We start from the raw sequence: 55,510 nt of genomic DNA, 5'->3' as shown, positions 1-55,510 counted from the left end.
CAATCGGCCAGAAAACTGACCAGCGTGGTCAGGTGCGACTCTGCTTCGTTACGAAATATCTCCAGCAGCTGCGGGTCCAGCGCATCTTCGTGCTGCGTCAGGGCAGCCTGCTGTGGCACCTCATCAGTCGAAGCCGCCTGCTCGTTCGACGGAAGCGACAGCGCGACGGGTTGGCCTTTGGCCAGCGCGTGCGCGGCGGCAGCCAGGCGGTCGACATCATCCCGCTGGCGCTGATTCTTGGCTGCGAACTCCTCAACCAGAGCCGGCATCAGGGCGACGACCTCGTTCACCACATGGCCAACCGAGTCGGAGACTTCGATGCTGCGATCCAGGACCCGATTGAGCAGGTTTTCCACGGACCAGGCGAGCTCCCCGATAACCAGCGCCCGGACCATCCGACCACTGCCTTTCAGGGTATGGAATGCACGGCGAACTTCGGTCAGCGCATCCTTGTCCTGATTATCACCGAGCCAGCGTGGCAGGTACTCGCCGATGGTCTCCAGGACTTCGGCGGCTTCCTCGATGAAGACCTCGAGCAGGTCTTCATCGACCGGCTCCTCATCGGCCGGCGGCGGTAGCAAGGTCGGGGGAACATCCTGCGCAGGTGGATTGATCGCCGCGACAGGCGCCGCCATGACCTGTTCGATGCTCAGCGGCGGCTCAGCTTGGGCGCTCTCGACAGGCTCGGGCTCGGCATAATCGGGGAGCGCAACCTCGGGCAGATCGAGGTCGGCCATCTGCGCCTCGCTCCACTGCTGCAAAGCGGTTTCGTCGTCGACGGCGTCAGGTACATCGTCGGAGATTGCCTCGCCGGCGTCTTCGGGCAGGCTGAAAACGATCTGCTCGTCGGCAGGCGTGTCGCCGCCGAGCAAGTCGAAGTCTTCTGACAGGACCGAATCCTGGCCGGATGACATCGACCGATCAGCCTGCGACTCGTGCCCAACGCCGCCGTCGTCCAACATCGGCTCAAAGGCCTCGTCGAGCGACTCAGGCTCCTCCAACAGTACCTCGATCTCGTCGAGGGTCTCGTCAGGCGTGGCTTCGACCTGCGACAGAGCGGCCATCGGCTGCTGTGTGCGGCCCAGTGAATAACCGAGGTTCTGCAGGCTTTCCTCAGCGACGTCAAGGATCAGGTCTCCCTGAGTACCGCAATCCTCGGTCAGACGCTCCAGGTAGTATTCGACGCTGGTGATCGCATCGGCCAAGGTGTCCAGACTCTGCCAATCAGGCACGGCCTGGCGCGCCAGCAGCTGATCCTGGATATAGCTGTTACAGGCCTGCAACAGTGCCGCGGCACGCTCGAGCGGAATCATTGCCAGGCCGCCGCGGACCTGGGTCAGCAGCTCTGGCACCCGCGCCAGATGCTCATGATTCCACTGCGAAGCAATGAATTCGATGATCGCGTCCTTCGCCTGCTCCAGGCCGTTGCGCGCTTCACGAATGACCAACTGATGAATCTGTGCCACATCGGTCGTGGGCAAGTGGCTTTCTTCGCCACGCTCTTCGGCCGGCCCCCCGACCATGCCAGCCAGCGTCGCCTCGACGTACAACAGCGCGCCGGCAATATCCATCAGCACAGCGTCATCCGGCGCACGCAGCCCCTGGCCGATGGATTGGACCAAGGCGATCTGATCGAGAACGATCTTGCGCGGCTGTGCGAAACCGAGAACGGCCAGGGTATCGGCGATCTGCTTGAGCGGCACCTCGAGGCTGGCGAGATCGGCGATGACCTTGCGATCGCTGCGCACGAACAGGTCGAGGCTGTCCTTGACCCTTACCAACTCTTCGCAGAGGGCCGCGACCACCGAGCGCATTGCACCGCGGTCGGGACCGGCAAGCTGGGCCCGCTCCTGATCGACGACAGCGCTGTCAGGCAGCGCTTCATCCAGACGGTAATGCTGCTTGAGTGCCTGAATGCGAGGCGTCTGCCCCGGCGCCTTGGCAACGTAGAAAAGCAGGTTCTTGATCAGCTCGTCCGGAGCAGCCTGATTTAAACCATCGGCACCCTCCTCAACCAACCGCTTTAGCTGCTTGTCCACCTGGCGCAGCAAGGTGCGGACCGAGGTACCGTTGGTCACGCCGCCGCTGGCCAGCCCCTCGACCATCCCCGAAGCAATCTGCCACAGGGCAGCCAGCGGTGCGTTCTGGCACAAGGTTTCCAGACGGGCAAACACCCGAGCCATGTAACCGAGGTTGGTCGGCAGGTCCTGATTACGAATGACGCCGACCAGAGCGACCTGCAGCATCTGCCGCAGTTTGCGTAGCAACGCTGGCAGCTCCTGGGTGCGCAAACGCTCCACCGACTCCTGCGAAAGCGCGGGCGTCCGCCCCGACAGATCTGGAGAAAACAGGCTGGTCTCCGACAGCAGTTTCTCGCCACGCGCGGCGCGAAGGTCGTTGAGCAGCGGCAGGACCACCATCGGCAGATCACGGCGCGCGCTCTGGATACGGTCCAGATAGGCCGGCAGCTGCAGGATGGCCTGCATCATGACCTCGAGCGCTTCACCCTGGTTGGCCACACGCTCTTCCAGCAGGGCCCTTGCCAGCTGCTCCATTTCTTCTGCAAGCAGCGCCGCGCCGAAGAACTCGACCATCTGCAGAGTGCCATGGACCTGGTGTACGTAGGTCAGGCAGAAGCGCATCCGAGTCGAGTCCTGCGGATTCTCGACGAACGCCTCCAGCGCCTGACGCGCCTGCTTAAGCGTTTCGGCAATCTCGCCTTTCACCCACTCCAGGGCGACATAATCGTGCCGATCACCCATAGCGACTCCGCTCATAAACTTTTCCGGGTAAAGGCCAGGACCTGACCGTTGGCAACCGGAACCAGATCCGGATGCTGCCAACCGACTATTTCCCCGACCCCAATCACCAGCAATCCCCCCGGCGCCAGGCACTCGGCCAAGCGATTGAGGATCTCTCTGCGGCGCCAGCGGCGGAAATAGATCAACAGGTTCTGACAGAAAATGACGTCCATGCCGGAAAGCGGCGAATTCGCCAGTTCCAGCACATTGAGCCGCGCAAAGCACACTCGCGCGGCCAGGGCGGGGATGACTTGAAAGCGATCGTCGACCGAAGGCTGGAAGTAGCGCTCGCGCAACGCTGGCGTCACCTGTTCCAGTCTGCGGGCGCCGTAGACTGCGGCACGGCACTTGGCTAGCGCATTCAGGCTGATATCGGTTCCCGTTACACCGAAGCCATGTTCGGAGTCGCTGTCAGCCAGCAACTGATCAGCGATCATCGCCAGTGAATAGGTTTCCTCTCCACTTGCACAGCCGACGCTCCAAAGCGCCAGGGGGCGAGCGAGCGAGCCTTCATCCAGCCGGTGTCGCAGGTGACTCTCAAGCAGCGCGAACGAAGCCGGATGGCGGAAGAAGCGCGTCTCCTGCACTGTCAGGCGATCCATGAGGGTCGACCACTCGACTGCACCGCGAGGGCCGGAAGTGACCTGCCGGTAATAGCTGGCATAGTCGGCCGCCCCGACTTCACGCATACGTGCGCTCAGATTGGTCTGCAGGAAGCTGCGTCTGTGCTCGCTGACGACCATTCCGGAACGCTCCTCGAGGAGCGTCTGCCAGTCATGGAACTCCGCCGGCGACATATCGGCCAAGGGCTCCAGTGCCCAGTCAAACCTTGGCTGCATGCCCTGCCCCTCGCTCGTGATCCTCGGCGGCAGCCATCACTTGACTGCCGCACTCGTCAAGTCAGGCCTGATCCGGCGTATCCGGCAGGGTGAAGCCCGAAACGGAATGGCGCATTTCGTTGGCCATCTTGGCCAGATTACCAATGCTCTTGGCCGTAGCGGTGGTACCCGACGAGGTCTGCGAGGTGATCTCCTGGATCACGTTCATGGTGTTGGAAATGTGACCGGCAGACGAAGCCTGCTGACGAGCTGCGTTGGAGATGTTCTGGATAAGCGCCGCGAGGGTCTTGGATACCTTTTCGATCTCCTCCAGTGCCACCCCGGCGTCCTGTGCCAGGCGCGCACCTCGGACCACCTCGGAAGTGGTCTGCTCCATCGAGATGACCGCTTCGTTGGTGTCGGTCTGAATGGTCTTGACCAGCGCTTCGATCTGCTTGGTTGCCGCGGAGGAACGTTCCGCCAGACGTTGTACTTCGTCCGCAACCACCGCGAAGCCACGTCCCGCGTCGCCCGCCATGGAGGCCTGGATCGCCGCGTTGAGTGCAAGGATGTTGGTCTGGTCGGCAATGTCGTTGATCAGGCTTACGATGTCGCCGATCTCTTGGGAAGACTCACCGAGACGTTTGATCCGCTTGGACGTGTCCTGAATCTGCTCACGGATGTTGTCCATGCCGGTAATGGTGTTGTGTACGACCTCGTTGCCCTTGTTGGCGATGGCTACCGAGCGTTCTGCTACCGCGGAAGATTCCGCAGCGTTTGCCGATACCTGGTCAATGGAAACGGCCATCTCGTTGATTGCCGCCGACGCACCGGCAATCTCCTGTGCCTGGTGTTCGGACGCTTCGGCAAGATGCATTGCCGTCGCCTGGGTCTCCTGGGCTGCGCCCGATACCTGTACCGCCGTCTGGTTGATGGTTGCTACCAGATCGCGCAGCTGGTCGATGGAGTAGTTGATCGAGTCCGCGATCGCACCAGTGAAGTCTTCGGTTACGGTTGCGGCTACCGTCAAGTCACCGTCAGCAAGGTCACCGATCTCATCGAGCAGTCGCAGAATCGCCGCCTGGTTGCGCTCGTTCTTCTCGGCGGTTTCGCTCAAGCGGCGACGCGTTTCCTGAACCATTACCAAGCCGATCAGGATGATCGATGCCAGTGCAAGCGCACCCAGTACGTAACCGATAATGGTGTTCAGATAACGTGCATCAGCACGGTTCTGCAAACCTTGGGAAAGGGCAGAGGTCTTGTCCAGCAGCGTCTGCGAAACCTCGAAGATGCTGTTTGCCGACTCGCGGACTTGGAACAGCTCTGGCGAGGTTTCCAGAATTTCGTCCACGGAACCCGATACGAACTGGAACAGCTCGGAGATCTCCGCAAGACGGTCCAGTGCCTCTTCGTCAGCCACCGCACTGATGCCCATGGCGACGTTGCCTTCGATCATCGCGTTCAGTACGCGACCGAACAGGCTGGCGTCCCGGCCGAACATATCAGCTGCCTGAACCGAGTCCTGATCACCGGAAAGTACCTTGTTCACCGAACCGAGAATACGTTCGGCCAGCAGCGATTGACGCTGGGCCACCGAGACCTGGGCAGCCGGCGCGCCGCTTTCAAGCAGAATATCGACGACCTCCTCGTACTCTACCTGCAGCTGCGGGATGGTTTCGGCGAGAGTGCTGGCCACCTGATGCAGAGACAGTACCGTCTGCTCGCTGGAAAGAATCGCGTCCGTGTCACGGCGCAGAGTGTTCCAGTCCTGCTCCACCGCATTGACCTCGGCGCGCAGCGATTCGGGCACCGCAGGCAGCCCGATGCTTTCGTTACCCTGGGCGAGATACCCCCAACGTCGCTCGAACTCGTTACGAGCCTGCTTCAGGGACGCGAACGCCTCCTGGGTACCCGTCGCCGCTTCCACGGCATCCTTGGCGATCTGCTGGGACAGTACGCGTAGCTCTCCCGCGTGAGCGATGTACTCGTTGTCATGATCAGCCTGCGTATTGACGTACGCGAAGTTCGCGAACAACAGCACGATCGATACGATCAATACGACAAACAGGCCGGTGATCAGCGTATTGCTGCGCACCCCGCTCAACAAAGCACTAGCATTCATCTTGTTCATTATCCGGCCCCCGCCTGGACCCCCGTGCGCTTCCATCCAAGAACCAAAAGGCCGACCTAGGTCGACCCACCTACAACTAATAAGCGACGTCTAGAAACGCCTGATGCGTAGCCAGTGCGTGCGGACTGAAGACCAGCCAGGGTTGCTCGCGCTGGAAGACACCGTGAATGAACGGTTGAATCGACGCCTCGATCGGTGGCAGCTCCTCCGAGAAGGCCTCTACCGGAAAATGCTGCATGCCGAACACTTCGTCGACGGTCAGTCCGGCGAATACTTCCTGATGGTCTACCACCAACACCCTGCGCTGCTTGCGCAAGGCCGATAGCTCCAGCCCGAAATAGCCACACAGGTCCATCACCGGCAGCAGCCTGCCGCGAACGTTTGCCACACCCTTCACCCAGCTCTTGACGCCTGGCAACAAGGTATATCGCGGCTCGTGCAGGATCTCGCTGACCTCGCCCATCGGCGCGACGAACAGGCGTCCACCCATGCGGAAGCCGATCCCTCCCCAGGTCTGTACGGCTTCCTGCTGTGAAGGCAGGCCTGCCGCATGAATGCGGCATTGTCTATCTAGCTCCAGCAGGTGCTGAAACGGCGTTGGCATGTCAGCCATGCTGGCCACGTCCCTTTGTCCGAGTGTTGGCTACCCCGGCGTCAGCCCGCCAGAACGGCATTCAGGGTTTTCAGCAATGTCGCCTCGTCCACTGGCTTGGTCAGGTAATCCTTGGCGCCCTGGCGCTTGCCCCAGACCTTATCGGTTTCCTGATCCTTGGTGGTAACGATGATCACCGGAATGTGACTGGTTTCAGAATCTTTGGTCAGCTGGCGCGTGGCCTGGAATCCGTTCAGCCCGGGCATGACGATATCCATCAGCACGGCATCCGGTTTTTCCTGGCGAGCCAGAGCAACACCATCAGCCCCGTTCTCGGCCTTGAGCACCACATGCCCGTGCTTCTCCAGCATGGCGGTGAGCTTGTACATTTCTGTCGGTGAATCATCAACAATCAGAACGCGAGCCATGATTTCTCCATAGGAAGGCTTCAGCGGCAAACAATGCCGAACTTCAGGATGCTTGTTCCACCGGCGCGAAATCAGGGACGTGCGCCTTGATTGCGCCTAGCAGCTCTTCTTTGCTGAACGGCTTGGTGAGGTATTGATCGGACCCGACGATACGCCCTTTCGCCTTGTCGAAGAGGCCATCTTTGGAAGACAGCATGATCACCGGCGTCGACTTGAAGGAACTGTTGTTCTTGATCAGTGCACAGGTCTGATAGCCGTCCAGCCTGGGCATCATAATATCGACGAAGATGATACGAGGATGAGTATCTGCAATCTTGGCGAGCGCATCGAAACCGTCAACAGCGGTGATGACATCGCAACCTACTTTCTTCAGCAGGGTTTCAGCGGTGCGACGAATCGTCTTCGAATCGTCGATCACCATGACCTTCAAGCCCTCGGAGTGCTGTTCCATTTCGCCCTACCATCGCCTCGGTGAGTCGTAGTTTATCGTTATGTCAGTGCGCTGGAGGCCCTGTCATCGATGGGCTGCACCCAATCGCCGGACCTTTTTAGCACACTCCTTCTGGCCATGCTATCAGCCGCAAAAGCATGCCAATTTTCCTTGACCGAGTGCACAACCACGGCCAATCTGCAGCGACCAATCGAGCCACCAGCAGCGCGATGCTGCCCCATGCCGGAGAAACCTCATGACCGTTCGCGTCGGGATCATCATGGACCCTATCGCGCAGATCGCCTTCAAAAAGGACAGCTCGCTCGCCATGCTGCTTGCTGCCCAGGCGCGAGGCTGGACGCTGTTCTACATGGAACAACGAGACCTTTACCAGCTCGGCGACCAGGCGCGCGCGCGCATGTGTCCGCTTCGAGTGTTCAACGACCCACAGAAATGGTTCGAAACAGGCGACGAGTTCGACTCGGCGCTAGGCGAGCTCGACGTCATCCTCATGCGCAAGGACCCGCCGTTCAATAGCGAGTACGTCTACGCCACCTACCTGCTGGAGCTGGCAGAGAAAGCCGGAACGCTGGTGGTCAACCGCCCGCAGAGCCTGCGCGACTGCAACGAGAAGTTCTTCGCCACGCAGTTTCCACAGTGCACGCCACCGACCCTGGTCAGCCGGCGCGCCGACATTCTCCGCGAGTTCGCTCGGGAGCACCGTGACATCATTCTCAAACCCCTTGACGAGATGGGCGGCGCCTCGATCTTCCGCCATCGTGAAGGCGATCCGAACCTGTCGGTGATCCTCGAAGTGCTGACCGAGCATGGCGGCCGGCAGATCATGGCTCAGCGCTATATCCCCGCGATCAAAGACGGCGACAAGCGCATCCTGATGATCGACGGCGAGCCGGTGCCGTACTGCCTCGCTCGGATCCCGGCCGCCGGCGAGACCCGCGGCAATCTGGCCGCCGGCGGACGCGGCGTGGCGCAGCCTCTGTCGGATCGCGATCGCGAAATCACAGCGATCGTCGGGCCACAGCTGCGCGCGCGCGGCCTGTTGTTTGTCGGCCTGGATGTCATCGGCGATTACCTCACCGAAATCAACATCACCAGCCCGACCTGTATCCGGGAAATCGACAACGCCTTCGACACCCGCATCGGCGAGCGCCTGATGGATGCCATCGCGAGCAAGCTGCAAGCTTGAACCAGCTAACAGCTTTGAGCTTGGCGCTTGCGACTCCAAGCTCAAAGCCGGCAGACTGCGCGGCACTTCGAGCCGACCTGACCTGCGATGAACGCTGCTATTCGCCAACCTGCGCCTGAAACCACCCGTGCCCGTCCGGCGGACAGGCTCGGCTTCACGCTGTTTCTCGCTGCAGCCTTGCACCTGGCATTGATCCTCGGCCTTGGATTCACGCTGTCGGAGCCGAAGCAGATCAGCAAGACGCTCGAGATCACGCTGTCGACATTCAAGAGCGAAGAGAAGCCGAAGGATGCCGACTTCCTCGCCCAGGATAATCAGCTGGGCAGCGGCACGCTGGAGCACAAGGCTTCGCCGAAGACCACCGAACAGGCCCCTTTCCAAGACACCGAAGTGCGCAAGGTAACGCCGCCAGCGGCGCCACCACAGAGCACTAGCCCGGCGCCGGCCAAGACCGTGGTAACCACTCGCAGTCGCCAGCCGGAAAAAGCCGAGGTCAAACAGCAAACCCAGCCACAACCCAAGGCCCAGCCGGCGCCGGCATTCGACAGCTCGCAACTGAGCGCCGAGATCGCCAGCCTCGAAGCAGAGCTGGCGCAGGATGTGGAGCGCTACGCCAAGCGACCCCGCGTCAGCCGGCAGAACAGTGCGGCCACCATGCGCGACATCAGCGCCTGGTACCGCGACGAATGGCGCAAGAAGGTCGAACGCATCGGCAATCTCAACTATCCGGACGAGGCGCGTCGCCAGCAGATATATGGCAGCCTGCGCATGCTGGTGACCATCAACCGGGACGGCACCGTTCAGGAATTGCGGGTAATCGAATCGTCCGGTCAACCGGTACTCGACGACGCAGCACTGCGCATTGTTCGCTTGGCGGCACCCTTTGCGCCGTTCACCGGCGAACTGGCGCAGAAATTCGACCAGGTCGAGATCATCCGCACCTGGCGCTTCGAACGGGGCGATAGGCTTTCTAGCCGCTGAGCCGCCCGTCCCGCCGGAGGCCTCGTCAAGCACTGATGCGTCCCGTTCGGAGCTTGCCGCAGCCCTGCAACAGGGGCGAATCGCCACGCTTGGTAACCCTCGAAGCTGTAGCCGGAATGCGGTGCAACGCTTAAGCTAACGCGCATGAAAAGCACCGCGCCCAGCTACCTCAAGCACCACTTCCTGATCGCCATGCCACAGATGGCCGATCCGAACTTCGCCCAGACGCTGATCTACCTGATCGAGCACGGCGCAGAAGGCGCCATGGGCCTGATCATCAACCGCCCAAGCGGACTGAGCCTGGCCGACATACTCGAACAGCTACGCCCCGACGAGCCGGTTCCCCCCCTGTGTGAAAACCTGCCGATCTTTTCTGGCGGCCCGGTACAGACCGATCGCGGCTTCGTCCTGCATTCGCCGGAGCAGCAATTCCAGGCCACCCTTTCGCTCGGCCCGCTTGGCATGTCGACATCACAGGACGTGCTCTTCGCGATCGCCGACGGCCAGGGACCTCAGCGCCACTTCGTCGCCCTGGGCTATGCAGGGTGGGAGGCCGGTCAGCTGGAAGCGGAGCTGGCAGACAATACCTGGCTGAGCTGTGCCGCCGATCCGGACATTCTGTTCGACCTGCCTTACGATCAGCGCCTGAACGCAGCCGCAGCGTCCCTCGGGGTCGATCTGCGCCTGCTCAGCACCCAGGTCGGCCACGCATGAGCGCCCCGCGACTGCTGCTCGGGTTCGATTACGGCACCAAGCAGATCGGCGTGGCTGTTGGCCAGGCCATCACCGGGCAGGCGCGCGAGCTCTGCGTACTCAAGGCTCAGAACGGTGTGCCGGACTGGCAGCAGATCGAAGCACTGCTACGCGAATGGCAGCCCGACGCACTGGTGGTCGGCTTGCCACTGAACATGGACGGCAGTCCCAGCGACATGAGTGCTCGGGCGGAGAAGTTCGCCCGACGCCTCAGCGGTCGCTTCAGCCTGCCGGTGCACACCCACGACGAACGCCTGACCACATTCGAAGCCAAGGGCGAGCGCCTGCGTCAGGGCCAGCACGGCGGCTATCGTGAGCGCCCGGTCGATGCCCTGGCCGCCGCACTACTGCTGGAAGGCTGGCTGAACGATCACGCCGCCGTCTGAGCCAGCCCTGAAGGAGACCCCATGATCCTGCCCAACCCCGAACAGCTTCTACCCGAGATGGCCGCCGCATTGGCGCAGCATCTGAGCGAACGCGATATCCAGCAGCCGCGCTTCATCGGCATTCGTACCGGCGGCGTCTGGGTCGCCCAGGCGCTGCTCGAAGCCCGCGGGCAGCACGAACCGCTCGGCATCCTCGACGTGTCCTTCTATCGCGACGACTTCATCCAGAAAGGCCTACACCCGCAGGTACAGCCCTCCGAGCTGCCGTTCGAGATCGAAGGCCAGCATCTGGTGGTGGTCGATGACGTACTGATGACCGGCCGCACCATCCGCGCCGCACTGAACGAGCTGTTCGACTACGGACGGCCGGCCAGCGTGACGCTCGTCTGCCTGCTCGACCTCAACGCCCGCGAACTGCCGATCCGCCCCGACGTGGTCGGTGCCACCCTGTCGCTGGCACCGGAACAGCGCATCAAGCTGCTCGGGCCAGCGCCGCTGGCACTGGAACCTCAGCTGCTGGAAGCCCACCCGTCCTGAGCGAGCCTGCCGAACCCCGAACCCATCGTCCATCACCCGCCGCCCACCGAGACCTGCGATGACGCCCACTGACGCCAAGCGCCCGCTACAGCTGAACGACCAAGGCCAGCTGCGCCACTTTCTCTCCCTCGACGGCCTGCCCCGCGAGCTGCTCACCGAGATCCTGGACACTGCCGACTCCTTCCTCGAGGTCGGCGCGCGGGCGGTGAAAAAGGTCCCGCTGCTGCGCGGCAAGACCGTCTGCAACGTGTTCTTCGAGAATTCCACGCGTACCCGCACCACGTTCGAACTGGCGGCACAGCGACTCTCGGCGGACGTCATTACGCTCAACGTCTCCACCTCCTCGACCAGCAAGGGCGAGACCCTGACCGATACCCTGCGCAATCTCGAGGCCATGGCCGCGGACATGTTCGTGGTGCGCCATGCCGATTCCGGGGCCGCGCATTTCATCGCCGAACATGTCTGCCCCGAGGTGGCGGTGATCAATGGCGGCGATGGGCGCCATGCCCACCCGACCCAGGGCATGCTCGACATGCTCACCATTCGCCGACACAAGGGCGGTTTCGAGAACCTCTCGGTGGCCATCGTCGGCGACATCCTGCATTCGCGGGTGGCCCGCTCGAACATGCTGGCCCTGCGCACCCTGGGCTGCCCCGATATCCGCGTGATCGCGCCGAAAACCCTGCTGCCCGAGGGCATCGAGCAATACGGCGTACGCGTATTCACCGATATGAACGAAGGGATGCGCGATGTCGACGTGGTGATCATGCTGCGCCTGCAGCGCGAGCGCATGCAGGGCGGCCTACTGCCCAGCGAAGGCGAGTTCTACAAACTCTACGGCCTGAACACTCAACGTCTTGAACTGGCCAAGCCGGATGCCATCGTCATGCACCCAGGGCCGATCAACCGCGGCGTGGAGATCGAGTCCGCGGTGGCCGACGGGGCGCAGTCGGTCATTCTCAATCAGGTTACCTACGGCATCGCCATCCGCATGGCCGTGCTGTCCATGGCGATGAGCGGCCAGACCGCGCAGCGTCAGATCGATTCCGAGTCCGTTTCCGAGGAGCAGCAGTGATGGTGGCAACAAGAATCCTCGGCGCGCGCGTTATCGACCCCAGCAGCGGGCGCGACGAAGTCGCCGATATCTTCCTGCAGGACGGCAGGATCACGGCCATCGGCCAGGCGCCAGCCGGCTTCGAGGCCCAGCGCAGCATCGATGCGCAGGGGCTGATTGCCGCCCCGGGACTGGTCGATCTGTCCGTGGCACTGCGCGAACCCGGCTACAGCCGCAAGGGCAGCATCGCCAGCGAGACCCTGGCCGCCGCAGCCGGCGGAATCACCAGCCTGTGTTGCCCGCCGCAGACACGGCCGATACTGGATACCGCGGCGGTGGCCGAACTGATCCTCGACCGCGCCCGCGAATCGGGGCACGCCAAAGTTTTTCCCATCGGCGCGCTGACCCGCGGCCTGGCCGGGGAACAGCTGTCCGAACTGGTCGCATTGCGTGAAGCCGGCTGCGTCGCCTTCGGCAACGGCCTCACCGAATTCGCCAGCAACCGCAACCTGCGCCGCGCCCTGGAGTACGCCGCCACCTTCGATCTGACGGTGATCCTCCATTCCCAGGACAGCGACCTCGCCGAAGGCGGCCTCGCTCATGAAGGCGCGGCCGCGAGTTTCCTCGGCCTCTCCGGCATTCCCGAGACCGCGGAAACCGTGGCGCTGGCGCGCAACCTGCTATTGGTGGAGCGTTCCGGTGTGCGCGCGCACTTCGCCCAGCTGACCAGCGCGCGTGGCGCGGAGATGATCGCCCAGGCCCAGGCCCGCGGGTTGCCGGTCACGGCCGACGTGGCAATGTATCAGCTGATACTCACCGACGAAGCGTTGCACGGCTTCTCCAGCCTGTACCACGTGCAGCCGCCGCTGCGCAGCGCGGCGGATCGCGATGGCCTGCGCGAGGCGGTCAGGGCGGGCGTGATCTCGGCGATTTCGAGCCACCATCAACCGCACGAAGCCGATGCCAAACTGGCACCGTTCGGCGAGACCGAAGCAGGCATCAGCAGCGCGGAGATACTCCTGCCGCTGGCGATGACGCTGGTGGACGATGGCCTGCTCGACCTGCCGACCCTGCTGGCGCGCCTCAGCAGCGGCCCCGCCGCCGCGCTGCAGCTGTCAACCGGCACGCTGCAGGCCGGTCAGGCCGCCGACCTGGTGTTGTTCGATCCGCACCGCTCGACCCTAGTCGGCGAAAGCTGGTACTCGAAAGGTCGCAACTGCCCATTCATGGGCCACTGCCTGCCGGGCTCGGTGCGCTACACGCTCGTCGACGGCCACATCAGCTACCAGGCCTGAACGCCGGTGGCCGGGGCGGCGGCTCGCTCGCCCCGGCCCGTAGCTTCTCGGCCGGCGTCAGACCCGCGCGCGATTACGCTCCGATATCTGTGTGTTCAGCGTCCAGAAGTCATAGAGCACGCCGATGAAGAACAGCCCGCCGGTGAACAGGTAGAGGATGCCGGTGATCCACTTGCCTTGGTACATGCGGTGCACGCCGAAGACGCCCAGGAAGGTCAGCAGGATCCAGCCCACCGTGTAATCGATAGGCCCCGGCTGAAAGCGCAGATCCGCTTCACGATCCATCGACGGGATCAGGAACAGGTCGATGATCCAGCCGATGAAGAACAGCCCAAGGGTGAAGAACCAGATGGTGCCGGTGATCGGCTTGCCATAGTAGAAGCGATGGGAGCCGAGAAAGCCGAAGATCCATAGGAGATAGCCGATCAGCGTGCTGTGAGTGTTCTGCTGCATCCGAACCTCGATGTGCGATTGATGAGTGGTCTCCAGCTTATCCGAAAGCCCATCGAAGAGCCCCGCCAGATGGCTCTTGCCGGTTCGATTCGTCGTGATACTGTATATGCAAACAGTATCACGAGCCGGATCATGCAGCTGATCGACAAACTCAGCGTACTCGCCGACGCCGCCAAGTACGACGTGTCGTGCGCCAGCAGCGGCACGCCGAAGCGCTCCTCCAAAGGTAAGCGCGGGCTTGGCGCCACCAACGGCATGGGCATCTGCCACAGCTTCACCCCGGACGGTCGGTGCGTGTCGCTGTTGAAGATTCTGTTGACCAACTTCTGCCTGTACGACTGCCAGTATTGCGTCAATCGACGCTCCAGCGACGTGCCACGCGCGCGCTTCACGCCGGAGGAGGTGGTCGAGCTGACGCTGGATTTCTACCGGCGCAACTGCATCAGCGGCCTGTTCCTCAGCTCAGGCATCATCCGCTCGGCCGACTACACCATGGAGCAGCTGGTGCGCGTCGCCAGACTGCTGCGCGACGAGCACGAGTTTCGCGGCTACATCCACCTGAAGACGATTCCCGATGCCGACCCATTGCTGATCGCCGAGGCCGGCCGCTACGCCGATCGGCTCAGCGTTAATATCGAACTGCCGACCGAGACCAGCCTGATCCGCCTGGCGCCGGAGAAGCAGGTGCTGACCATCAAGCAGGCCATGCACACCATTCACCAGGGCGAGGCCGAGGCGAGCACGGAGAAGCGCGCGCCGCGCTTCGCGCCTGCCGGGCAGAGCACGCAGATGATCGTCGGCGCCGATGACACCGACGACCGCACCATTCTGCATACCGCACAGTCCCTCTATGGCGACTACCGCTTGCGGCGTGTCTACTACTCGGCGTTCAGCCCCATCCCGCACAGTCCGAAGACCGTACCGTTCGCCGCGCCGCCCCTGTTGCGCGAGCATCGGCTGTACCAGGCGGACTTTCTCATGCGCGGCTACGGCTTCTCGGCCGGCGAATTGCTCAGCGGGCCCGGCAACCTGGCCCTCGATGTGGACCCGAAGCTGGCCTGGGCGTTGGCTAACCGGGAACATTTCCCGATCGATCTCAACCGTGCCGAACCGACCATGATCGCCCGCGTTCCCGGCATCGGCGTGCTCAGTGCCAAGCGCCTGGTGGACCTGCGGCGACACAAGCGCATCCGTTTCGAGGACCTGACCCGCCTGCGCTGCTCGCTGGAGAAGGCCAAGCCGTTCATCGTCACCCAGGACTATCGACCCAGCCTCGCCGGGCAGGAATCGGCGGCATTGCGGCAGCACCTGCGCGATGGCACGCCGACGCAGATGGCGCTCTGGTGATGCGCACGGTGCACTTCGACGGCAGCTTCCAGGGCTGGCGAGACGCAGCGCGGGCGCTGCTGCAGGAGCGGATCGCGCCGCATGAATTGAACTGGGCAAGCGGCGGTGACGCCGGCTTGTTCGATGAGCCAATGTCCGCGTCAGCGGCCACGGATGGGCCGCGCATTCGGATCCCCCGCCAGCTGCTCGAAGAGCTGGAGATGGCCGCCCGCTTTCGCACCGATCAGCGCTGGAGCCTGCTGTATCGCGTGCTCTGGCGGGTTGCCCAAGGTGACGCCAGCGCCAGAATGGCAGGCGATGCCGATGGCAGCGAGCTGCATAGCCGGATCAAGGCGGTTCGGCGGGAGGCGCACCATCTGCATGCCTTCCTGCGCTTCAGCCCGCTGGAGAGCGGCGATGGGCCTCGGCATGTGGCTTGGTTCGAGCCGGCGCACGACGTGCTGCCATGGGCGGCAGGGCATTTCGCCGAGCGCATGGGTGAGAACAGCTGGATGATCGCGACACCGGAAGAAGGTGTTTGCTGGGATGGCCAGGAGCTGTACTACACCCGACCCTGTCCACCACAGTGGCAGCAGCTGGCGCAGAACGCTGCCGATCCCGGCGGCGAACTCTGGAAGACGTATTACGAAAGCACCTTCAACCCGGCCCGACTGAACCGCAGCGTGATGGAAAGCAACCTGCCGGTGCGGTTCTGGAAGAACCTGCCCGAAGGCATGCTGATTCCCGAGTTGATGAGCCGCGCACGCGCCGGTGCGCAGCGTGACGGCCAGGCCGAGCGCGTGGCTGGCCGGCATGGCAAGCGCATCGGCCGGCGACCGGGCTAAGGTCGATTAACGGAAGCGCCGACCCGGATCGTCGTCGCTGACCTCCAGACTCAACCCCTGCGAAACGGTGGTCAGGTGCTCGCCGTCGGTTTCCGAACCCAGCTTGATTAACAGCCGCAGGTCGTTGGCCGAGTCGGCGTGCAACAGCGCATCTTCGTAGGTGATCTCGCCCTGCACATAGAGGTTGTACAGCGCTTGGTCGAAGGTCTGCATGCCCAGCTCGGTGGAGCGCTTCATCAGCGATTTCAGCTCGTGCACCTCGCCCTTGCGGATCAGGTCGGCCGCCAGCGGCGTATTGATCAGCACCTCGATCACCGCACGACGACCCTTGCCGTCCGGGGTCGGCACCAGCTGCTGGGCGACGATGGCCTTGAGGTTGAGCGACAGATCCATCCAGACCTGGTTGTGCCGATCCGGTGGGAAGAAGTTGATGATGCGGTCCAGCGCCTGGTTGGCGTTGTTGGCGTGCAGCGTGGCCAGGCACAGGTGTCCGGTTTCGGCGAACGCTACGGCATAGTCCATTGTCTCGCGGGTACGAATCTCGCCGATGAGAATCACGTCCGGCGCCTGGCGCAGCGTGTTCTTCAGTGCCACCTCGAAAGAGCTGGTATCGATGCCGACTTCGCGCTGGGTAACGATGCAGTTCTGATGCTGGTGGATGAATTCGATCGGGTCTTCGATGGAGATGATGTGGCCGCTGGAGTTCTTGTTGCGGTAGCCGATCATCGAGGCCAGCGAGGTCGACTTGCCAGTGCCGGTGGCGCCGACGAACAGCACCAGACCACGCTTGGTCATCGACAGCTTCTTGAGAACGTCAGGCAGCTTCAGCTCTTCGATTGTCGGAATGTTGGTCTCGATGCGACGCAGCACCATGCCGGCCAGGTTGCGCTGATAGAACGCACTGACACGGAAGCGACCGATCCCACGGGCACTGATGGCGAAGTTGCATTCGTGATTTTCGGTGAACTCGCGACGCTGCTGCTCGTTCATCACGCCGTGCACGGTTTCCCGGGTCATCTCCGGTGACATGGCGGTCTTGCTCACCGGCATGATCTTGCCGTTGACCTTCATCGAGGGCGGCACGCCCGCCGTGATGAACAGATCGGAGCCGCCCTTTTCCACCATCAGGCGCAGAAGTTTCTCGAATTCCATCGTCATACTCGCAATCGTGGCAAGCGCCGCACCGAGCGGCGTCCGGGGTTGTCAGGCGTTCTAGAAATTCTCTGGCTGCTTGGCCTTCTCGCGCGCGCTGTCGCGGCTGATCAGGCCCTTGGCCAGTAGCCCCTTGAGACACATGTCCAGGGTCTGCATGCCCAGCGAACCGCCGGTCTGGATCGCCGAGTACATCTGCGCCACCTTGTCCTCGCGGATCAGGTTACGGATCGCCGGCGTACCGATCATGATCTCGTGGGCCGCCACGCGACCGCCACCAACTTTCTTCAGCAGCGTCTGCGAGATCACAGCCTGCAGGGATTCGGAGAGCATCGAGCGGACCATGGACTTCTCTTCGGCCGGGAACACGTCGACCACACGGTCAATGGTCTTGGCGGCCGAGGTGGTGTGCAGGGTGCCGAACACCAGGTGACCGGTTTCCGCGGCCGTCAGCGCCAGGCGGATGGTTTCCAGGTCGCGCATCTCGCCGACCAGGATGATGTCCGGGTCCTCACGCAGGGCCGAGCGCAGGGCTTCGGAGAAGCCGAGGGTATCGCGGTGTACCTCGCGCTGGTTGACCAGGCATTTCTTCGATTCGTGAACGAATTCGATGGGGTCTTCGATGGTAAGGATATGGTGGTATTTGGTGTTGTTTAGATAGTCGAGCATCGCCGCCAGGGTAGTCGACTTACCCGAACCGGTCGGCCCGGTGACCAGCACCAACCCGCGCGGCACGTCGGTGATCTTGCGGAAGACCTCGCCCATGTTGAGGTCTTCCATGGTCAGCACCTTGGAAGGAATGGTCCGGAACACCGCGCCCGATCCGCGGTTCTGATTGAACGCGTTGACGCGGAACCGCGCCACGCCCGGCACCTCGAACGAGAAGTCGGTTTCGAGGAATTCCTCGTAATCCTTGCGCTGCTTGTCGTTCATGATGTCGTAGATCAGCGCATGCACCTGCTTGTGGTCCATGGCCGGCAGGTTGATGCGCCGCACGTCGCCATCGACGCGGATCATCGGCGGCAGGCCGGCGGAAAGGTGCAAATCCGACGCACCCTGCTTGGCGCTGAAGGCCAGCAGTTCTGTGATATCCATGGGACTCCCCAATTACAAGCAAGCAGGTAGAATGCCGCGCAGACCCCAAGGCAGCGGGCGCAAGTAATGTCCACGATAGAGAAGAATATTGCAAAGGTCGCAGCGCGCATCCGTGAGGCGGCGCAAGCTGTGCATCGCGACGCTGCCACGGTCGGCCTGCTGGCCGTGAGCAAGACCCAGCCAGCCGCCGCCATTCGCGAGGCGTTCGCTGCCGGTCTGCGCGATTTCGGCGAGAACTATCTACAGGAAGCGCTGGATAAACAGGTCGAACTGGACGACCTGCCATTGATCTGGCATTTCATCGGTCCCATCCAGTCGAACAAGACCAAAGCCATCGCCGAGCACTTCGACTGGGTGCATTCGGTGGACCGCTTGAAGATCGCCCAACGCTTGTCCGACCAGCGCCCCGCCACGCTGCCGCCACTGAACGTCTGCCTGCAGGTCAATCTCAGTGGCGAGGCCAGCAAATCGGGTTGTACTCCGCAGGAGTTAGGGCCGCTGGCCGAGGCCGTCGCTGCGATGCCTCAGCTGCGTCTGCGCGGCCTGATGTGCATCCCGGCCCCCACTGAGGACCCTGCCGAGCAGCGCGCTGCCTTCGCCCGCCTGCGGCTGTTGCGCGACGAGCTGGCACTGGACCTGGATACGCTGTCCATGGGCATGAGCCAGGATCTCGAAGCGGCCATTGCCGAAGGTGCGACCTGGGTTCGCATCGGCACCGCTCTCTTCGGCGCTCGTGACTACGGCCGCCCTCAATAAAGGAATTGCTATGACCACTCCCCGCATCGCCTTCATCGGCGCCGGCAACATGGCCGCCAGCCTGATCGGCGGCCTGCGCGCCCAGGGCTTCCCCGCCGACGCCATCCGCGCCAGCGACCCCGGCGCCGAACAGCGCGCGAAGATCAGCGCCGAACACGGTATCCAGACCTTCGCGCAGAATGCCGAAGCACTGGCTGGCGCCGATGTGGTGGTGCTGTCGGTCAAGCCGCAGATGATGCAGGCCGTCTGCCGCGACCTGGCCGCCCACCTCGAACATGGGCCGCTGATCGTGTCCATCGCCGCCGGCATCAGCTGTGACAGCTTGCAGCGCTGGCTCGGCCCGCGACCGCAGGCGATCGTGCGCTGCATGCCCAACACCCCCGCGCTGCTGCGCCAGGGCGTCAGCGGGCTGTTCGCCAACGCCCAGGTCAGCGCCGAGCAGAAGCGGCAGGCCGAACAGCTGCTGTCAGCCGTCGGCATGTCGCTGTGGCTCGACGAGGAGCACCTGATCGATGCGGTGACCGCCGTTTCCGGCAGTGGTCCGGCCTATTTCTTCCTGCTGATCGAGGCGATGACGGCGGCCGGCCAGCAGCTCGGCCTGCCTCGCGAAACCGCCGCGCAATTGACCCTGCAGACCGCGCTGGGCGCTGCGCGCATGGCTTGCGAGAGCGATGTCGATGCCGCCGAACTGCGGCGTCGCGTCACCTCGCCGAACGGAACCACCGAAGCGGCGATCAAAGCCTTCCAGGCGGGCGGCTTCGAGCAATTAGTGCAGCAGGCGTTGAACGCGGCCGCACAGCGCTCGGCCGAGCTGGCCGAACAACTGGGTCAATAAGGAGCATTCATGTCCCAACTCTCGCAAGCCCTGATTCTCGTCATCCAGACCCTGGGCAGCCTCTATCTGCTGATCGTGCTGCTGCGCTTCATCCTTCAGCTGGTACGCGCCGACTTCTACAACCCGCTCAGCCAGTTCATCGTCAAGGCCACCCATCCGCTACTGCGCCCGATGCGCCGAATCATTCCTAGCATGGGCTCGCTGGACCTGTCCTCGCTGGTCCTCGCGATCACCGTGCAAATGGTGCTGATGGCGCTGATCCTGCTGATCGCCTACGGCACCACCGGCAATCCGCTGCTACTCCTTGTCTGGGCGCTGGTGGGCATCACCGGGCTGTTCCTCAATATTTTCTTCTGGGCGCTGATCATCAGCGTGATCCTCTCCTGGGTCGCACCGGGCAGCCACAACCCCGGCGCTCAGCTGGTCAGCCAGATCTGCGAACCGGTGCTGATGCCGTTCCGCCGCCTGCTGCCGAACCTCGGCGGTCTGGATATTTCGCCGATCTTCGCCTTCCTGGCGATCAAGCTGCTGGACATGCTGGTGGTGAACAACTTGGCGACGATGACCCACATGCCGAACATCCTGCGCATGCTCATCTGAGACACCGTTCAAGATTTGCTGTCAAAGCGGCAGCGGGGGCGGAAATGCGCCTCGGCTTGCCGCCTGGCTGCACGTAGACTCCATTCGCTCGGTTGTTTCCATCCTGCCTCGCCTGCTGAATGCGGAGATGTGAACGAGTACATCGACACGCCTTCGAGCCCTGCGATGACCGTTCGTGCGCCCTGCTCGCCCGTCCGGCGTAGCAGGCTCCGACTGAATTGACGTCATGCCGGCGGGCCCGATAATCGCCGGACATACGTCCAGGAGCTGGATGAGCATGGAACGACTCGATCGACAAGTGGATGCCTACGTCACCTGGAAGCGCGACCTGATCCGCGAGATCACCCGCTACCGCAGCTGGCTGGCACACAACCGCCTCAACAGCGAAGCGGTCGATGCCCGCCTGGAACGCGCCTTGCGGGTCCTGCGTACCGACCACATCACACTGGCTTTCGTCGGCGAGTACTCGCGCGGCAAGACCGAGCTGATCAACAGCCTGTTCTTTTCCAACTACGGCCAACGCATCCTGCCTTCGCGCGCCGGGCGCACCACCATGTGCCCCACCGAGCTGTTCTTCGACCCGCGCTCGGAGCGCTCCTATATCCGCCTCCTGCCCATCGAGTCGCGCCTGGAAGACACCAGCATCGCCCAACTCAAGCGGACCCCGCGATTGTGGCTGCACCTGCCCCTCGACCCGCAGGACCCGGACAACATGGCCGAAGCCTTTGCCCAGGTCGCACTGACCAAGGCCATGCCGGCGGAGCAGGCGATCCAGCTCGGCTTCGACCCCGCCACCCTGGAAAGCGCGGACGGCAGCGATCATGTACGGGTGCCGGCCTGGCGACATGCAATGGTCAACTTCGATCACCCGCTGCTGCGTCAGGGCCTGCGCATTCTCGATACCCCCGGACTCAATGCGCTGGGCAGCGAGCCGGAACTCACCCTGTCAATGCTGCCCAATGCCCAGGCGATCATATTCCTGCTGTCGGCTGACGCCGGTGTCACCGCCAGCGACATGCAGATCTGGCAGCAGCACATCCGTCAGCTCGACGAAGACACGCAGAACAGTCTTTTCGCCGTGCTGAACAAGATCGACGTGCTCTGGGACGACGTCGCCGGCGAAGACTTCGTGCAGAACGCCATCGAGCAGATCCGCCAGAGCACCGCGCAGCAGCTGGGCATCGACCCGGCTGACGTGATGCCGCTGTCGGCCAAGCAGGCGCTGATGGCCAAGATCCGCGGCGACCAGGCACTGCTCGAGCGCAGCCAGCTGGAGCAGCTGGAACGCCTGCTCAGCCAGCGAATCCTGACGCACAAGGAACAGCTGCTCGAGGAACAGGTCGTGCATCAGGTGCTGGCCTTGCTGCAGAACAGCCAGCACACGCTCCGCCTGCGCCTGGAAAAGGTCATCGAGCAGCGCGACCTGCTCGCCAGCCATCAGATGGGCAGCGGGCAGATGCTGCTCGAGCTCACCGCGCGCACCCGCCACGACCATAATCGTCACCACAAGCGCCTGCTCGATCTGAAGACCAACCAGCGCCTGCTGCAACGTCAGGGGGACCTGTTGCGTACGGCGATACGTGCCGAGCGCCTCGAAGAGCATCTGACCCGCCTGCGCCGCAGCCTGACCGGCAGCCTGACCACGCTGGGCATCAACCTGGCGATCCTGCACTTCTTCCGCTCCGTGGAGCAGGACCTGGGAATCCTCGAGCAGGAGGCCGAACGTGCCAACAAGATGGTCTCGGCCATCTATCGTCGGCACAACGAAGAAAATCCGTTGCACGGCATCGACCCGCCTCTGTTCCAGTTGCAGCCTTACCAGCGCGAGCTGCATACCCTGCAAACCAAGGCCGATCAGTTCCGCCTGCAACTCAAGACCCTGCTCACCGAGCAGCGCACCCTGACCCGGCGCTTTTTCGCCACCCTGGTCCAGGAAGTCATCGGTCTGCACCAGCGTTTGCGCCAGGAGGCCGAACAGTGGGCTGGCGAGGCCCTGATGCCACTGTTGCAGTACTCGCTCGAACACAAGCAACAGCTGGAAACCCACATCCTGAAGCTCAAGTCGCTGGCCAGCGAAAGCCAGCAGAACAGCCAGCGCGGCCAGCTGCTGACCCGCTACAGCGGCGAACTGGAGCAACAACTGGCGCAGGCCACGGAAATGCTCCGTGCGTTGCGCCGACCGGCGCCGCTACGGCGGCAGGGCAAGGTCGTCAGCCTGACCAACGCGCAGATCAGCTAAAGCTCCCGCCATTTCATCGCAGCCAGCGAGGAAATGGCGAGAGCCCCGCTCGCTGTTGCATTTCAGGATGAATTGCGCCGCGCTTACCTTTAGACTTTGCCGCCTTCCTCAAGCAAGAGCCAGGGTCGATGCCCACTGCAATTCCCGCCGATTCCGTTGGCCTGGTGAGTCCGCAGGTCGCGCATTTTGCCGAACCACTGACACTCGCCTGCGGCCGCACGCTGGCCGACTACCAGCTGATCTACGAAACCTACGGCGAGCTGAACGCCGCGCGCAGCAATGCCGTGCTGATCTGCCATGCGCTGTCCGGCCACCATCATGCGGCCGGCTACCACAGCGTGGACGACCGCAAGCCTGGCTGGTGGGACTCGTGCATCGGTCCGGGCAAGGCCATCGATACCGAGCGCTTCTTCGTCGTCAGCCTGAACAATCTGGGCGGCTGCAACGGCTCCACCGGTCCCAGCAGCACCAATCCGGCCAGTGGCAAGCCCTACGGCGCCGACTTCCCGGTGGTCACGGTGGAGGACTGGGTGCATAGCCAGGCACTGCTTGCCGACCGGCTCGGCATCACCCAGTGGGCTGCGGTGGTCGGCGGCAGCCTGGGTGGCATGCAGGCGCTGCAGTGGACCATCAGCTACCCCGAGCGGGTGCGTCACTGCCTGGCCATCGCCTCGGCGCCCAGGCTGTCGGCACAGAACATCGCCTTCAACGAGGTCGCGCGCCAGGCGATCCTCTCCGACCCCGAGTTCCACGGCGGGCACTTCCAGGAGATGGGCGTGATCCCCAAGCGCGGGCTGATGCTGGCGCGCATGGTCGGCCACATCACCTACCTGTCCGATGACGCCATGGGCACCAAGTTCGGCCGCGGGCTGAAGAGCGAGAAGCTGAACTACGACTTCAACAGCGTCGAGTTCCAGGTCGAAAGCTACCTGCGCTACCAGGGCGAGGAGTTTTCCGGGCGTTTCGACGCCAACACCTACCTGCTGATGACCAAGGCGCTGGACTACTTCGACCCGGCGGCAGCCAATGATGACGACCTGGCCAAGACCTTCGAGGTCGCCCAAGCACGCTTCTGTGTGATGTCCTTCACCACCGACTGGCGCTTCTCGCCGGAACGCTCGCGGGAAATCGTCGACGCGCTGCTCGCCGCGCGCAAGGACGTCTGCTACCTGGAGATCGATGCGCCGCAGGGCCACGACGCCTTCCTGATTCCCAACCCCCGCTACCTGCAAGCCTTCCGCGGTTACATGAACCGCATAGCCGTATAAGGAACGAAGATGCGCGCCGATCTGGACATCATCCAAGACTGGATTCCGGCCGGCAGCCGAGTTCTCGACCTCGGCTGCGGCAATGGCGAGCTGCTGGCCTGGCTGCGTGACCACAAGCAGGTCAGCGGCTATGGCCTGGAAATCGACCCGGACAACATCGCCGCCTGCATCGACAAGGGCGTCAACGTCATCGAGCAGAACCTCGACCTGGGTCTGGGCAACTTCGCCAGCGACAGCTTCGACATGGTGGTGATGACCCAGGCGCTGCAGGCCGTGCATTACCCCGACCAGCTGTTGAAGGAAATGCTGCGCGTCGGCCGCCAGTGCATCATCACCTTCCCCAACTTCGGCCATTGGCGTTGTCGCTGGTACCTTGCGAGCAAAGGCCGCATGCCGGTGTCGGAGTTCCTCCCCTACACTTGGTACAACACGCCGAACATTCACTTCTGCACGTTCGAAGATTTCGAGAGGCTGTGTCTGGAAAGCGGTGCCAGAGTACTCGAACGCCTGGCCGTCGACCGCGATCACAGGCATGGCTGGGCCAGTCGACTATGGCCGAATCTGCTGGGTGAAATCGGCATCTACCGCGTCACCGGGCCGTCCCGCTGAGCGGTTCAACGCTGGAGGTAAGCATATGAAACGCGTCCTGATCGGCCTGTTGGCCGCACTCCTCACATTGCCGGCGCTGGCCGAGCGCAAGCACAGCGTCGGCGAATACGACATCCACTACAGCGCCTTCAATTCTGGCTTTCTGCAGCCGGACATTGCCGCCGCCGCAGGACTCACGCGCAGCAAGACCCAGGGCGTGGTCAACGTCTCGGTGATCAAGGGCGGCAAGCCGGTCGCGGCGCAGGTCAGCGGTGTAGTGAAGAACCTGCTCGGACAGGATCGCGCGCTGGGCTTCAAGCAACTCAAGGAAGGCGACGAGGCGATCTATTACCTCGCGCAGTTCCCCTTCGACTCGCAGGAAACCCTGCGTTTCGCTCTCACCGTACAGCCGACCGGCGCCGAGCCGTTCAGCTTCGAGTTCACCCAGGAATTCTTCCCCGACCGATGATGCCTTTTTCCGAACTGGTGCTGGCCAGCCACAATGCCGGCAAACTCAAGGAACTCCAGGCCATGCTCGGCGACACCGTGCGCGTACGCTCGGTGGCCGAGTTCAGCCGCGTGGAGCCGGAAGAGACCGGCCTGTCGTTCATTGAGAACGCCATTCTCAAGGCGCGCAATGCGGCACGGATCTCCGGCCTGCCGGCGCTCGCCGATGACTCCGGCTTGGCGGTCGACGCTCTGGGCGGCGCACCGGGCATCTACTCGGCGCGCTACGCCGATGGCCAGGGCGACGCAGCCAACAATGCCAAGCTGCTGCAGGTGCTGCGCGACGTGCCGGATGCCGAGCGCGGCGCGCAGTTCGTCTGCGCCCTGGCCCTGGTGCGACACGCCGACGATCCGCTGCCGATCATCTGCGAAGGCCTCTGGCATGGCCGCATCCTGCATGCGCCGCGCGGCGAGCACGGCTTCGGCTACGACCCGCTGTTCTGGGTACCGGAGTGCGACTGCTCCAGCGCCGAGTTACCCGCCGAGCAGAAGAACCAGCTCAGCCACCGCGCACGCGCCATGGCCCTGCTCAAGCAGCGGCTGGGGATATGATCGCCGCAAGCCCCATGCCTGCATCCGGCCAGGGCCGCTTCGAACTGCCGCCCCTGGCGGCGTACGTCCATATTCCCTGGTGCGTGCGCAAGTGCCCGTACTGTGACTTCAACTCCCACGCAGCCGGCCCTGAGCTGCCAGAAGAGGCCTATGTCGCCGCGCTGCTGGCCGATCTTCGCGCGGATCTCGAGCACGTCCAGGAACGCCGGCTAAGTTCGATTTTCTTCGGCGGCGGTACGCCAAGCCTGTTTTCCGCCAAGGCACTGGCGGCGATCGTCGACGGGCTGGAGCGGCTGGTCGGCTTTGCCGAGGACATCGAGATCACCCTGGAGGCCAATCCGGGGACGTTCGAGCAGGCCAAATTCCGCGACTACCGCCAGCTCGGCATCAACCGGCTGTCCATCGGCGTGCAGAGTTTCCAGGCCGACAAGCTCAAGGCGCTGGGGCGCATCCACGATGGCGACGAAGCGATTCGCGCCGCCGACATGGCCCGCGCCGCAGGCTTCGACAATTTCAACCTGGACCTCATGCACGGTCTGCCGGACCAGAGCCTGGAAGATGCGTTGAGCGACCTGCGCATCGCCATCGCCCAGCAACCGACGCACCTGTCCTGGTACCAGCTGACGCTGGAGCCGAACACGGTGTTCTGGAGCCAGCCACCGCAGCTGCCCGAAGACGACATCCTCTGGGACATCCAGGAAGCCGGCCAGGCGCTGCTCGGCGAGCATGGCTATCGCCAGTACGAGACCTCGGCCTACGCCCAGCCCGGGGGACAGGCGCGGCACAACCTGAACTACTGGACCTTCGGCGACTTCCTCGGCATCGGCGCCGGCGCCCACGCCAAGCTCAGCCATGCCGACGGCCGCATCCTGCGCAGCTGGAAGACCCGCCTGCCGAAGGACTATCTGGATCCGGGCAAGGCCTTCCGCGCAGGCGAAAAACAGTTGACAGCGGACGAGCTGCCCTTCGAATTCCTGATGAATGTGCTGCGCCTCACCGACGGCGTACCGGCCATGCTGTTCACTCAGCGCACCGGACTGGCGCTGGATGTGCTCGCCAAGCCACGGCGCGACGCCGAAGCGCGCGGCCTGCTCTCGGCTGATCCGGCACGCCTGGTGGCAACGCCGAAGGGCCAGCTGTTTCTCAACGACCTGCTACAAAGCTTCCTGCCTTAAGGACCCTGCATGGATTTGCTACTCGACCTGATCGTCACGCTGTCGCGCTGGAGCCGCAGCCACCTGTCCGATATTTCCCTGGCACTGATGGCGACCCTCTTCGTGCTGTTCGGGCCGGCAATCAATACCTGGGTAAAGGGCGCGGTCAGCAGCCTGAATTTCTTTTTCCGCACGCTGATCTTCGTGCTTGTCTGCGCGGTCGGCTATGGCCTGGCCATCGTCTTTCTCACGCCGTGGATGACCCAGGGCCTGGCGCACCTGAACAACTACAGCCTGGCGCCGGTACTGCTGCTGATCTTCTTCCTCATCGGTGTGATCGCCGACCGCAATTAACGCCGCTCAGCCCTCGCGCAGGAAGCGGTCGAGATCGACCGCCTCGCCGGGCTGCAGATGCAGCTGCTCGCGCAGATCCGCATACAGCGGGTCATACAGGCCATGAAAGCCGAACAGGATATCCTGCCTGACCTGTACGCCATGCGCGCGCAGGCACTGCCTTACCCGTTGCAGGAAGTTGCAGGCGACATCCCGATGCATCCGGAAGCGCTCGTCGATATGCAGCTGACCGGCTTCGACGCAGAGATGAAAGCAGGCCCACTCCGGTCTCGGCTCGGCGCCTTCGACGTGATAGTCAAGAGTCAGGCGATAGCCGGGCCGCACATCGGTCGGCAGCCGGCTGATTTCCACATGTCCGGGTCTGAACACCGTTTCCCCCTCGTCGCGCCTGAGCGCTCGATAACTGACACCGAGGCTGGCCGCATTCGTCGCAGCGCAACCGGCCCAGAGCATCCTTGCACCGCTACATCCATACTTTCTTGACGCCTGTCATCACCGCATCGCACGGGCAGGCATTCAATGGTCCCGCTACGCACGGTCTTCGCAGGAGACAGGGTTATGGCCACGACCTCAAAGCAACTGAAGCTCAGCGCACTGGTGGCGCTGGTGATGGGTTCGATGATTGGCGGCGGAATCTTCTCCCTGCCGCAGAACATGGCGGCCAGTGCCAGCGCCGGCGCCATCCTGATCGGCTGGGCGATCGCCGCGGTGGGCATGCTGACCCTGGCGTTCGTCTTCCAGAGCCTGGCCAACCGCAAGCCGGAACTCGACGCCGGCGTGTACGCCTATGCCAAGGCCGGTTTCGGCGACTACATGGGCTTCTCGTCCGCCTGGGCTATTGGATCAGCGCCTGGATCGGCAACGTCAGCTACTTCGTGTTGCTGTTCAGCACCCTCGGCTACTTCGTACCGATGTTCGGCGAGGGCAACACCCTGCCGGCGGTGATCGGCGCCTCGCTGGTGCTGTGGGGCGTGCATTTCCTCGTCCTGCGCGGTATCCGCGAGGCGGCGTTCGTCAATCTGGTCACCACCATCGCCAAGATCGTGCCGTTGATCCTGTTCATCGTGATCACCGCGCTGGCCTTCCGCCTGGACGTGTTCACCGCCGACTTCTGGGGCCGCGGCAACCTCGAGCTGGGCAGCGTCATGCAGCAGGTGCGCAACATGATGCTGGTGACGGTGTGGGTGTTCATCGGCATCGAGGGCGCCAACGTGTTCTCGGCCCGCGCCGAACGCCGCAGCGATGTCGGGCGCGCCACGGTCATCGGTTTCTACAGCGTGCTCGCGCTGCTGGTCCTGGTTAACGTGCCCTCCATGGGCATCATGAGCCAGGCCGAGCTGGCGGGCCTGAAGAACCCTTCCATGGCAGGCGTGCTGGAGCAGGTGGTCGGTCGCCGGGGCGCGGTGCTGATCAGCGTCGGCCTGGTGGTTTCGCTGGCCGGTGCCCTGTTGTCCTGAACCCTTCTGTGTGCCGAGATTCTCTTCGCCGCCGCCCGTGACCACACCATGCCGAGCTTCCTGCGCAAGGAAAACGCCCGCCACGTTCCGGTCAACGCGCTGTGGCTGTCCAACGGGCTGATCCAGCTGTTCCTGATCATCACCCTGTTCAATGCCTCCACCTACCTCAGCCTGCTCTATCTCGCCACCTCAATGATCTTGGTGCCGTACTTCTGGTCGGCGGCCTATGCATTGCTGCTCGGGGTTCGCGGCGAGGGATACGCGAACGCCGCGGGTGAACGGCGCAAGGACACGCTGATCGCCGCCGTCGCTACGCTGTATGCCGTGTGGCTGGTCTACGCCGGTGGCATGCAGTACCTGCTGCTGTCGGCGCTGCTCTATGCGCCGGGGGCACTGTTCTTCGCCAAGGCCAAGCGCGAACTGGGACAGCCGGTATTCAGCGGCATCGAGAAGCTGATCTTCGCTGCCGTGCTCGTCGGTGCGGTGATCGCGGCCTATGGTCTGTACGACGGTTTCCTGTCCCTCTGACCGGCGCAGCAACGCGCCCTCTCGCCAAGGCCACAAGCGGCGGCGAGCCACTCTGCACCCACAGGTGCAACGATTGACGGAGGCAATGCCATGACTCAGCAACCGGCGAAACTGGGTGTTCACTCCGAAGCTGGCAAGCTGCGCAAGGTGATGGTCTGCGCGCCCGGGCTGGCCCACCAGCGCCTGACGCCGAGCAACTGCGACGAGCTGCTGTTCGACGACGTGCTCTGGGTCAACCAGGCCAAGCGCGACCATTTCGATTTCGTCACCAAGATGCGCGAGCGCGGCGTCGAGGTGCTGGAAATGCACAACCTGCTGACCGAGACGGTGAGCAATCCAGAGGCCTTGAAGTGGATTCTCGACCGCAAGATCACCGCCAACCAGGTCGGCATCGGCCTGCAGGACGAGGTGCGCAGCTGGCTCGAAGAACAGCAACCCCGGCAGCTTGCCGAGTACCTGATCGGCGGTGTTTCGGGCAGTGACATCCCCGGCACCCAGAGCGGCGAGATCGTCAGCCTGTTCCGCGACTACCTGGGCCACTCGAGCTTCATCCTGCCGCCGCTGCCCAACACCCTGTTCACCCGCGACACCAGTTGCTGGATCTACGGCGGCGTGTCGCTCAACCCGATGCACTGGACCGCGCGCCGCCAGGAAACCCAGCTCACCGCCGCGATCTACCGCTTCCATCCGCAGTTCGCCGGTCAGGACTTCAAGGTCTGGTATGGCGATCCCGAGCTCGACCACGGCCTGGCCACGCTCGAAGGTGGCGACGTCATGCCGATCGGCAAAGGCGTGGTGCTGGTCGGCATGGGCGAACGCAGCTCACGGCAGGCCATTGGCCAGCTGGCGCTGTCGCTGTTCCGCCACGGTGCGGCCGAGCGGGTGATCGTCGCCGGCCTGCCGCGTGCGCGCTCGGCGATGCATCTGGATACGGTATTCAGCTTCTGCGATCGCGATCCGGTGACCGTTTTCCCAGAAGTGGTGCAAAGCATCGTCGCCTTCAGTCTGCGCCCTGACGAGAGCAAGCCCGGCGGCATCGATCTGCGCCGGGAAAAGGCCAGCTTCCTCCAGGTGGTAGCCGAAGCTCTCGGCCTGCCGGCTCTGCGTGTAGTGGAAACCGGTGGCGACAGCTACGAGGTGGAGCGCGAGCAGTGGGACGATGGTAACAACGTGGTCGCCCTCGAACCCGGCGTGGTCATCGGCTACGACCGCAACACCTTCACCAACACGCTGCTACGCAAGGCTGGCGTCGAAGTCATCACCATCAGCTCCAGCGAACTGGGTCGTGGCCGCGGCGGCGGTCACTGCATGACCTGCCCGATCGTGCGCGACGCGCTCGACTACTGATCACCGCGCCGGGGTTTGCCCGGCAACCCCACATTGCGGAGGACGCGCCATGGCCTTCAACATCCACAACCGCAGCCTGCTCAGCCTGATGCACCACAGCGAGCGCGAGCTGCAGTATCTGCTCGACCTCTCTCGCGACCTCAAGCGCGCCAAGTACAGCGGCACCGAACGCCAGCACCTCAAGGGCAAGAACATCGCGCTGATCTTCGAGAAGACCTCCACGCGAACCCGCTGCGCCTTCGAGGTGGCCGCCTACGATCAGGGCGCCAACGTCACCTACATCGACCCCAACTCTTCGCAGATCGGCCACAAGGAAAGCATGAAGGACACCGCTCGGGTGCTCGGGCGGCTGTACGACGCCATCGAGTACCGCGGGTTCAGGCAGGAGATCGTCGAGGAGCTGGCGCAGTACGCCGGCGTGCCGGTCTACAACGGCCTGACCGACGAGTACCACCCGACCCAGATGATCGCTGACGTCATGACCATGCGCGAGCACAGCGACAAGCCACTGCACCAGATCAGCTACGCCTACGTGGGCGATGCGCGCAACAACATGGGCAACTCGCTGCTGCTGATCGGCGCCAAGCTGGGCATGGACGTCCGCATCGCCGCACCGCGCGCCCTTTGGCCCAGCGAGCAGCACGTCAAGGCCTGCGAGGAATTCGCCGCGCAGAGCGGTGCGCGCCTGCTGCTCACCGAGGATACGCAGGCGGCGGTGCAGGGCGTCGACTTCATCCACACCGACGTCTGGGTCTCGATGGGCGAGCCGATGGACGCCTGGGCCGAGCGCATCCAGCAGCTGCTGCCCTACCAGGTGAACGCGGCGCTGATGCAGGCGAGCAACAATCCGCGGGTGAAGTTCATGCACTGCCTGCCGGCGTTCCACAACAGCGAGACCAAGGTCGGCAGGGAGATCGCCACGCGCTATCCGCACCTGGCCAACGGTATCGAGGTCACCGAGGAGGTGTTCGAATCCCCGGCCTGCATTGCCTTCGAGCAGGCGGAGAACCGCATGCACACCATCAAGGCGATCCTGGTCTCCACCCTCGCCGACATCTGACGTGACCGGCGTCCGTGACGGGCGCGCTGGAGGAACCGACATGCGCATCGTCATCGCGCTGGGCGGCAATGCCCTGCTTCGCCGAGGGGAGCCGCTGAGCGCCGAGAATCAGCGAGAGAACATCCGCCGCGCCTGCGCACAGATCGCGCGGGTCGCACCGGGCAACGAACTGGTGGTGGCGCACGGCAACGGCCCGCAGGTCGGGCTGCTGGCCCTGCAAGGGGCCGCCTACAAGGAGGTACCCAGCTATCCGTTGGACGTCTTGGGGGCCGAAACCGAGGGCATGATCGGCTACATCATCGAGCAGGAGCTGGGCAATGTGCTGCCATTCGAGGTGCCCTTCGCGACGCTGCTGACCCAGGTCGAAGTGGATCCGCAGGATCCGGCCTTCCAGGCGCCTAGCAAGCCGATTGGCCCGGTCTACAGCCGCGAAGAGGCACAGCGTCTGGCCGAACAACGGGGCTGGAGCATTGCGCCCGACGGCGACCATTTCCGCCGCGTGGTGCCCAGCCCGCGGCCGAAGCGGATCTTCGAGATCAGGCCGATCAGCTGGCTCCTGGAGAAGGGCTGCGTGGTGATCTGCGCCGGCGGCGGTGGCATTCCGACCGTCTACGACCAGCAGGGGCGGCTACAAGGGGTTGAGGCGGTGATCGACAAGGACCTGTGTTCGGCGCTGCTGGCCGAGCAGCTCGGCGCCGATCTGCTGGTGATCGCGACCGATGTCGACGGCGCCTACCTGGATTGGGGCACCGCGCAGCAGCGGCGGATCGTCGAAGCCCATCCCGAGCAACTGGAACGCCTTGGCTTCGCCGCGGGGTCCATGGGCCCAAAGGTCGAGGCAGCCTGTCAGTTCGCCCGTCATACCGGCAAGGTCGCGGTGATCGGCTCGCTCGAACAGATCGAGGCCATCGTCCGCGGCGAAGCTGGCACACACGTCAGCCTGGCGGCAACCGGCCTGCGCCACGCATAAAAAAGGGCGCCAGCGGCGCCCTTCGTTTAGCAGGTGAACCTCAATGGCCGCGACGCAGCGCCTGTGGCGAGAAGTCACGCGGGCCGAGTTTCACGTCGAAGTCGTACATCGGCTCGTTGTTATCCAGGCCATCGACGAAGTAGTTGCCGTCCTTGAGGTGGTAGAGCGTCTCCAGCGTGCTGTTGAACATCGGCACCTCGTAGTAGCTGATCGGATGGCTTTCCTGCAGGCCGATCAGTTGCCCGTTCTCGTCATACAGATCGACCGCCAGAATCGCCCAGCTGTCCTCGTCGATGTAGAAGCGGCGTTTGTCGTAGAGATGGCTGAAGCCCTTGCGCAGCGTGGCATCCACCACCCACACGCGGTGCAGCTCGTAGCGCAGCAGGTCGGGATTGAGCGTGCGCGGCTGGACGATGGTGTCGTAGGCAATGCCCTTCTGGTGCAGGGCGTAGCTGTTGTAGGGCACCAGCATTTCGCGCTTGCCGAGCAGCTCCCACTCGTAGCGATCCGGTGCGCCATTGAACGAATCGACCACATCAGCCGTGGCCAGGCCGCTGGTGTCCGGTTGCAACGAATCGTAGGCCAGCGAGGGCAGACGACGCACACGGCGGTCGTCCGCACTGTAGCGCCAGGCCTTGCGGGTGGTGAGCACCTGATCAATCGGGTCCTGCACCACCAGCGCCGTGCCGGAGAGCTTGGCCGGCGCGGTGACGCGGTACTTGTAGTACAGCACGGTATTGTCCAGATCCGCGTAGGTCATGCCTTCGCGGTTATAGACGTAGTACACGTGGCGATCGCGCTTGATGTAGTTGGCCCGGCCGCCGATCACCACTGCCTGGTTGTTGATCATGTGGCTCTGGTCACCCTTGTAATGCAGGATGTGGTTCCAGATGACCTCGATACCGCTTTGCGGAATCGGGAAGGGAATCCCGGCCGCCGCGCCCTGGATGCCGTTGCCGTTGGCGATCAGTTCGGCGCTGACGGCGTTGAAGCGAGTGGCGTCGTAAATGCGCTGCGGTACCGCTGCGCTGCGGCGGGTCGGGAACACGCGCAGGTAATAGTCAGGATTGCGCTCGAGCAGCGCCTTCATGCCCGCGGATAGCTGTTCGCTGTGCTCGGCCAGGTTAGTGCCATCGACCCGATAGAGCATCGCGTCGGCGGCAAAGGGATCCGGGTGGTGCATGCCACGTTCATAGCCGGCTGGCGGTGCGACACCTCCAGTCCAGGCGGGAATGGTGCCGGCCGCATTCGCCGAACGCTCGGCACCCAGCGGCGTCAGGTCCTGCCCGAGCCGGGCGGCCTGCGTACTGTCGACCTTGGCCTGTACCGGCAGTGCGGCACAGGTGGCCAGCATCAAGGCTCCAATCTTCGCGTACATCGTCTACTCCCCCAATTGCGCACAATGTCAGGGCGCTGCCAGGCATGCCCGATCATCGGCGTTGCATTGTTATCGGTGTGGGCAGGCATGCCTTCCTGGCCGGCATTCGTCCCTGGCCGCTGTTGCGGCTCTTCGATTGGATGCGGCCAGCGTGGCTGGCCTGGCACCGCCCGCGGGCGGTACGGCGGCAGCAGCACAGGCTGCCGTTATTACGCTGTCACTCAGTCGACGCGCTGGAATTTCAAGTCCCAGACGCCATGCCCGAGCCGCTCACCACGGCGTTCGAACTTGGTCACCGGCCGCTCAGCGGGTCGCGGCACATAGCGGCCATCCTCGGCCAGATTGCGGTAGCCCGGGGCGACGCTCATCACCTCGAGCATGTGTTCGGCGTAGGGCTCCCAGTCGGTGGCCATGTGCAGCACGCCGCCGATCTTCAGCTTGCTGCGTACCAGCTCGGCGAAGGCCGGCTGAACGATGCGACGCTTGTGATGACGGCTCTTGTGCCAGGGGTCTGGAAAGAACAGCAGCACGCGGTCGAGGCTGGCGTCGGGTACGCAATCGCGTAGCACCTCCAGAGCGTCGCAACTGTAGACCCGGACGTTGCTCAATTTCTGTGACACAAGTCCGCTCAGCAACGCGCCGACGCCCGGTTTATGCACTTCGACGCCGATGAAGTCCTGCTCCGGCGCCGCAGCGGCCATCTCCAGGGTCGAATGACCCATGCCGAAGCCGATCTCGAAGGTGCGCGGCGCACTGCGGCCAAAGACGGCGTCGAAGTCGCGCAGACCATCCGCCAGCTCAAGACCGAACAGTGGCCAGCCCTGCTCCAGGCCGCGCTGCTGGCCTTCGGTCATGCGCCCGGCGCGCATGACGAAACTCTTGATGGTGCGGCGAGGCGCGCTCTGTTGCTCTTCGGCCGCGGGGTTCTGCTCAGTCATGGTCTACCTGCAAGACATAAAAAAGGCCGGCCCCGACCACGGTCGAGGCCGGCCACGAATCGTTTCAGCGAATCAGCCCATCCAGCGGCGACGAGGCGCTGGCGTAGAGCTTCTTCGGCATGCGCCCGGCCAGGTACGCCAGGCGCCCGGCCTCGATGGCGTATTTCATCGCCTCGGCCATCAGCACCGGATTCTGCGCATGGGCGATGGCGCTGTTCATCAGCACCGCTTCGCAGCCCAACTCCATGGCGATGGTGGCATCCGAAGCGGTGCCGACACCGGCGTCGACCAGCACGGGCACGGTCGCTTCCTCGAGGATGATGCGCAGGTTGTACGGGTTGCAGATGCCCAGGCCGGTGCCGATCAGGCCGGCCAGCGGCATCACCGCGATGCAGCCCATTTCGGCCAGCTGGCGAGCAATGATCGGGTCGTCACTGGTGTAGACCATGACGTCGAAGCCGTCCTTGATCAGCACTTCGGCGGCCTTTAGGGTCTCGATCACGTTGGGGAACAGGGTCTTCTGATCGGCCAGTACTTCCAGCTTGACCAGCTTGTGGCCATCGAGCAGTTCACGTGCCAGGCGGCAGGTACGTACCGCGTCCTCGGCGGTAAAACAGCCGGCGGTGTTCGGCAGGATGGTGTAGCGCTCGGGGCTGATCACGTCGAGCAGGTTCGGCTCGCCCGGATTCTGGCCGATGTTGGTGCGGCGCACCGCGACGGTGACGATCTCGGCACCCGAGGCCTCGATGGCCGCACGCGTCTCTTCGAGGTCCTTGTACTTGCCGGTGCCGACCAGCAGGCGCGATTGATAGGTGCGACCGGCCAGGATGAAAGGCTTGTCGTTCGGAACTGGGCGCATGGGAAATCCTCGTTCGGACGTGTTGCTGCGGGCTGTGGGCGCCGCAGAGGCGGCGTCATTCGGATGAGCGGGTGCGGTTAACCGCCGCCGATGGCGTGCACCACTTCGACCTGGTCACCTTCGCTGAGCGCGGTGTTGGCGTGCGCGCTGCGCGGCACGATATCGCGATTGAGCTCGACGGCCAGGCGGCGACCGGTCAGTTCCAGGCGCGCCAGCAGGTCGGCCACCGTCTGGCCGGCTGGCAGCTCGTAGGGTTCGCCGTTGAGTTGAATCTGCATGCTGTTCGCTGCCATTGCGAAAGGGGACGGCATTCTAGCCCGAACCACCCGGTGCACCAAGGCGCACCCCGCGGCCGTTCGTCCCGCTCAGCCGCGGATGCGCCAGCCCGCCAGGGCCAGACACAGCCAGCCGGCGAGAAAGGCGGTGCCGCCTATGGGCGTGATCATGCCGAGCTTGCCGACCCCGGTCAGCGTGAGCAGATAGAGGCTGCCGGAGAACAGCAGGATACCGACGACGAACAAGCCGCCTGCCACAGTCAGCAGGCGGCCGGGGCGTTGTAGCGCGAGCAGCGCGACGCCGAGCAGCGCCAGGGCATGGATCAGCTGATACTGCACGCCGGTCTGGAATACCGCGAGATGGGCGGCGCTCAGTTGGCTGCGCAAGCCGTGGGAGGCGAAGGCGCCGAGGGCGACGCCGGTCAAACCGAACAGGGCGGCAAGCACGAGATAGCTACGAATCATTGCTTTTCCGGTCGATGGCCTGAGCGGCCGCTATAATGCCCGCTCTTTTCGCCCACGACCACGTGCCATGTTGCGAAACCTGCTGCTGCGCCTGTCCAAACTGCTGCTCTGGCTGATCGCCCTTTCGGTGCTGCTGGTACTGCTGTTTCGCTGGGTGCCACCGCCGTTCACCGCTTTGATGATCGAGCGCAAGATCGAGTCCTGGAACACAGGCGAAGCTATCGACCTGACCCGCAAGTGGCGGCCCTGGAAAGAGCTGCCAGACGACCTGAAGATGGCAGTGATCGCCGCCGAGGACCAGAAGTTCGCCGACCACTGGGGCTTCGACATCGCTGCAATTCGCGCCGCCCTCAGCCACAATGAACGCGGTGGTTCACTGCGCGGTGCCAGCACATTGAGTCAGCAGGTGGCGAAGAACCTTTTCCTCTGGTCCGGCCGCAGCTGGCCACGCAAGGGACTGGAGGCCTGGTTCACTGCGCTGATCGAGCTGCTGTGGCCCAAGCAGCGCATTCTCGAGGTGTACCTCAACAGCGTGGAATGGGCCGACGGAATCTTCGGTGCCGAGGCGGCGGCGCAGCATCACTTCGGTACCGGTGCGCCCTATCTGTCGGCCCACCAGGCCAGCCTGCTGGCCGCGGTGCTGCCCAACCCGCGACAATGGAGCGCTGGTAAACCGAGCCGCTATGTGAACAATCGCGCGGCCTGGATTCGACAGCAGATGCGCCAGCTCGGTGGCAGCCATTACTTGCAGCGAATCAAACCGAACCACCCGGAATGGTGGCCGAGCTGGCTGTGAGCCGGCATGCAGCACGACCGGCGCAGCAGGACGCAGCACTACCGGTGCCTGATGACCTAGCGCCCGCTCGCCATGGTGCGATGGGGTTTGACTGTGCAGTATTCGATCGGACCCAAGAGCAACGATGAACACCTCTCTCGTCCGGCTGAGCCTGGGCTACTTCTGCCTGGCGATGCTGTGGATCCTTCTCGGCGACACCCTGCTCGGCCAACTGGTGAGCGGTGACGGCCAGGCCTGGCAGATGGGCAAGGGCGCCCTGTTCGTGACGCTCACCAGCGCCCTGCTGTTCGTGCTCGGTCGCCGGCACGTCCGTCGCTTCGATGAGCAGCAGCGCGCCCAGCATCTGCAGAAGACCAGTCTGAAGCAGGCCGCTGCGGTCTTCGACAGCACCCAGGAAGGCGTGCTGGTCACCGATCCGCATCAGCACATCGTGCACGTCAACCCGGCATTCAGCCGCATCACCGGCTACAGCACGGACGAAGTGCTCGGCCAGACGCCGAAACTGTTCGCTTCCGGCAAGCATGATGCGGCCTTCTATCAGGAGATGTGGCATGCACTGCGCGAGCACGGGTCCTGGAGCGGCGAGATCTGGAATCGGCGCAAGAACGGCGACGTCTATCCACAGTGGCAGAATCTGCGCTGCATCTACGACGATCAGGACCAGCTCAGCCATTATGTCGCGGTATTTTCCGATCTCTCGGCGCTGAAGCGTTCACGCGAAGAACTCGACCAGCTCGCTCACTATGACCCGCTGGTCAATCTGCCGAATCGCCTGCTGTTCACCGAGCGTGCCAAGCAGGACCTGGAGCGCGCCCGGGCGAACAAACGCAGCGGCGCGTTGCTGCTGATCGACCTGGACCACTTCAAGGACATCAACGAAAGCCTCGGGCACAGCCTGGGTGACGCCCTGCTCCAGGCCGTCAGCGCCCGCCTGAGCGAACAACTGGAGAACGGCATGACCCTCGGCCGGCTGGGCGGCGATGAGTTTGCCCTGCTCTGCGAGGACCACGGCGCGGAAAAGGCGACCGCTCTGGCGTTGCGCCTGCTGGATCGGCTGAACGAGCCTTATCACCTGGGCGACCGCGAGCTGTTCAGCAGTGCCAGCATTGGCATCGTGCTCTACCCGTACCCTACCGACGTACAGAACGTCGAGCAACTGATGCGCAATGCCGACTCGGCGCTGTTCAAGGCCAAGAGCAGCGGCCGCTCCACCTACGCCTTCTATTCCCAGGAATTGACCAGTCAGGCCCGTCAGCGCGTCGAACTGGTCACCGCGCTGCGCCAGGCGTTGGAGCAGGGCCAGCTGCGTTTGCATTACCAACCGACCTACGATCTGCGCCACGGCACCATCACCGGCTTCGAGGCGCTGGTACGCTGGCTGCATCCGGAGAAAGGGCTGATCGCACCGGGCATTTTCATTCCCATCGCCGAAGAAACCGGCTTGATCAGCGCCATCGACCGCTGGGTACTGGAGCAGGCTTGCCACCAGGCGCAGGAGTGGCTGGCCCAGAATCGGCCGCTCGGCTTCATCGCCGTGAATATTTCCAGCAGGCTGTTCGGTAACGGCGAACTCGATCTGCAGGTCGCCACGATCCTCGCCAGATCCGGACTCGACGCGCGCCATCTCGAACTGGAGATCACCGAAAGCGCAGTGATGCAGGACCCGGATGCCGCCGTCCAGCTACTGCAGCGCCTGCGTGCACTCGGGGTGCAGCTGGCGATCGATGATTTCGGCACCGGCTACTCGTCATTGCAGCGGCTCAAGCGGATGAACGTACACAAGCTCAAGATCGATCAAGGGTTCGTTCGCGGGCTGCCGAACGACCATGATGACGCCGCCATTACCCGCTCCGTCATCGGCCTGGCGCACAACCTCGGCCTGAAAGTGGTGGCCGAGGGCATCGAAACCACCGAACAGGCAGCCTTCCTGCTCGAACAAAATTGCGATTACGGGCAAGGCTACGGCTTCGCCCGACCACTACCGCCCGAAGCGATCGAGTGGAGTCCGACAGCACTCGACTACGGGCAGTGCTGCCACTCGTCGCGCGCCTGAGCGGATGCATATATCAAAAGGCCACTACGGAAGGTAAGCTGGCCGAGTTCCCCGAGTCGCCGATCCATTCCAGTTTCCGCCGCAGCACTTGCGGCATACTGAACCGACCGGCTACCGGCGGGCTGACGCAACTTCTGGCCCGCGGGGCATCCAAATCGATTCAGGCATGCGCACCGCAGCGAAGATGATGAGCGACCCAGCCCAACCCGCCAGCCAGTTCCAGGCCCTGCGACAGTTGTTCACCCGGCAGAACGGTATCGCCTGGGCGATGCTGTTGTTCACCCTGCTGGTGCAGCTGGCGGCCTGGCAGAACCTGCGCGCCAACGAGGACCGGGCGGCCGAACAGCAGTTCCAGCTACTCAGCGAGAAAGTCACCGAAGCCATCCGCAAGCGGCTACGCGACCACGAGCAGATTCTCCTCGGGGGCGCCGGCCTGTTCGACGCCGTCGACCACGTCAGCCGTGCGCAATGGCGTCTGTATGTTCAGCGCCTGCTGCTGCCAGACCGCTATCCGGGCATCCAGGGCGTGGGCTTCAGCCAGGCCATCACGCCGGACGAGCGGGACGCGCATATCGCACGGATTCGAGCCGAAGGCTTCCCGGAGTACGACATCCATCCGCCTGGTGAGCGCGACCTCTATACCTCGATCGTTTTTCTCGAGCCCTTCGTCGGGCGCAACCTGGCCGCTTTCGGCTTCGACATGTACTCCGAGCCGACCCGCCGCCGGGCCATGCTGCGGGCTGCGCGCCTGGGCGAGACCAGCATCACGGCGAAGGTGACGCTGATGCAGGAGACTCACGGCAAGGTCCAGGCCGGCGTACTGCTTTACGTGCCGGTATACCGGCAAGGCGAGCCGACCGACACACCCGCGCAGCGCATGCAGGCGCTTATCGGCTTCGTCTACAGCCCCTATCGCCTCGATGATCTGATGCAGGGCATCCTGCGCGCCGCCGACCTGCCGCTGGCGCTGCATATCTACGCCAGCGACGACGAAGACCCAGAGCAACTGCTCTATGCCTCGTCCGATGCGCCACAGCCCGGCGACGCTCGCTATAGCCGATTGCAGCAGCTGCACCTGTACGGCCAGACCTGGACCCTGCGCATGGACAGCCGGCCGGAGTTCGACGGGCGCTTCCATGGCAACGAAAGCCTGATGCTCGCCCTGGGCCTCGGCCTGAGCCTGCTGGTGTTCTTCCTCACCTCCTCGCTTGCCCTGCGCCATAGCCGCATCCAGGCCTTGGCGGAAGAGATGACCCAGCGCATCCGCCAAAGCAAGAATGACCTGAAGGTGAGCGAGGAGCGGCTCTCGCTGGCGCTCAAGGGCAGCAACGATGGCCTCTGGGATCTCGATCTGGAAGCAGGCAGCATGTATGCCTCGCCACGCGCCTGGGAAATGCTCGGCTACCGCCCGGACGAGTTGTCTTGCGACCTCAAGCTATGGGAACGCCTGACCGTACCCGAGGATCTGGCGCAGCAGAAAGCCAAGCTGGCGCAAACCATGCTGTCCAATCTCGATCACTTTACGAGCGAACTGCGCCTGCAACACAAGCACGGCCATGTCGTACCCGTTCTGCTGCGTGGCTATATCCAGCGCGACCCGCAAGGAATGGCCCAGCGCATCAGCGGTACCCTGATGGACCTGACCGAGCGCAAGCGCATCGAGCAGATGAAGAATGACTTCGTCTCGACCGTGAGCCATGAACTGCGCACGCCCTTGACCTCCATCAGCGGTGCGCTCGGCCTGATCGTCGGCGGCGCGCTCGGTGCGGCGCCGCCAGCCATGCAGCAGATGCTAGAGATCGCCTACCGCAACAGCCTGCGCCTGGGTCATCTGATCAACGACCTGCTGGACATGGAGAAGATCGCTGCTGGCAAGATGGCCTTTGAACTGCGCGAGCATTCACTTGGCAAGCTGCTGGAGGAATCGCTTTCAAGCAATCAGCTGCTGTGCGGCCAGCATGGCGTGCGCTGCACGCTGCACCATCCACAGGACGTCCTGGTTTGGGTCGACAGCCTGCGCCTGCAACAGGTGCTCGGCAATTTTCTTTCCAATGCCGTGAAGTTCACTCCCGAAGGCGGAGAGATCCGCCTGCACACCAGCCTTCGCGGCGCGCGGGTACGCATCAGCGTGACCGATCAGGGGCCGGGCATACCGGACGCCTTCCGCTCACGGGTATTCGAGAAGTTCGCCCAAGCCGATGCCTCTGACAGCCGGCAGAAGTCGGGCACCGGCCTGGGCCTGGCGATCACCAAGGAGCTCATCGAGCGCATGGGCGGCACAGTCGGCTTCGATTGCCAGCCCGGCGCTGGCACCACCTTCTGGTGCGAGCTGCCGATCCAGACGCCGACAAGCGAGGCAGACAACCGGGAAGGCCTGCCGCGGATACTGGTCGTCGAAGACGAGCCGGATACCGGGCGCCTGCTGCACATGATGCTGCGCGAAGGAGGATACGCAGTGGATCGCGTGCAGAGCCTGCACCAGGCACGGGAGAAACTCGCCACCGGGTGCTACGAGGCCATGACGCTGGACCTGCACCTACCCGATGGCAGCGGGGCACAGTTGATTGACGAACTGCGCGCACGGCCGGCCATACACGAATTGCCAATCGTCGTGATCTCCGCAGCGCACCAGTTCGACGAGGCGAAATTCCCTGACCGGATCGTCTGGCTGCACAAGCCGATCACCAATGCGCAGCTGCTGGCGGCGATAGACCAGGCGCGACGAAACACGCTTCATCAGGGCGACGAACAGCGATAACTAACGCCTGCGAGCCGGACGTTCGGCAAAAAAAATCGCGGGTGCCATCGGCATCCCGCGATTCGTTCCTGCTAAGGGGCGTCAGGCCTGGATCGAGCCCTTCAGCTTGTTCATCGCATTCTTTTCCAGCTGACGAATGCGCTCGGCCGACACGTTGTACTTGGCCGCCAGGTCGTGCAGGGTCGCCTTGTCCTCGTTCAGCCAGCGCTGCTGGAGAATGTCCCGACTGCGCTCGTCCAGCCCCTCAAGCGCGGCGTGCAGGCTGGAGGTGGAGCTGTCACTCCAGTCGGCATCTTCCAGCTGACGCGCCGGATCGTAGCGATGATCTTCCAGGTAATGTGCAGGCGACTGGTAGGCGCTGTCGTCGTCGGCATCGGCGGCCGGGTCGAAGGCCATGTCATGACCGGTCAGGCGGCTTTCCATCTCGCGCACTTCGTGCGGCTCGACGCCCAGGCTGTCGGCCACGGCGGTGACTTCATCATTGTTCAGCCAGGCCAGACGCTTCTTCTGGCTGCGCAGGTTGAAGAACAGCTTGCGCTGCGCCTTGGTGGTAGCGACCTTGACGATGCGCCAGTTGCGCAGGATGAACTCGTGGATTTCGGCGCGAATCCAGTGCACGGCGAAGGACACCAACCGCACACCCATTTCCGGATTGAAACGCTTGACCGCCTTCATCAGGCCGACATTGCCTTCCTGGATCAGGTCGGCCTGGGCCAGCCCGTAGCCGGAATAGCTGCGGGCGATGTGAACGACGAAACGCAGGTGCGCCAGCACCATCTGCCGAGCCGCTTCGAGATCCTGATGATAGAAGAGGCGCCCGGCCAGCTCGCGCTCCTGCTCGACGGTGAGCAGCGGGAGGCTGTTCACGGTCTGCACGTAGGCCTCGAGATTCGCTCCCGGGACTAGCGCTTGAACAGGTTGCAGAGTAGTTGTCATGCAGTACCTCCAATGACGAAGCTGCAGCAGTTTAGCATTGCCGCATGAGACTGCAAGCCTGTGGAAAAGTTCCCTGATACAACAATCAAGTCATTGTTTTTAAACGAAACTTTAACGCGGAGCGAGTTCGCTCAGATGCCTTGCGACAGCCAGCCAGGCACCAATGTAGCCGAGCAGCACCGCACCGATCACCAGCGATAACGCATCGCCGGCCGGAACGCCCCCCAGGCCGAAATCGCTGCCGTAGAGGCCCGCCAGGTTGACCACGGCTTCATTTAGCCAGCCCAGACCGTAGACCAGCAGCAGCCAGGCGATCAGGCCGGCACCCAGGCCATAGATGGCACCCATGTAGAGGAACGGACGGCGGACGTAACCATCGGTGCCGCCCACCAGCTTGACCACCTCGATCTCGGTGCGGCGGTTCTCGATGTGCAGGCGAATGGTGTTGCCAATCACCAGCAGCAACGTCGCCACCAGCAGCAATGTCAGGCCAAAGACGAAACGGTCTCCGAGCTTGAGGATGGCGGTCAGCCGCTCGACCCAGAGCAGATCCAGCTGCGCCAGCTGCACGCCCGGCAACTCGGCCAGCTGCTGGCGCAGCGCTTCGAGCTTGTCCTTGTCCACCTCTTCGGGTGTCACGATGATCACGCCGGGCAGCGGATTCTCCGGCAATTCCTTGAGCGCTTCGCCAAGCCCGGAGAGCTGCTGGAACTCGTCCAGCGCCTGCTCGCGACTGACCCAGTCCGCCGCTGCCACATCGGGCATGGCCGCAACCTCGTCACGCAGGCGCTCACCGGCGGCGCTATCCACCTCGAGGTCCATGAACAGCGAGATCTGCGCGGCGCGCTGCCAGGAGCCACCGAGTCGCTCGACGTTGTCCAGCAGCAGCGCCAGGCCCATGGGCAGGCTCAACGCCACGGCCATCACCAGGCAGGTGAAGAAGCTGCCGATCGGCTGCTTGATCAGGCGTCCGACGCTGTCCACCAGGCTGGCGCGGTGACTTTCCAGCCAGGCGTGGAACAGCGTCTTGAAGTCCGGCTCGTCACCGCGTGGCTGCTCCGGCTTCTTCACCGAACCGCCGACGCGCTCAGCCGTGCTCGGGTTGGTCTTGGGATTGCGTTCGCTGCTCATCGGCTGGCCTCCCCGTCGCCGATCAGGCGACCACGTTGCAGGGTCAGCATGCGATGGCGCATCCGCGCGATCAGCGCCAGATCGTGGCTGGCGATCAGCACGGTGGTCCCCAGGCGATTGATGTCTTCGAACACGCCCATGATCTCCGCAGCGAGTCGCGGGTCGAGGTTGCCGGTCGGTTCATCGGCCAGAAGCAGAGCCGGCCGATGCACGACGGCGCGGGCGATGCCGACACGCTGCTGCTGGCCGGTGGACAGGTCCGCCGGATACTGCAGCGCCTTGTCCTTGAGGCTGACGCGCTCCAGCGCAGTCATCACCCGCTGACCGATCTCGCGCTTGTTCAGCCCGAGAATCTGCAGCGGCAGGGCGACGTTGTCGAATACGGTGCGATCGAACAGCAGCTGATGGTTCTGGAACACCACGCCGATCTGCCGGCGCAGGAAAGGAATCTGCGCATTGGTGATGCGCGACAGGTCCTGCCCGGCCAGCAGCAGCTTGCCACTGGTGGGCCGCTCCATCGCTAAGAGCAGGCGCAGCAGCGTGCTCTTGCCGGCACCGGAATGGCCGGTGACGAAGAGGAACTCGCCACGCCTGACCTGGAAGGACAGCTCGTGCAACCCGACGTGGCCGTTGGGGTAGCGTTTGCCGACCTGTTCGAAACGGATCATGCGTCTTCCCGCTGGGAGAACAGCGCCTTGACGAAGGCATCAGCCTCGAAGGTGCGCAGATCGTCGATGCCTTCACCCACGCCGATGTAGCGGATCGGCGTGCCGAACTGCTTGGCCAGCGCGAAGATCACGCCGCCCTTGGCGGTGCCGTCGAGCTTGGTCAGTGCCAGCCCGGTCAGCTCGACCGCCTGATTGAACTGCTTGGTCTGGTTGATGGCGTTCTGGCCAGTGCCGGCGTCGAGTACCAGCAGGACCTCGTGGGGAGCCGACTCGTCGAGTTTGCCCATCACCCGACGGACTTTCTTCAGCTCTTCCATCAGGTTGTCCTTGGTATGCAGTCGGCCCGCGGTGTCGGCGATCAGCACGTCGATGCCACGCGCCTTGGCCGCCTGCACGGCATCGAAGATCACCGAGGCGGAATCGGCACCGGTGTGCTGGGCGACCACCGGAATGCCGTTGCGCTCGCCCCACACCTGCAGCTGCTCCACCGCCGCGGCGCGGAAGGTGTCGCCGGCGGCGAGCATGACCTTCTTGCCGTCGAGCTGCAGCTTCTTGGCCAGCTTGCCGATGGTGGTGGTCTTGCCGACGCCGTTCACGCCGACCACCAGGATCACATACGGGCGCTTGCCAGCATCGATCGCCAGCGGCTGCTCGACCGGCTTGAGCAGGCCAACAAGCTCTTCCTGCAGCGCGGTGTAGAGCGCGCCGCTGTCGGCCAACTCCTTGCGCGAGACGCGCCGGGTGAGATTCTGCATGATCGCGGTGGTCGCCTCGACGCCGACGTCGGCGGTGAGCAGGCGGGTTTCCAATTCGTCGAGCAGATCGTCGTCGATGGCCTTCTTGCCGAGGAACAGGCTGGCCATACCTTCGCCAATGCTGGCGCTGGTTTTCGACAGCCCCTGGCGCAGGCGAGCGAAGAAGCCGAGCTTGGTTGGGGCCTCCGGCGCGGTCGCCACGACCGGGGCAGGTACCGGCTCCGGTTCGGGTTCGGGTTCGGGTTCGGGTTCAGGTTCAGGGTGCAGCAGCACCGGCTCTATGACCTCAGCCGGCTGCATATCGGCCTCGACCACGCGCGCCGGCTGCTCTTCCTGAGGTGTAGCGACAGGCGATTCGACAGGCGCCCCGGTCTGCTCGACCGATTCGCTGTCCGGCTGTTCGGCGGCGGGCTGCTCTGCCGGCGCGGGCTGCGGCTTCTTGCGCAGCCAGCCGAACAGGCCTTTCTTTTCACCGGGCTCGGCCGGCGTCTTCTTGTCGTCGTTGGAACCAAACATGGAGAAGGTATTCTCAAGGATGCGAAACGCCGGCAGCCTGGCTTCCGGCCTAAAAATGGGCCCTATCCTAGCACCTCGCCAGGCAGGTGCGCTAAGCGTGGGCACTGCGGCCGAGCAGACTGTGCGGATACCCCGCTTTGCCTGACCCGCGCGGGCCATTACCATGGCTGCCGTGTCGCCGTCCTGCCATCTGCCGTGGCGGGCACCAACCTGGACGAGTCCCGACTATGCCTCTGATGTTACGCCGCGCCGCCGCCCTGCTGCTCGGAGCCTTCTATCTGCCCCTGCTGGCAGCAGCAGACAGCCAGCCCACCCACGAGTTCTTCCTCGACAACGGCCTGAAGGTGATCGTGCGCGAGGATCATCGTGCGCCGGTGGTGGTTTCCCAGCTCTGGTACAAGGTTGGCTCCAGCTACGAGACAGCCGGCCAGACCGGCCTCTCCCACGCGCTCGAACACATGATGTTCAAGGGCAGCCGCAAGCTCGATGCCGGCGAAGCCTCGCGCATCCTGCGTGAGCTGGGCGCCGAGGAAAATGCCTTCACCAGCGACGACTACACGGCCTATTACCAGGTTCTGGCACGCGACCGCCTGGCCGTTGCGTTCGAACTCGAAGCCGACCGCCTGGCCAGCCTCAGGCTGCCGCCCGAGGAGTTCGCCCGCGAGATCGAAGTGATCAAGGAAGAACGCCGCCTGCGCACCGACGACAAGCCCAGCTCGCTGGCCTACGAGCGCTTCAAGACCATCACCTATCCCGCCAGCGGCTACCGCAACCCGACCATCGGCTGGATGGCCGATCTCAACCGCATGCAGGCCGACGAGCTGCGTGCCTGGTACGAGCAGTGGTACGCACCGAACAACGCCACCGTGGTGGTGGTCGGCGACGTGACCGTCGACGAGGTCCGCGGGCTGGCCGAACGCTTCTTCGGCGGCATCGAGAAACGCGAGGTGCCGGCGGCCAAGCGGCCGCTTGAGCTGGACGAACCGGGCGAGCGCCGCCTCCAGCTGCACGTGAAGACCCAGCTGCCGACGCTGCTCATGGCCTTCAATGCACCGAGCCTGGCGACCGAGGAGAACGCTCGCCAGGTGCATGCCCTGCGGTTGATCTCCGCCCTGCTCGACGGCGGCTACAGCGCGCGCCTGCCGGAACGGCTGGAGCGCGGAGAGGAACTGGTGACCAGCGCCTCGGCCTGGTACGACGCCTATGCCCGTGGCGACAGCCTGTTCGTCTTGAGCGCCGCGCCGAACTTGCAGAAGGGCCGCACCCTGGAAGAAGTCGAAGCCGGGCTCTGGCGGCAGCTGGACGCGCTCAAGGAGACGCCTCCCTCGGCGGACGAACTCGAGCGCGTGCGTGCCCAGGTCATCGCCGGCCTGGTCTACGAGCGCGATTCCATCACCCAGCAGGCCACCACCATCGGCAAGCTGGAAACCGTCGGGCTTTCCTGGCGCCTGATGGACGAGGAGCTGAGCGCGCTGGAAGCGGTCACGCCCGAGGACATCCAGCAGGCCGCCCGCACCTACTTCACCCGCTCCCGCCTGAGCGTCGCCCATGTTCTGCCCGAGGAAGCCCGTGATGAGTGATTGCAAAGCCCTGCGCAACGGCCTGCTTGGCCTGCTGCTGGCGGCCAGCTTCGGCCTGGCGGGCTGCGACGAAGGCTCCACCGCCCTGCCGCAGCCCGGCCAGCCGGCGGAGCAGGATGTCGCCCGCGAAGCGACCCAGCCTGCCGTGACGACCGCGGCGCCGGAAAAGCCGCGCCTGGAATCGCTCAGCGAGCTGAGCGACCAGCCGCTGGCCCGTCGCAAGCTGGACATCCAGAGCTGGCAGACCGCCGAAGGCGCCAAGGTACTGTTCGTCGAAGCCCGTGAGCTGCCGATGTTCGACCTGCGCCTGACCTTCTCCGCCGGCAGCAGCCAGGACGGCGACATACCCGGCCTGGCGCTGCTGACCAATGCCATGCTCAACGAGGGCGTCGCGGGCAAGGACGTCAGCGCCATCGCCCGTGGTTTCGAAGGCCTCGGTGCGGATTTCGGCAACGGTTCCTACCGCGACATGGCGGTGGTCAGCCTGCGCAGCCTGAGCGCACCGGACAAGCGTGAGCCGGCTCTGGCGCTGTTCAACCAGGTCATCGGTCAGCCGACGTTCCCCGAGGACTCGCTGCAACGGATCAAGAACCAGCTGCTGGCCGGCTTCGAATTCCAGAAGCAGAACCCCGGCAAGCTGGCCAGCCTGGAGCTGTTCGAGCAACTCTATGGCGATCACCCCTACGCCCATCCCAGCGAAGGCACGCCCGAGTCGATTCCGGCGATCAGCGTCGAGCAGCTGCGCGACTTCCACGCCCGCGCCTATGCTGCAGGCAATGCGGTGATCGCACTGGTCGGTGACCTTTCCCGCGAGGAAGCCGAAGCGCTCGCCGCCGAGGTCTCCGCCGCGCTGCCGGAAGGCCCGGCGCTGCCAACCACGCCGTCGCCCCAACCGCCCGCAGCCGGCAAGCACCACATCGACTTCCCCTCCAACCAGAGCCACCTGATGCTGGCCCAGCTCGGTATCCCTCGCGGCCATCCGGACTATGCGGCGCTGTATCTGGGCAACCAGATCCTCGGCGGCGGCGGCTTCGGCACGCGACTGATGGAAGAGGTGCGCGAAAAGCGCGGCCTGACCTATGGCATCTACTCCGGCTTCAGCCCGATGCGCGCCGAAGGGCCGTTCATGATCAGCATGCAGACCCGCGCCGAACTCACCGATGGCGCGCTGGAGCTGGTGCAGCAGCTGGTCCGCGACTACCTCGCCGAAGGGCCGACCGAGGCCGAGCTGGAGCGCAGCAAGCGCGAGATCGCCGGCAGCTTCCCGCTGTCTACCGCAAGCAATGCCGACATCGTCGGTCAGCTCGGCAGCATCGGCTTCTACGACCTGCCGCTGACCTACCTGGAGGATTTCATGGGAGAGGTGCAGGCGCTGACGGTCGAACAGGTCAAAGCCGCGATGAACAAGCATCTGCAGGCCGATGCCTTCGTCATCGTCACCGCCGGCCCCAACGTCGAGCAGCAGCCGCTGCCGCCGCCCACCGATAAACCAGCCGAACAGCCCAGCGGCGTTCCGGAGCACTGATGGCCAATCCACCCATTCGCCCCAACGCCCACGGCGGCCAGGGCCAGCTGCGCATCATCGGCGGCGAGTGGCGCTCGCGCCGCTTCAGCTTCCCCGATGCCGAAGGCCTGCGCCCTACGCCGGACCGGGTGCGCGAAACCCTGTTCAACTGGCTGGCACCCTACCTGTTTGGCGCACGGGTGCTCGATCCGTTCACCGGCAGCGGCGCGATCTATCTGGAAGCCCTGTCGCGCGGCGCCAGCATGGCCCTGGCGCTGGACGTGAACGCCAATGCCATCGCCAGCCTGCGCAAGCACCTGGACACGCTCAACTGCGGCCACGGCCAACTGCTGCAGAGCGATGCCCTGCGCTATCTGGAAACTCAGACGCCGACCGCCTTCGACCTAGTATTCCTCGACCCGCCGTTCAACAAGAATCTGTTGCAACCGGCCTGCGAGCTGCTGGAGAACAAGGGTTGGCTGGCCGAACACGCCTGGGTCTACACCGAAAGCGAGGCGCTGCCGTCCAGCCTCGGCCTGCCGGGGAACTGGCGACTGCATCGGGAGAAGCAGGCCGGCAAGGTGCACTACGCACTCTGGGAGCGCCACGCACCCACCGCTTGAAGTCGGCGACGTCAGTAGAAGTCGACGGTCTGCCCGTTGCGATCGAAGGCCAGGAAGCGGCCGACGTTGCCGGTCTCGATGGCGCTGACCATCATCTTCAGTGGCTGCTCGGCCTCGTCTGCGTTCGGCGTGATGCCGGCCTGGCCGGGCAGCGCCGCGGCGAACAGCAGGTCCCAGGCCACGCCGGTGCGCTCGGATTCTTCACGCAGCGCGGCGAAGTCGCTCAGTTCCTCGGGTAGCTTGTCGACGCAGAGCACCGGTTTCAGCGAACCGCCGGCGTTTTCCTCGAAACGCTGGCGCTCGGCCTCGGTGGCGTCCTCGGGCAGTTCAGCGCTGACAAAGACGAACAGCAGGCGCTGGGGCTCGCGCTCCTGGCGTGCGGCGCCGAGCAGTTGGTCGAAGGGGGTAGGCGTCATGGGCAGGGTTCCGGATAAGACTATCGCGTCACTCTCCACCCCTTGGGCGGCGCTGACCATATCCCCAAAGGCGTAAGTCGCCGGGCGGCCAGCATCATTCAATGCCTGCATCATGCTTTTCTTCCCGCCGCCAAGGCTCTAACGTCGAAGCAAACGAGGAAACCGAGCGACCGTGTCCGAAACCTTCCAACCCGCCTGGTGGCTTCCCGGGCCGCATCTGCAGACCCTGTGGAACCCATTCTTTCGCAAGGCGCCGCGCCTCGAGCGCCGGCGTGAGCGACTGTGGCTGGCCGATGGCGATTTCATCGACCTGGACTGGCACGGCCCGCATGAGGCCACGGCGCCGCTGGTCCTGGTGCTGCACGGGCTGACCGGCTCGTCGAATTCGCTTTACGTGCTCGGCCTGCAGCAACAACTGGCTGCACAGGGCTGGGCCAGCGTCGCGATCAACTGGCGCGGCTGCTCGGGCGAACCGAATCTACTGCCGCGCGCCTATCATTCCGGCGCCAGCGACGATCTCGCCGAAGTGATTGGGCACCTGCAGGCCAGCCGCCCCATGGCGCCGCTGCATGCGGTGGGCTACTCGCTGGGCGGCAACGTGCTGCTCAAGTACCTCGGCGAAACGGGTGCCAGTAGCCCGCTGCGCAAGGCGGTGGCGGTGTCGGTGCCGTTTCGCCTGGACCAGTGCGCCGATCGCATCGGCCTCGGCTTCTCCCGCGTCTACCAGGCGCATTTCATGAAGGCGATGGTGGCCTACGTGAGGGACAAACAGCAGCGCTTCCAGCGCGAGGGGCTGCTGAACCACCTCGGTGCCTTGCAGAGCCTCGGCCCGCTGCACGGCATGCGCACCTTCTGGGATTTCGACGGTCGCTTCACCGCACCGCTGCACGGCTACAGCGACGCCCAGGACTATTACCGCCGCGCCTCCAGCCGCTACTACCTGCCAGCGATCACGACACCGACCCTGCTGATCCAGGCCGCGGACGACCCCTTCGTGTTCCGCCACAGCGTACCGGAACCGACCGAACTGTCGGCGACCACAACCCTGGAGCTGCACCGCCGCGGCGGTCATGTCGGCTTTGTCGAAGGCACGCCAAGCCGCCCTCGCTACTACCTGGAGCGACGGATTCCGCAGTGGTTGAGCGAGCCCTGAGAGGCGTCAGGCATCCGCCGTCGGCAGCAGCGACTCCAGCGCAACGAAGTACTGACCCCGCAATGCAGCCACCGCCTCGCGCGCTTCGGTCGCGACGAAGCCGCTCTCCAGCGCCAGCACCTGATAGATGCCACGCCGCATCTGCACAGGATCGAGCTGGCCCGCCCCGGCGCCAACAGTGCCGAGGAAGCGAATCCAGGACGTAACGATGATCCAGGCGTTGAGCGCCAGCGCCTCGGTTTGTTCATCGTCCATCTCCAGAATGCCGACTTCGACGAAACCCTGGTAGATCGCCCGAGCATGCTGCAGGCAACGCGTGGCAAAGCCTTCGTAGCGCCGCGCCAGCTCGCCATCGGCGTCGAGCAACCCCTCCAGATCCCGGTGCAGAAAACGGTAATCCCACATCGCGCCGAGCAGTGCTTCCAGGTAGATCGCCTTGTCCTCTACCTGCATCGCGCGCGCCAGCGGCAGGCGCAGAAAGGCATCGACCCGCGCCTCGTACTGGCCGAACAGCTCGGCGACGATCGCCTGCTTGTTGGGGAAGTGGTAGTAGAGGTTTCCCGGCGAGATGCCCAGGTGCGCGGCGATGTGGTTGGTGGTGACGTTGCGTTCGCCCTGGGCGTTGAACAGCGCCAGGCTGGCTTCGATGATGCGATCGCGGGTCTTTGCTCGGGGTGCCATGGGCGGCGGGATCTCGGCGATGGAGCGAAGGGGCAACGGTACACGCCAGCGGTCGGGCAAGCACGTCTCGTTGACAGTTTAGAGCAATTACTCTAGAAATCTATCAACCCTCCTCGCCACCCGGAGCCCCAATGTCAGCCGACACTCCACAAGCACTCGCCGCCCTTGAAGCGGTGTTCGCTTGCCAGCGTGCAGCATTCGCCGCCGCACCGATGCCATCCGAGGAAGACCGTCTGCGCTGGCTGGACGCGCTGCGCGATGTGCTGGCGGCTCACCAGCCGGCTCTGATCGAGGCGATCAGCACGGATTTCGGTCATCGCTCGGCCGACGAGACCCTGCTCGCCGAACTGATGCCCAGCCTGCATGGCATCCGCTACGCCTGCCGCCATCTGCGGCGCTGGATGAAGCCATCGCGACGCCGGGTCGGTCTGGCTTTCCAGCCGGCCAGTGCGCGGGTCGTCTATCAGCCGCTGGGGGTAGTGGGCATCATCGTGCCGTGGAACTACCCCCTCTACCTGGCCATCGGCCCGCTGGTCGGCGCGCTGGCGGCAGGCAATCGGGTGATGCTGAAGATGAGCGAGTCGACGCCGGCCACCGGCCAGCTGCTGAAGGCGCTGCTGGCGCAGGTTTTTCCGGAGAATCAGGTGGCGGTGGTACTCGGCGATGTCGAGGTCGGGCGCGCCTTTGCCCGCCTGCCGTTCGACCATCTGCTGTTCACCGGCGCAACGCATATAGGCCGTGACGTGATGCGTGCCGCCGCCGAGAACCTCACCCCGGTGACCCTCGAGCTGGGCGGCAAGTCGCCGGCCATCGTCTCGGCCACGGTGCCGCTGGCCGATGCCGCCGAGCGCATCGCCTTCGGCAAATGCATGAATGCCGGGCAGACCTGCGTCGCGCCGGACTATGTGCTGGTACCGCGAGCCCGCCTCGAGGGCTTCGTCGACGCCTATCGTGAAGCGGTACAGCGTCTGTATCCGAGCCTTGCGGACAACCCCGACTACACCGCAATCATCAATGCGCGTCAGCTGACACGATTGCAGGACTACCTCGACGATGCCCGCGCCAAGGGCGCCCAGGTCGTGCCGCTGTTCACCGAGGCGCAGCAGCGGCGCATGCCGCACTGCCTGCTGCTCGAGGTCAACGAGCACATGCGGGTGATGCACGAGGAGATCTTCGGCCCGCTGCTACCGATCATTCCCTACGACGAGCTGGACGAGGCGCTGGCCTACGTCAATGCCCGGCCGCGGCCGCTGGCGCTTTACTACTTCGGCTACGACCGGCCCGAACAGCAGCGGGTTCTGGACTCGACGCATTCGGGCGGGGTCTGCCTGAACGACACCCTGCTGCACGTCGCCCAGGACGATCTGCCCTTTGGCGGCATCGGCCCCTCTGGCATGGGCCACTACCACGGCCGCGAGGGATTCCTGACCTTCAGCAAGGCCAAGAGCGTTTTCGCCAAGCAGCGCTTCAACGCCGCCCGGCTGGTCTATCCACCCTACGGCAAATGGTGGCAGAAGCTGATCTACGCTCTGTTCATCCGCTGAAACGCGACGCCACGATGCACGATCTCGCCATGAACCGCCGCACCCTGCTCAAGGTCGGGCTGCTCGGCAGCACCATCCTGGCCGCTGGCGGACTGCTAGGCCGCTGCGCCGGGGCGACAGCCGCCGTTCCCGCCAGCGGCTTCGCCGTGCTGCGCGAGAGCGACCTGCCGATGCTACATCGCCTGATTCCGTTGTTGCTGCAGGGGTCGGTGCCACCGGCCGAAATGCCGCAAGCGGCGGCCGCCACTCTGATCAGCCTGGATCAGGGCCTGCACCATCTTTCGCCGGCGCTGGCGGCACAGGTACGCCAGTTGTTCGATGTGCTCACCCAACCCCTGACCCGCGGTCCGCTCACTGGCATCTGGGGCGACTGGCGCCAGGCCTCGGATGACGAACTGCGGGCGTTCCTGAACCGTTGGCAGAACAGCTCGCTGGCCCTGCTGCGCCAGGGGCATGCCGCGCTGCTGCAGATGGTCCTCATGGCCTGGTACGCCTGCCCGGCTTCCTGGGCGAACTGCGGCTATCCCGGGCCACCGGCCGTCTGACCAAGGAGGCCGCTGTGCCCGTTCCCGATCTCTTCGCCGAAGGCCTCACCCGTGGCTGGACCACCCATGACGGCTCGCGCCTGCCGCACGACCTGACGCTGGAAGCCGACATCGCCATCGTCGGCAGCGGCGCAGGCGGCGCCACCAGCGCGGAAATCCTCAGTGCCGCCGGCTTCAAAGTGCTGCTGATCGAGGAAGGCCCTCTGCGCACCAGCCGCGACTTCGACATGCAGGAAGCCCGTGCCTACCGCTCGCTCTATCAGGAGGCCATCGGCCGCACCAGCAAGGACGGCGCCATCACCATCCTGCAGGGCCGTGCGGTAGGCGGCACCACCTTGGTGAACTGGACCTCGAGCTTCCGCACCCCGCCGCAGACGCTGGCGCACTGGGCGCGCGAACACGGTGTGCGCGGCCTCTCCGCCGAGGCCTTACAGCCCTGGTTCGAACGCATGGAGCAGCGCCTGGGCGTCACGCCCTGGGCAGTGCCGCCGAATGCCAACAACCAGGTGCTTAAGCGCGGCTGCGAACGGCTCGACTATCACTGGGCGGTGATCCCGCGCAACGTGCGCGGCTGCTGGAACCTGGGCTACTGCGGCATGGGCTGCCCGACCAATGCCAAGCAGTCGATGCTGGTCACCAGCATTCCAGCGCTACTGGACAAGGGCGGCGAGCTGCTCTATCTCGTCCGCGCCGAACGCCTGCTGATGCAGGGCGAGCGGGTCGTCGGACTGGACTGCCTGGGCATGGACGAACGTTGCGTGGCGCCGAACGGTCGACGCATCCGCGTGATCGCCAAGCATTACATCCTCGCCGGCGGCGGTATCAATACCCCGGCGCTGCTGCTGCGCTCCGATGCGCCGGACCCGCATAAGCGCATCGGCAAGCGCACCTTCCTGCACCTGACGAACTTCTCCGCGGCACGCTTCGACGAGCGCATCGACGCCTTCAGCGGCGCACCGCAATCGATCTATTCGGATCACTTCCAGTGGCGCGACGGGACTGCCGGGCCGGCGGGCTACAAACTCGAAGTGCCGCCCGTTCACCCGGCCCTTGCCGCCACACTGCTCGGCGATTTCGGCTCGGAGAACGCGCAGCGCATGGCCGCGCTGCCGCACACCCACGCGATGATCGCCCTGCAGCGCGACGGCTTTCATCCGGACAGCGCCGAGGGCACGGTCGAGCTGCGCAGCGACGGCAGCCCAGTGCTCGATTACCGCATGACCGACTATGCCTGGAACGGTATCCGCCGCGCTTTTCTGAGCATGGCCGAGATCCAGTTCGCCGCGGGTGCGCGCGCCGTACTGCCGCTGCATGCCGACGCCCGCTACGTGAAGACGCCCCGCGCGGCCCGCGAACTGATCGAGCGTCTCGACCTCGCGCTGTACCGCACCCGCCTCGGCAGCGCCCACGTCATGGGCGGTTGCGCCATGGGCGAGG

At 64.2% G+C, this 55,510-nt stretch carries 53 protein-coding genes and 1 pseudogene (2 of these 54 running past the window's edge); 33 read left to right on the top strand and 21 right to left on the bottom strand.

Translation table 11 applies throughout. The features are described from left to right. From NAO55_RS12445 to pilG, 6 genes are all read right to left on the bottom strand, one after another. Window positions 1–2,762: part of a FimL-related protein coding region (locus NAO55_RS12445; RefSeq protein WP_305123891.1), annotated on the bottom strand (this coding region is incomplete at its 3' end). The annotated region extends 865 nt beyond the left edge of the window; the window shows 2,762 of its 3,627 annotated nt. A gap of 11 nt (window positions 2,763–2,773) precedes the next feature. Continuing rightward, window positions 2,774–3,640 carry a CheR family methyltransferase gene (locus NAO55_RS12440; RefSeq protein ID WP_102838893.1) on the bottom strand — a complete coding sequence of 289 codons (867 nt, stop codon included), beginning with the start codon at window positions 3,638–3,640 and terminating at the stop codon, window positions 2,774–2,776. Window positions 3,641–3,701: 61 nt separating this feature from the next. Beyond that, window positions 3,702–5,750, bottom strand: a complete 2,049-nt coding sequence (locus tag NAO55_RS12435) for a methyl-accepting chemotaxis protein (protein ID WP_102838894.1) — start codon at window positions 5,748–5,750, stop codon at window positions 3,702–3,704. Window positions 5,751–5,826: 76 nt separating this feature from the next. Beyond that, on the bottom strand, window positions 5,827–6,363 hold the full coding sequence (locus NAO55_RS12430; protein ID WP_017245424.1) for a chemotaxis protein CheW: 537 nt from the start codon (window positions 6,361–6,363) through the stop codon (window positions 5,827–5,829). 41 nt (window positions 6,364–6,404) lie between these two features. Continuing rightward, the gene (gene pilH / locus NAO55_RS12425; RefSeq protein ID WP_003297216.1) at window positions 6,405–6,770 is read right to left on the bottom strand and encodes a twitching motility response regulator PilH; all 366 of its coding nucleotides are present in this window, start codon (window positions 6,768–6,770) and stop codon (window positions 6,405–6,407) included. A gap of 43 nt (window positions 6,771–6,813) precedes the next feature. Beyond that, complete coding sequence (gene pilG, locus NAO55_RS12420) at window positions 6,814–7,221, bottom strand: twitching motility response regulator PilG (RefSeq protein WP_003282729.1); 408 nt, start codon at window positions 7,219–7,221, stop codon at window positions 6,814–6,816. 235 nt (window positions 7,222–7,456) lie between these two features. On the opposite strand from pilG, the gene gshB reads away from it, so the two are divergent. The 7 genes from gshB (at window position 7,457) to NAO55_RS12385 (ending at window position 13,413) form a co-directional block, all read left to right on the top strand. Beyond that, window positions 7,457–8,407: a glutathione synthase gene (gene gshB, locus NAO55_RS12415; RefSeq protein WP_102838895.1), complete on the top strand. Its 951-nt coding sequence runs from the start codon at window positions 7,457–7,459 to the stop codon at window positions 8,405–8,407. A gap of 87 nt (window positions 8,408–8,494) precedes the next feature. Next, on the top strand, window positions 8,495–9,388 hold the full coding sequence (locus NAO55_RS12410) for an energy transducer TonB (RefSeq protein WP_102838896.1): 894 nt from the start codon (window positions 8,495–8,497) through the stop codon (window positions 9,386–9,388). 144 nt (window positions 9,389–9,532) lie between these two features. Then, on the top strand, window positions 9,533–10,102 hold the full coding sequence (locus NAO55_RS12405) for a YqgE/AlgH family protein (RefSeq protein WP_102838897.1): 570 nt from the start codon (window positions 9,533–9,535) through the stop codon (window positions 10,100–10,102). Continuing rightward, complete coding sequence (gene ruvX / locus NAO55_RS12400; protein ID WP_017245428.1) at window positions 10,099–10,527, top strand: Holliday junction resolvase RuvX; 429 nt, start codon at window positions 10,099–10,101, stop codon at window positions 10,525–10,527. Before NAO55_RS12405 ends, ruvX begins: the two co-directional genes overlap by 4 nt. 21 nt (window positions 10,528–10,548) lie before the next feature. Then, window positions 10,549–11,064 (top strand): bifunctional pyr operon transcriptional regulator/uracil phosphoribosyltransferase PyrR, encoded by a 516-nt coding sequence (gene pyrR / locus NAO55_RS12395; protein WP_102838898.1) that lies wholly within the window; start codon window positions 10,549–10,551, stop codon window positions 11,062–11,064. A gap of 58 nt (window positions 11,065–11,122) precedes the next feature. Continuing rightward, window positions 11,123–12,139, top strand: coding sequence for an aspartate carbamoyltransferase catalytic subunit (locus NAO55_RS12390; protein ID WP_017245430.1), 1,017 nt, complete (start codon window positions 11,123–11,125; stop codon window positions 12,137–12,139). Continuing rightward, window positions 12,139–13,413 (top strand): dihydroorotase, encoded by a 1,275-nt coding sequence (locus NAO55_RS12385; RefSeq protein ID WP_102838899.1) that lies wholly within the window; start codon window positions 12,139–12,141, stop codon window positions 13,411–13,413. Before NAO55_RS12390 ends, NAO55_RS12385 begins: the two co-directional genes overlap by 1 nt. Window positions 13,414–13,470: 57 nt before the next feature. On the opposite strand, the gene NAO55_RS12380 is transcribed toward NAO55_RS12385, so the two are convergent. After that, window positions 13,471–13,866, bottom strand: a complete 396-nt coding sequence (locus tag NAO55_RS12380) for an NINE protein (RefSeq protein WP_017245432.1) — start codon at window positions 13,864–13,866, stop codon at window positions 13,471–13,473. A 132-nt stretch (window positions 13,867–13,998) separates the two neighbouring features. On the opposite strand from NAO55_RS12380, the gene NAO55_RS12375 reads away from it, so the two are divergent. Continuing rightward, a complete protein-coding gene (locus NAO55_RS12375; protein WP_102838900.1) occupies window positions 13,999–15,213 on the top strand; it encodes a putative DNA modification/repair radical SAM protein in 1,215 nt (404 codons plus the stop codon). Next, entirely contained in the window at window positions 15,213–16,037 is an 825-nt protein-coding gene (locus NAO55_RS12370; RefSeq protein ID WP_102838901.1) for a TIGR03915 family putative DNA repair protein, read from the top strand. Before NAO55_RS12375 ends, NAO55_RS12370 begins: the two co-directional genes overlap by 1 nt. Window positions 16,038–16,043: 6 nt before the next feature. Here NAO55_RS12370 and NAO55_RS12365 read toward each other — a convergent pair whose 3' ends face one another. After that, window positions 16,044–17,189, bottom strand: a complete 1,146-nt coding sequence (locus NAO55_RS12365; protein WP_026006585.1) for a PilT/PilU family type 4a pilus ATPase — start codon at window positions 17,187–17,189, stop codon at window positions 16,044–16,046. A 60-nt stretch (window positions 17,190–17,249) separates the two neighbouring features. Then, window positions 17,250–18,284, bottom strand: coding sequence for a type IV pilus twitching motility protein PilT (gene pilT / locus NAO55_RS12360; RefSeq protein ID WP_017245436.1), 1,035 nt, complete (start codon window positions 18,282–18,284; stop codon window positions 17,250–17,252). A 66-nt stretch (window positions 18,285–18,350) separates the two neighbouring features. Between pilT and NAO55_RS12355 the strand changes: the two genes are divergently transcribed. The 10 genes from NAO55_RS12355 to NAO55_RS12310 all read left to right on the top strand — a co-directional run bounded on the left by NAO55_RS12355 (window position 18,351) and on the right by NAO55_RS12310 (window position 27,137). Beyond that, window positions 18,351–19,040, top strand: a complete 690-nt coding sequence (locus tag NAO55_RS12355) for a YggS family pyridoxal phosphate-dependent enzyme (protein WP_102838902.1) — start codon at window positions 18,351–18,353, stop codon at window positions 19,038–19,040. A gap of 10 nt (window positions 19,041–19,050) precedes the next feature. Further along, window positions 19,051–19,875, top strand: coding sequence for a pyrroline-5-carboxylate reductase (gene proC / locus NAO55_RS12350; protein ID WP_102838903.1), 825 nt, complete (start codon window positions 19,051–19,053; stop codon window positions 19,873–19,875). A gap of 9 nt (window positions 19,876–19,884) precedes the next feature. Then, window positions 19,885–20,475: a YggT family protein gene (locus NAO55_RS12345; RefSeq protein WP_102838904.1), complete on the top strand. Its 591-nt coding sequence runs from the start codon at window positions 19,885–19,887 to the stop codon at window positions 20,473–20,475. A gap of 271 nt (window positions 20,476–20,746) precedes the next feature. Beyond that, window positions 20,747–22,714 (top strand): dynamin family protein, encoded by a 1,968-nt coding sequence (locus NAO55_RS12340; protein WP_102838905.1) that lies wholly within the window; start codon window positions 20,747–20,749, stop codon window positions 22,712–22,714. Window positions 22,715–22,842: 128 nt separating this feature from the next. Continuing rightward, entirely contained in the window at window positions 22,843–23,982 is a 1,140-nt protein-coding gene (metX, locus tag NAO55_RS12335; RefSeq protein WP_063540684.1) for a homoserine O-succinyltransferase MetX, read from the top strand. A gap of 9 nt (window positions 23,983–23,991) precedes the next feature. Next, complete coding sequence (metW, locus tag NAO55_RS12330) at window positions 23,992–24,591, top strand: methionine biosynthesis protein MetW (RefSeq protein ID WP_102838906.1); 600 nt, start codon at window positions 23,992–23,994, stop codon at window positions 24,589–24,591. A gap of 25 nt (window positions 24,592–24,616) precedes the next feature. Beyond that, window positions 24,617–25,039: a DUF4426 domain-containing protein gene (locus NAO55_RS12325; RefSeq protein ID WP_102838907.1), complete on the top strand. Its 423-nt coding sequence runs from the start codon at window positions 24,617–24,619 to the stop codon at window positions 25,037–25,039. Next, entirely contained in the window at window positions 25,036–25,629 is a 594-nt protein-coding gene (gene rdgB, locus NAO55_RS12320) for an RdgB/HAM1 family non-canonical purine NTP pyrophosphatase (RefSeq protein ID WP_102838908.1), read from the top strand. The genes NAO55_RS12325 and rdgB overlap by 4 nt, the downstream gene beginning before the upstream one ends. Next, window positions 25,626–26,804, top strand: a complete 1,179-nt coding sequence (gene hemW / locus NAO55_RS12315) for a radical SAM family heme chaperone HemW (protein ID WP_102838909.1) — start codon at window positions 25,626–25,628, stop codon at window positions 26,802–26,804. The genes rdgB and hemW overlap by 4 nt, the downstream gene beginning before the upstream one ends. Before the next feature lie 9 nt (window positions 26,805–26,813). Next, window positions 26,814–27,137: a DUF3392 domain-containing protein gene (locus NAO55_RS12310; RefSeq protein ID WP_003303164.1), complete on the top strand. Its 324-nt coding sequence runs from the start codon at window positions 26,814–26,816 to the stop codon at window positions 27,135–27,137. Between the two features lie 6 nt (window positions 27,138–27,143). Here the strand turns inward: NAO55_RS12310 and NAO55_RS12305 are convergent, their stop codons facing one another. Next, window positions 27,144–27,506, bottom strand: a complete 363-nt coding sequence (locus tag NAO55_RS12305; RefSeq protein ID WP_256070196.1) for a DUF5064 family protein — start codon at window positions 27,504–27,506, stop codon at window positions 27,144–27,146. Between the two features lie 189 nt (window positions 27,507–27,695). Here NAO55_RS12305 and arcD point away from each other — a divergent pair. The 4 genes and pseudogenes from arcD (at window position 27,696) to arcC (ending at window position 32,499) form a co-directional block, all read left to right on the top strand. Continuing rightward, window positions 27,696–29,122 (top strand): annotated as a pseudogene (arcD, locus tag NAO55_RS12300) (arginine-ornithine antiporter). 90 nt (window positions 29,123–29,212) lie between these two features. Continuing rightward, a complete protein-coding gene (arcA, locus tag NAO55_RS12295; protein WP_102838911.1) occupies window positions 29,213–30,469 on the top strand; it encodes an arginine deiminase in 1,257 nt (418 codons plus the stop codon). Between the two features lie 49 nt (window positions 30,470–30,518). Next, window positions 30,519–31,529 carry an ornithine carbamoyltransferase gene (locus NAO55_RS12290; RefSeq protein WP_102838912.1) on the top strand — a complete coding sequence of 337 codons (1,011 nt, stop codon included), beginning with the start codon at window positions 30,519–30,521 and terminating at the stop codon, window positions 31,527–31,529. A gap of 40 nt (window positions 31,530–31,569) precedes the next feature. After that, window positions 31,570–32,499, top strand: coding sequence for a carbamate kinase (gene arcC / locus NAO55_RS12285; protein WP_102838913.1), 930 nt, complete (start codon window positions 31,570–31,572; stop codon window positions 32,497–32,499). A 40-nt stretch (window positions 32,500–32,539) separates the two neighbouring features. Here the strand turns inward: arcC and NAO55_RS12280 are convergent, their stop codons facing one another. From NAO55_RS12280 to NAO55_RS12260, 5 genes are all read right to left on the bottom strand, one after another. Continuing rightward, window positions 32,540–33,877, bottom strand: a complete 1,338-nt coding sequence (locus NAO55_RS12280) for a DUF1329 domain-containing protein (protein ID WP_102838914.1) — start codon at window positions 33,875–33,877, stop codon at window positions 32,540–32,542. Window positions 33,878–34,098: 221 nt separating this feature from the next. Beyond that, on the bottom strand, window positions 34,099–34,815 hold the full coding sequence (gene trmB / locus NAO55_RS12275) for a tRNA (guanosine(46)-N7)-methyltransferase TrmB (RefSeq protein WP_102838915.1): 717 nt from the start codon (window positions 34,813–34,815) through the stop codon (window positions 34,099–34,101). Window positions 34,816–34,879: 64 nt separating this feature from the next. Next, window positions 34,880–35,674: a thiazole synthase gene (locus tag NAO55_RS12270; RefSeq protein ID WP_102838916.1), complete on the bottom strand. Its 795-nt coding sequence runs from the start codon at window positions 35,672–35,674 to the stop codon at window positions 34,880–34,882. Between the two features lie 77 nt (window positions 35,675–35,751). Next, complete coding sequence (thiS, locus tag NAO55_RS12265; protein ID WP_102839657.1) at window positions 35,752–35,952, bottom strand: sulfur carrier protein ThiS; 201 nt, start codon at window positions 35,950–35,952, stop codon at window positions 35,752–35,754. Window positions 35,953–36,039: 87 nt separating this feature from the next. Then, on the bottom strand, window positions 36,040–36,414 hold the full coding sequence (locus tag NAO55_RS12260; RefSeq protein ID WP_102838917.1) for a DUF423 domain-containing protein: 375 nt from the start codon (window positions 36,412–36,414) through the stop codon (window positions 36,040–36,042). A 67-nt stretch (window positions 36,415–36,481) separates the two neighbouring features. On the opposite strand from NAO55_RS12260, the gene mtgA reads away from it, so the two are divergent. The 3 genes from mtgA to NAO55_RS12245 all read left to right on the top strand — a co-directional run bounded on the left by mtgA (window position 36,482) and on the right by NAO55_RS12245 (window position 42,021). Next, complete coding sequence (gene mtgA / locus NAO55_RS12255) at window positions 36,482–37,210, top strand: monofunctional biosynthetic peptidoglycan transglycosylase (protein ID WP_102838918.1); 729 nt, start codon at window positions 36,482–36,484, stop codon at window positions 37,208–37,210. A gap of 124 nt (window positions 37,211–37,334) precedes the next feature. Then, window positions 37,335–39,263 (top strand): phosphodiesterase DibA, encoded by a 1,929-nt coding sequence (gene dibA, locus NAO55_RS12250; RefSeq protein ID WP_102838919.1) that lies wholly within the window; start codon window positions 37,335–37,337, stop codon window positions 39,261–39,263. 187 nt (window positions 39,264–39,450) lie between these two features. Then, window positions 39,451–42,021 carry a hybrid sensor histidine kinase/response regulator gene (locus NAO55_RS12245; RefSeq protein ID WP_102839658.1) on the top strand — a complete coding sequence of 857 codons (2,571 nt, stop codon included), beginning with the start codon at window positions 39,451–39,453 and terminating at the stop codon, window positions 42,019–42,021. Between the two features lie 81 nt (window positions 42,022–42,102). Here the strand turns inward: NAO55_RS12245 and rpoH are convergent, their stop codons facing one another. The 4 genes from rpoH to ftsY form a co-directional block, all read right to left on the bottom strand. After that, complete coding sequence (gene rpoH / locus NAO55_RS12240; RefSeq protein WP_003297176.1) at window positions 42,103–42,957, bottom strand: RNA polymerase sigma factor RpoH; 855 nt, start codon at window positions 42,955–42,957, stop codon at window positions 42,103–42,105. 111 nt (window positions 42,958–43,068) lie between these two features. Next, on the bottom strand, window positions 43,069–44,088 hold the full coding sequence (ftsX, locus tag NAO55_RS12235) for a permease-like cell division protein FtsX (protein ID WP_102838920.1): 1,020 nt from the start codon (window positions 44,086–44,088) through the stop codon (window positions 43,069–43,071). Beyond that, the gene (gene ftsE / locus NAO55_RS12230) at window positions 44,085–44,756 is read right to left on the bottom strand and encodes a cell division ATP-binding protein FtsE (protein ID WP_045665759.1); all 672 of its coding nucleotides are present in this window, start codon (window positions 44,754–44,756) and stop codon (window positions 44,085–44,087) included. The genes ftsX and ftsE overlap by 4 nt, the downstream gene beginning before the upstream one ends. Continuing rightward, window positions 44,753–46,027 (bottom strand): signal recognition particle-docking protein FtsY, encoded by a 1,275-nt coding sequence (ftsY, locus tag NAO55_RS12225; RefSeq protein WP_102838921.1) that lies wholly within the window; start codon window positions 46,025–46,027, stop codon window positions 44,753–44,755. The genes ftsE and ftsY overlap by 4 nt, the downstream gene beginning before the upstream one ends. Before the next feature lie 227 nt (window positions 46,028–46,254). On the opposite strand from ftsY, the gene NAO55_RS12220 reads away from it, so the two are divergent. Genes NAO55_RS12220 through rsmD form a run of 3 tightly spaced genes read left to right on the top strand, consistent with a single transcriptional unit; the run spans window position 46,255 to window position 49,734 of the window. Further along, window positions 46,255–47,607: a M16 family metallopeptidase gene (locus NAO55_RS12220; protein WP_102838922.1), complete on the top strand. Its 1,353-nt coding sequence runs from the start codon at window positions 46,255–46,257 to the stop codon at window positions 47,605–47,607. Beyond that, the gene (locus tag NAO55_RS12215) at window positions 47,600–49,132 is read left to right on the top strand and encodes a M16 family metallopeptidase (protein WP_102838923.1); all 1,533 of its coding nucleotides are present in this window, start codon (window positions 47,600–47,602) and stop codon (window positions 49,130–49,132) included. Before NAO55_RS12220 ends, NAO55_RS12215 begins: the two co-directional genes overlap by 8 nt. Continuing rightward, the gene (gene rsmD / locus NAO55_RS12210; protein WP_102838924.1) at window positions 49,132–49,734 is read left to right on the top strand and encodes a 16S rRNA (guanine(966)-N(2))-methyltransferase RsmD; all 603 of its coding nucleotides are present in this window, start codon (window positions 49,132–49,134) and stop codon (window positions 49,732–49,734) included. The genes NAO55_RS12215 and rsmD overlap by 1 nt, the downstream gene beginning before the upstream one ends. A gap of 11 nt (window positions 49,735–49,745) precedes the next feature. Here rsmD and NAO55_RS12205 read toward each other — a convergent pair whose 3' ends face one another. Continuing rightward, window positions 49,746–50,150: a hypothetical protein gene (locus tag NAO55_RS12205; protein ID WP_013984344.1), complete on the bottom strand. Its 405-nt coding sequence runs from the start codon at window positions 50,148–50,150 to the stop codon at window positions 49,746–49,748. 172 nt (window positions 50,151–50,322) lie between these two features. Between NAO55_RS12205 and NAO55_RS12200 the strand changes: the two genes are divergently transcribed. After that, window positions 50,323–51,303: a hydrolase gene (locus NAO55_RS12200; RefSeq protein ID WP_102838925.1), complete on the top strand. Its 981-nt coding sequence runs from the start codon at window positions 50,323–50,325 to the stop codon at window positions 51,301–51,303. Window positions 51,304–51,309: 6 nt separating this feature from the next. On the opposite strand, the gene NAO55_RS12195 is transcribed toward NAO55_RS12200, so the two are convergent. Further along, window positions 51,310–51,984: a TetR/AcrR family transcriptional regulator gene (locus tag NAO55_RS12195; RefSeq protein WP_049325534.1), complete on the bottom strand. Its 675-nt coding sequence runs from the start codon at window positions 51,982–51,984 to the stop codon at window positions 51,310–51,312. 131 nt (window positions 51,985–52,115) lie between these two features. Between NAO55_RS12195 and NAO55_RS12190 the strand changes: the two genes are divergently transcribed. The 3 genes in view from NAO55_RS12190 to NAO55_RS12180 are tightly spaced (at most 14 nt apart) and all read left to right on the top strand, a layout consistent with a single transcriptional unit that may run on beyond the window. After that, a complete protein-coding gene (locus tag NAO55_RS12190) occupies window positions 52,116–53,528 on the top strand; it encodes a coniferyl aldehyde dehydrogenase (RefSeq protein ID WP_102838926.1) in 1,413 nt (470 codons plus the stop codon). A gap of 14 nt (window positions 53,529–53,542) precedes the next feature. Further along, complete coding sequence (locus NAO55_RS12185) at window positions 53,543–54,073, top strand: twin-arginine translocation pathway signal protein (RefSeq protein WP_102838927.1); 531 nt, start codon at window positions 53,543–53,545, stop codon at window positions 54,071–54,073. 14 nt (window positions 54,074–54,087) lie between these two features. Further along, window positions 54,088–55,510: the 5' portion of a GMC family oxidoreductase gene (locus tag NAO55_RS12180; RefSeq protein WP_102838928.1), read on the top strand. It continues 173 nt past the right edge of the window; 1,423 of the gene's 1,596 nt are visible here — the first part of the coding sequence; the start codon lies at window positions 54,088–54,090; its stop codon lies beyond the right edge, outside the window.

Source organism: Stutzerimonas frequens (genome assembly GCF_024448335.1).
GTDB classification, from domain to species: domain Bacteria; phylum Pseudomonadota; class Gammaproteobacteria; order Pseudomonadales; family Pseudomonadaceae; genus Stutzerimonas; species Stutzerimonas frequens.
The sequence above is the reverse complement of the archived record's forward strand: the minus strand, read 5'-3'. Positions and strand labels throughout refer to the sequence as shown.

What these genes read in the sequence shown, in the direction of transcription:
- NAO55_RS12440 (WP_102838893.1), bottom strand. Translation starts at nt 3,640, where the DNA reads ATGCAGCCAAGGTTTGACTGGGCACTGGAGCCCTTGGCCGATATGTCG.
- NAO55_RS12435 (WP_102838894.1), bottom strand. Translation starts at nt 5,750, where the DNA reads ATGAACAAGATGAATGCTAGTGCTTTGTTGAGCGGGGTGCGCAGCAAT.
- NAO55_RS12430 (WP_017245424.1), bottom strand. Translation starts at nt 6,363, where the DNA reads ATGGCTGACATGCCAACGCCGTTTCAGCACCTGCTGGAGCTAGATAGA.
- pilH (WP_003297216.1), bottom strand. Translation starts at nt 6,770, where the DNA reads ATGGCTCGCGTTCTGATTGTTGATGATTCACCGACAGAAATGTACAAG.
- pilG (WP_003282729.1), bottom strand. Translation starts at nt 7,221, where the DNA reads ATGGAACAGCACTCCGAGGGCTTGAAGGTCATGGTGATCGACGATTCG.
- gshB (WP_102838895.1), top strand. Translation starts at nt 7,457, where the DNA reads ATGACCGTTCGCGTCGGGATCATCATGGACCCTATCGCGCAGATCGCC.
- NAO55_RS12410 (WP_102838896.1), top strand. Translation starts at nt 8,495, where the DNA reads ATGAACGCTGCTATTCGCCAACCTGCGCCTGAAACCACCCGTGCCCGT.
- NAO55_RS12405 (WP_102838897.1), top strand. Translation starts at nt 9,533, where the DNA reads ATGAAAAGCACCGCGCCCAGCTACCTCAAGCACCACTTCCTGATCGCC.
- ruvX (WP_017245428.1), top strand. Translation starts at nt 10,099, where the DNA reads ATGAGCGCCCCGCGACTGCTGCTCGGGTTCGATTACGGCACCAAGCAG.
- pyrR (WP_102838898.1), top strand. Translation starts at nt 10,549, where the DNA reads ATGATCCTGCCCAACCCCGAACAGCTTCTACCCGAGATGGCCGCCGCA.
- NAO55_RS12390 (WP_017245430.1), top strand. Translation starts at nt 11,123, where the DNA reads ATGACGCCCACTGACGCCAAGCGCCCGCTACAGCTGAACGACCAAGGC.
- NAO55_RS12385 (WP_102838899.1), top strand. Translation starts at nt 12,139, where the DNA reads ATGGTGGCAACAAGAATCCTCGGCGCGCGCGTTATCGACCCCAGCAGC.
- NAO55_RS12380 (WP_017245432.1), bottom strand. Translation starts at nt 13,866, where the DNA reads ATGCAGCAGAACACTCACAGCACGCTGATCGGCTATCTCCTATGGATC.
- NAO55_RS12375 (WP_102838900.1), top strand. Translation starts at nt 13,999, where the DNA reads ATGCAGCTGATCGACAAACTCAGCGTACTCGCCGACGCCGCCAAGTAC.
- NAO55_RS12370 (WP_102838901.1), top strand. Translation starts at nt 15,213, where the DNA reads ATGCGCACGGTGCACTTCGACGGCAGCTTCCAGGGCTGGCGAGACGCA.
- NAO55_RS12365 (WP_026006585.1), bottom strand. Translation starts at nt 17,189, where the DNA reads ATGGAATTCGAGAAACTTCTGCGCCTGATGGTGGAAAAGGGCGGCTCC.
- pilT (WP_017245436.1), bottom strand. Translation starts at nt 18,284, where the DNA reads ATGGATATCACAGAACTGCTGGCCTTCAGCGCCAAGCAGGGTGCGTCG.
- NAO55_RS12355 (WP_102838902.1), top strand. Translation starts at nt 18,351, where the DNA reads ATGTCCACGATAGAGAAGAATATTGCAAAGGTCGCAGCGCGCATCCGT.
- proC (WP_102838903.1), top strand. Translation starts at nt 19,051, where the DNA reads ATGACCACTCCCCGCATCGCCTTCATCGGCGCCGGCAACATGGCCGCC.
- NAO55_RS12345 (WP_102838904.1), top strand. Translation starts at nt 19,885, where the DNA reads ATGTCCCAACTCTCGCAAGCCCTGATTCTCGTCATCCAGACCCTGGGC.
- NAO55_RS12340 (WP_102838905.1), top strand. Translation starts at nt 20,747, where the DNA reads ATGAGCATGGAACGACTCGATCGACAAGTGGATGCCTACGTCACCTGG.
- metX (WP_063540684.1), top strand. Translation starts at nt 22,843, where the DNA reads ATGCCCACTGCAATTCCCGCCGATTCCGTTGGCCTGGTGAGTCCGCAG.
- metW (WP_102838906.1), top strand. Translation starts at nt 23,992, where the DNA reads ATGCGCGCCGATCTGGACATCATCCAAGACTGGATTCCGGCCGGCAGC.
- NAO55_RS12325 (WP_102838907.1), top strand. Translation starts at nt 24,617, where the DNA reads ATGAAACGCGTCCTGATCGGCCTGTTGGCCGCACTCCTCACATTGCCG.
- rdgB (WP_102838908.1), top strand. Translation starts at nt 25,036, where the DNA reads ATGATGCCTTTTTCCGAACTGGTGCTGGCCAGCCACAATGCCGGCAAA.
- hemW (WP_102838909.1), top strand. Translation starts at nt 25,626, where the DNA reads ATGATCGCCGCAAGCCCCATGCCTGCATCCGGCCAGGGCCGCTTCGAA.
- NAO55_RS12310 (WP_003303164.1), top strand. Translation starts at nt 26,814, where the DNA reads ATGGATTTGCTACTCGACCTGATCGTCACGCTGTCGCGCTGGAGCCGC.
- arcA (WP_102838911.1), top strand. Translation starts at nt 29,213, where the DNA reads ATGACTCAGCAACCGGCGAAACTGGGTGTTCACTCCGAAGCTGGCAAG.
- NAO55_RS12290 (WP_102838912.1), top strand. Translation starts at nt 30,519, where the DNA reads ATGGCCTTCAACATCCACAACCGCAGCCTGCTCAGCCTGATGCACCAC.
- arcC (WP_102838913.1), top strand. Translation starts at nt 31,570, where the DNA reads ATGCGCATCGTCATCGCGCTGGGCGGCAATGCCCTGCTTCGCCGAGGG.
- NAO55_RS12280 (WP_102838914.1), bottom strand. Translation starts at nt 33,877, where the DNA reads ATGTACGCGAAGATTGGAGCCTTGATGCTGGCCACCTGTGCCGCACTG.
- trmB (WP_102838915.1), bottom strand. Translation starts at nt 34,815, where the DNA reads ATGACTGAGCAGAACCCCGCGGCCGAAGAGCAACAGAGCGCGCCTCGC.
- NAO55_RS12270 (WP_102838916.1), bottom strand. Translation starts at nt 35,674, where the DNA reads ATGCGCCCAGTTCCGAACGACAAGCCTTTCATCCTGGCCGGTCGCACC.
- thiS (WP_102839657.1), bottom strand. Translation starts at nt 35,952, where the DNA reads ATGCAGATTCAACTCAACGGCGAACCCTACGAGCTGCCAGCCGGCCAG.
- NAO55_RS12260 (WP_102838917.1), bottom strand. Translation starts at nt 36,414, where the DNA reads ATGATTCGTAGCTATCTCGTGCTTGCCGCCCTGTTCGGTTTGACCGGC.
- mtgA (WP_102838918.1), top strand. Translation starts at nt 36,482, where the DNA reads ATGTTGCGAAACCTGCTGCTGCGCCTGTCCAAACTGCTGCTCTGGCTG.
- dibA (WP_102838919.1), top strand. Translation starts at nt 37,335, where the DNA reads ATGAACACCTCTCTCGTCCGGCTGAGCCTGGGCTACTTCTGCCTGGCG.
- NAO55_RS12245 (WP_102839658.1), top strand. Translation starts at nt 39,451, where the DNA reads ATGAGCGACCCAGCCCAACCCGCCAGCCAGTTCCAGGCCCTGCGACAG.
- rpoH (WP_003297176.1), bottom strand. Translation starts at nt 42,957, where the DNA reads ATGACAACTACTCTGCAACCTGTTCAAGCGCTAGTCCCGGGAGCGAAT.
- ftsX (WP_102838920.1), bottom strand. Translation starts at nt 44,088, where the DNA reads ATGAGCAGCGAACGCAATCCCAAGACCAACCCGAGCACGGCTGAGCGC.
- ftsE (WP_045665759.1), bottom strand. Translation starts at nt 44,756, where the DNA reads ATGATCCGTTTCGAACAGGTCGGCAAACGCTACCCCAACGGCCACGTC.
- ftsY (WP_102838921.1), bottom strand. Translation starts at nt 46,027, where the DNA reads ATGTTTGGTTCCAACGACGACAAGAAGACGCCGGCCGAGCCCGGTGAA.
- NAO55_RS12220 (WP_102838922.1), top strand. Translation starts at nt 46,255, where the DNA reads ATGCCTCTGATGTTACGCCGCGCCGCCGCCCTGCTGCTCGGAGCCTTC.
- NAO55_RS12215 (WP_102838923.1), top strand. Translation starts at nt 47,600, where the DNA reads ATGAGTGATTGCAAAGCCCTGCGCAACGGCCTGCTTGGCCTGCTGCTG.
- rsmD (WP_102838924.1), top strand. Translation starts at nt 49,132, where the DNA reads ATGGCCAATCCACCCATTCGCCCCAACGCCCACGGCGGCCAGGGCCAG.
- NAO55_RS12205 (WP_013984344.1), bottom strand. Translation starts at nt 50,150, where the DNA reads ATGACGCCTACCCCCTTCGACCAACTGCTCGGCGCCGCACGCCAGGAG.
- NAO55_RS12195 (WP_049325534.1), bottom strand. Translation starts at nt 51,984, where the DNA reads ATGGCACCCCGAGCAAAGACCCGCGATCGCATCATCGAAGCCAGCCTG.
- NAO55_RS12190 (WP_102838926.1), top strand. Translation starts at nt 52,116, where the DNA reads ATGTCAGCCGACACTCCACAAGCACTCGCCGCCCTTGAAGCGGTGTTC.
- NAO55_RS12185 (WP_102838927.1), top strand. Translation starts at nt 53,543, where the DNA reads ATGCACGATCTCGCCATGAACCGCCGCACCCTGCTCAAGGTCGGGCTG.